We start from the raw sequence: 57,671 nt of genomic DNA on the forward strand, positions 1-57,671 counted from the left end.
CGGCATCGACCCGTTGTTCGTGAACCGCTGGTCGCCGCGCGCCTACACCGGGGAGGAAATCCCGGACGCCATTCTGGAGCAGGGTTTCGAGGCGGCACGCTGGGCGCCATCCGCCCGCAACGCCCAGCCCTGGCGCTTCATCCACAGCAAACGCCAGTCCGCGTCGTGGGCGGCCGTCTTCGGCCTGCTGAACGAGCGCAACCGGCTGTGGGCGGACAAGGCGTCAGCCCTGATCGCGGTTCTCTCCAAGACGACCTACGACGACGGATCACCAAACCACACCCATTCCTTCGACGCCGGAGCGGCATGGGCCAACCTCGCGCACCAACTGTTCCTGGCCGGTTGGCACACCCGCGCCATCGGTGGATTCGACCGTGCCGCGGCGGGCGACGTGCTCGGTGTGCCGGAGGGGGTCACCGTGGAGATCCTCATCGCCGTTGGACGGCAAGGGGCCGCCGATGCGCTGCCCGAGGAGTTCCAGCGGCACGAGACGCCGAGCGACCGCCACCCGCTGACCGCCTTCGTGTCCGAGGGCGCTTACCGCATGGAGTGACGCTCCCTTCCGTGAAGAGAGGCGCATCGACGCTCCCTTCACTCCGGCAAAATTAAACATTTCTATTTTGTTTATAATGAAAAATAATGCACAAATCTGTCATCTGGAATGTTGCTTATTTCCCTTCTTAACATGTAGAGTTTTCCCACCGGCGGACGACCGCGCCGCCGGGTGAAGACGGGGGAGATACGCCACCATGAAGCAGTTCCTGCCTTCCATCGCCCTGTTCGCGCTGGCCACCCTGGCGCCCCTCTCCGCCGAGGCCGCGGGCAAGATCGTCGTCGCCTACCAGACCGACGCGCTGCCGTCGTCGGTGGCCATCGCCAACGGCGACTTCGCCAAGGCGACCGGCAGCGAGATCGACTTCCGCAAGTTCAATTCGGGCGCCGACATCTTCGCCGCCATCGCCGCGGGCGACGTCCAGGTCGGCTATGTCGGCTCCAGCCCCTTCGCCGCCGCGGTCAGCCGCGGGCTGGATGTGAAGGCCTTCTACCTCGCCAGCTCCTCCGGCACCGACGAGGCGCTGGTGGTCCGCAACGGCTCCGGAATCGAGAAGCCCGCCGACCTGAAGGGCAAGAAGCTGGCCGCCGCCCCGGTCTCGACCGATCATTACCAGCTCCTCGCCGTGCTGAAGCAGGAGAAGCTGAGCGAGCGCGACGCCCAGGTCTTCGCCATCCCGCAGCCCGACATCGTCGCGGCCTGGAACCGCGGCGACCTGGACGGCGCCTTCGTCTGGGACCCGGCGCTGACTGAGTTGAAGAAGACCGGCAAGGTTCTGCTGACCTCCCGGCAGGTGGCCGACCGCGGCGCCCCGACCTTCACCGCCTGGGTCGCCACCGCCGCCTTCGCCAAGGAGAATCCAGCCTTCCTGAAGAGCTTCGCCGGGGTGGTGGAGCGCTACAGCGTCTCCTTCCGCGACGACAAGGCGGCCTGGGGGCCGGACTCGCCGAATGCCAAGGCGCTGGCCGGGCTTCTCGGCGGCACGCCGTCCGATCAGGCCGCCGCGCTGAACAACCTGTCGCTGATCCCGGCCAAGCAGCAGGCCACCAAGGACTGGCTGGACGGCGGCGAGCACAGCGGCACCGCCCGAATCCTGAAGGAAACCGCCGAGTTCCTGAAGGAGCAGAAGAAGGTCTCCACCGTGCTGCCCAGCTACGGCGGCTTCGTCACGGCGGATTACGTCAAGGCCCTGCCCTGACGCGCGGCCGGACGGGAGGTGCGTCATGCTCCGGGTGCAGAACGCCAGCGTGTTCTTTCCAGGCCGTGACGGCGGGGTGATCCACGCGCTGGACCGCGCGTCGCTGGACATCGACGCCAACAGCGTCGTCGTCGCGCTGGGCGCGTCGGGCTGCGGCAAGTCCACGCTGCTGAACGCCATCGCCGGCTTCCTTCCCCTGTCGGACGGCAGCATCACGCTGGATGGCCGGCCGGTGGAGCGCCCCGGCGCCGACCGCGGCGTGGTGTTCCAGAAGGACACGCTGCTGCCCTGGAAGAGCGTGCTGGACAATGTGGCGCTCGGCCTCGATTTCGCCGGCCTCCCCCTGCGGGAGCGGCGGGACCGCGCCGCGGAGCTGCTGCGCCTCGTCGGGCTGGAGGGCTTCGCCAAATCGGCCCCTCACGAGCTGTCCGGCGGCATGCGCCAGCGCGTCGGCATCGCCCGCGCGCTGGCCACCGACCCGAAGATCCTGCTGATGGACGAGCCGTTCGGCGCGCTCGACAGCCTGACGCGGGAGCAGATGCAGGAGCTGCTGGTGGACGTCTGGGCGCGCACCGGCAAGCGCATCTTCTTCATCACCCACTCCATCGAGGAGGCGCTGTTCCTCGGCACGACGGTGGTGGTGATGTCGCCGCGCCCCGGCCGGATCGTCGCCCGCTTCGACCTCGATTTCGTCCGGCGCTTCGCCGCCGAGCGGGACGTGCGCGCCATCCTGTCCGACCCGGAGTTCGGGGACCTGCACAACCGCATCCGCGATCTCGTCCACCGCCCCCACCACGCGGCGGCCCACCGCGGGGAGACGCTGCAATGACCGACGCCGCCCGCACGACCGCCGGCCCCCTGGCCGAAACCGCCGCCCGGCCCCGGACCGTCGCCCTGCGGCCCTTCGGGCTGGACGGCGCGCGGACCGGTCCGATCAGCGCGGTCACCGGCCTCCTGCTGATCGCGGTCTGGTTCCTGGTGTCGCACTACCGGCTGGTGACGCCGCTGTTCCTGCCCGCACCGGGGGAGGTGGCCGCCCAGTTCCTCGCCATCCTGGAGGACGGCTACGCCGGCGCCACGCTTGGGGAGCATGTGTCGGCCAGCCTGCTGCGCATCCTCGCCGCGGCGCTGATCGCGGCGTCGCTGGGCATCCCGCTGGGGCTGGCGATGGGGCTGAACCGCTGGGCCAAGGGCGTTCTCGACACCCCCATCGAGTTCTACTGGCCGCTGCCGCCGCTGGCCTATCTGCCGCTGATGATCATCTGGCTGGGCATCGGGGAGGTGTCGAAGATCGCCCTGCTGACGCTGGCGATGTTCGCCCCGATCTGCCTGTCGGCCCAGGCCGGCGTGCGGTCGCTGCCCATCGAGCGGGTCAACGCCGCCCTGTCGCTGGGGGCCACGCGCTGGCAGCTCTTCCGCGCCATCGTGCTGCCCAGCGCCCTGCCGGAGATCCTGACCGGCCTGCGCATCGCCATCGGCGTCGGCTGGAGCACGCTGGTCGCCGCGGAGCTGATCGCGGCGACGCGCGGCATCGGCTTCATGATCATGTCCGCCTCGCATTTCCTGGCCACCGACGTCGTGTTCGTCGGCATCGGCATCATCGCCGCCTGGGCCTTCGCCTTCTCCTACGGGATGCGCCTGCTGGAATCCTGGCTGGTGCCCTGGAAGGGCAAGACCTGACGCCCTTCAGAACCGGAGTGCCTTAACCGTGCCGCGGCCCCCCAACATCCTGTTCATCATGGCCGACCAGATGGCGGCCCCCGCCCTGCCCTTCCATGGTCATCCGGTGGTCAAGACGCCGAACCTGTCGCGGCTGGCCGCGGAAGGCGTCGTGTTCGACAACGCCTACTGCAACTATCCGCTCTGCGCGCCGTCGCGCTTCGCGCTGCTGTCGGGGCGGCTGCCCTCGGCCATCGGCGCCTTCGACAACGCGGCGGAATTCGCCTCCTCCGTGCCGACCTTCGTGCATTACGCCCGCGCCGCCGGCTACCGCACCTGCCTGTCGGGCAAGATGCATTTCGTCGGCGCCGACCAGCTCCACGGCTTCGAGGAGCGGCTGACCACCGACGTCTATCCCGCCGATTTCGGCTGGACGCCCGATTGGGGGAACGGGGCGCTGGCCTACGACTGGTCGCATCACATGGCGAGCGTGGTCGAGGCCGGCCCCTGCCACCGCAGCCTGCAGATCGACTTCGACGAGGAGACCGCGCATCAGGCGGTGCAGAAGATCTACGATTACGGCCGCACCGCAGACGAGGCCCCCTTCCTCCTGGCGGTGTCCTTCACCCATCCGCACGACCCCTTCAACTGCCTGCCGGAACACTGGGACCTCTACGACCACGCGGAAATCGACCTGCCCTCGGTGCCGCCCATCCCGCCGGAGCGGCTCGATCCGCACAGCCGGCGGCTCCATTACATGGATGGGCTGCACCGCTACGACCTGACGGAGGAGCGGGTGCGCACCGCCCGCCACGCCTATTACGGCTCCATCAGCTATGTGGACGAGCTGGTCGGGCGCCTGCTGACCGCGCTGGAGCGGGCCGGACTGGCCGACGACACCATCGTCGTCTTCACCGGCGACCATGGCGAGATGCTGGGCGAGCGGGGCATGTGGTACAAGATGACCTTCTTCGAATGGTCGTCCCGCGTGCCGCTGCTCGTCCACGCTCCGGGACGCTGGGCGGCGCGCCGGGTGTCGGCCCCGGTGTCGCACGTCGATCTGTTCCCCACCATCCTCGACCTTCTCGACGGGCGGGCGCCGCTGCCGGTCGACCCGTTCGACGGCGAAAGCCTGCTGCCCCTGCTCGCCGGTTCGTCGCGCGGCGCCGGCCGCACCATCTTCGCGGAGTATTTGGGAGAAGGGACGCTGAACCCCGCCTTCATGGTGCGGCGCGGCCGCTACAAATACATCGCCTGCGACGGCGACCCGCCGCAGCTCTACGATCTGGAGGCCGACCCGAAGGAGCTGGTCAACCGCGCCGGCGCGCGCGATCTCGCCACCATCGAGGCCGATCTGGCCGCATCCGTCGCGCGGCGCTGGAACGCCCCGGCCCTGCGCCGGGCGGTGATCGAAAGCCAGAACCGGCGCCTGTTCATCCACAAGGTCCTGCTGACCGGACGGCACACGCCCTGGGATTTCCAGCCCCACCGCAGCGCCGCCACCTCCTACGTCCGCAACTTCGGCGTGGCGGAGGACACGCTGAAGGCGCTGGCTCGCCTGCCCGCGGCCGAGCCGGTGCCGCCCGATTTCCCGAACGCCTGATCGGAAGACCACACACCGTCCATAGGGATCCGCCATGCCCGACATCACCCTGCCGACCCTGTCCATCACGCCCGTCAGCCCGGCCATCGGCGCGCGGGTGACGGGCCTCGACCTGACCCGTCCCTTGAGCGACGCGGAGGCCGCGGCGCTCCAGCGGGCGCTCGTCACCCATCAGGTGCTGTTCTTCGAGGACCAGCCCCTGACGCCGCAGACGCAGCGCGCCTTCGCTGCGCGCTTCGGCGACCTCCACATCCACCCCGTCTACCCGAACGTGCCGGAACAGCCGGAGATCATGGTGCTCGACACCGGGCCGCACAACCCGACCGACAACGACGTCTGGCACACCGACGTCACCTGCATCGAGACGCCGCCGGCCATCGTCGCGCTGGCCGGCAAGCGAATCCCGCCGAGCGGGGGCGACACCGTCTGGGCCAGCAACATCGCCGCCTACGCCGCGTTGTCGGAACCGCTGAAGCGCCTGCTGGAGCCGCTGAGCGCGCTGCACGACTTCACCAAGTCCTTTCCGGAATGGCGGCACAACGGCGATCCGGAGACGCACGCACGCTGGCGCGCGGCGCGCGACCGTCACCCGCCGGTGGTCCATCCCGTGGTCCGCGTCCACCCGGTCAGCGGTGCCAGGGCGCTGTTCGTGAACGAGAACTTCACGGCCCGCATCGTCGGGCTGAGCGACCGGGAAAGCGCCGCCATCCTCGGCTTTCTGTTCGACCACATCAGCCGGCCGGAATTCACCGTGCGCTGGCAGTGGAAGCCGGACGACCTCGTGCTGTGGGACAACCGCTCCACCCAGCATTACGCGGTCAACGACTACCTGCCGCACAGCCGGCTCATGCACCGCGCCACCGTCCTGGGCGACCGCCCCGTCGGTCCCTGAACGCATCGCCTCGCAACACCAACCGACCCCTGAGGAGGAACCGGGGCCGCGCCGGGATTCCGGGAGCCCCGCATCCGGCCCGTGGTCGGTGGGAGCGGAGCTGGACTGGGATCCCGGCAGAACCCCCGTGGACAACATGAACAGCGTCCACACGGACGGCTACGCCACTGTCGATCTGCGCAGCACCTACGCCATCAGCGCGCATCCACCCGGTCTTGCGCCGTTCCGGCCCGAGCAGCCCGTCCAAGAATGCGCCGGCCGACGCCGCCGTGCCGGCCTGCAAGAACAGCGGCCGCAGCCGCGCCTTGGCTCCACGCAAGCTCGCCTGACCACAACCCCAGCAGGTCCTCGACCGCGACACCGGACATGGCAACCTGCCAAAGCCTGCTCAACAGGCGGGAGGCCAGTACTTCGCAACTGTAATGCCAGTCCGAGTCAGATCATCGTCGCGTCACGTCTGCCTTTCGCTCGACGCCGCAGTGAGCATGCTGATGAGGTCATCGATGCGGTACGGCTTGGCCAGAACGCGCACCCCTTCTGCTTGGGCGACCTTTTCGCTGTATCCGGTGGTCAACACGACCGGCAGGCCAGGGCGCAGGCGCCGAGCTTCACGAGCCAAGTCCACCCCGTTGAGCCGCCCCGGCATCACGACATCGGAGAACAGCAGGTCGATGCGCGCACCGCTCGTCAGCAGCGGGAGAGCGGCATCCGCCGTGGGGACCTGTGCCACCTCATAGCCGGCGTCCTCCAACGCCGCGGCGACCGTGGACGCCACGATGGGATCATCCTCGACGAGCAGCACGCGCCCGCTGCGCTGCGCCGCCGCCGCCGGGCGTGCCGTTCTTTCCTCCACCGCTCCGGCCGACGCGACGGAGCGGCGCAGCAGCAGGACCACGGTGGTGCCCCGGCCCGGTTCGCTGTCGATCAAGGCGGTGCCGCCGGCCTGACGCGCCAAGCCGTACACTTGGGCCAGACCGAGGCCGCTGCCCTTCCCGACCTCCTTTGTGGTGAAGAAGGGATCGAAGGCCCGGGCCCGCACGTCGGCCGGCATGCCCGCGCCGGCATCGCTGACCGACAGGCGGACAAACTCTCCTTCCAGCCCCGTCGGGTCGCCAGGAGCGAGCACCGTATTCTCCGCCTCAATCGTCAGCCGACCACCCTCGGGCATGGCATCCCGCGCGTTCACCGCCAGATTGATGAGCGCCAGCTCGAACTGCGTCGGGTCCGCCTCGATCAGCCAGAGGCCTGGGGCGAAGATCGTGGCAAGACGGATGTCGGCGCGCAGCGCCCGCTCGAGAAGCGTGGACATGGCGAGAACACGGTCGCGCACGTCGATCGGTTCGGGGCGCAGGCCCTCGCGACGGGCGAACGCCATCAGCTGCTGCACCAACTTGGCGCCGCGGTCCACCGCCTGCTCGCCCGCATCCAGCAAAGGCTGCACCTTCGGCTCGTTGGTTCGCCGGCGGATCATGCTCAGGCAGCCGCCGAGCGCCTGCAGCAGGTTGTTGAAGTCGTGCGCCAAGCCGCCGGTGAGCTGCCCCACCGCCTCCAGCTTCTGCGCCTGCCGGAGTTGGTTTTCGGCCTGCCGCAAGGCTTCCTCGCGCTCCTTCTCGGCCGTGACGTCGCGCCCGACGGCATGGACGAGGCCGGCATCCGGCACCGCCGTCCACGCGATCCAACGGTACGAGCCGTCCTTGTGCCGAAGACGGTTCACAAACCGCTTCGTGGTGTGTCCCTCCGCCAAGAGCCTATTCTCGGCGTGTGTTGCCTCCTGATCGTCGGGATGAATGAAATTGAGGGATGACTGCCCCAGCACTTCCTCTTCCAACCAGCCCAACATGGTGCCCCAGGCCGGGTTGACCGCCGTGATCGTCGAGTCCAGGCGGTGCACGACCATGACGTCGGTCGTCAGCCGCCACATGCGGTCCCGCTCGGCCGTACGCTCGGCGACACGGGTCTCCAGTGTCGCGTTCAGCTCCCGCAAAGCCTGCTCGGCCCGCTTGGTCGGGGTGATGTCCAGAACGAATTCGAAGGCGGTGCTGTCATCGAGCAGGGTCGCGGCGAACAGCGCCCACCAGCGCGTGCCATCCTTGCGAATGTATTCCTTCTCGTAAGGCGTGGTCTGCCCAACGGCCTTCAACTCCGCGAAAGCCTTCTCCGAGGCATCCAGCCATTCCGGAGGGGTCAGCCGCTGCCAAGTCAGGAGACCGGTGTACAGGTCCTCGCGGCTGTAGCCGCTCATTGCCAGGAACGCCTCGTTGGCCTCCGTGATGCGGCCTTCCATGTCGAAGTAGATGGCGCCGACCGTCTTGATCTCCAGCGCGGTGCGGAGGCGCGCCTCGCTGGCGCGCAACGCCGCTTCGGCCCGCTTCACCTCGGTGACGTCGCTGCCCTGGACGAACAGGCCCGTCACCCGCCCAACGGCGTCGCGGATCGGCTGGAAGATGAAGGTGACGAAGCGCTCTTCCAGCGGTGCCCCCGGGGAGCGCTGCAACTTGGCCGGCACGCCGTGGCCAACGAAGGGTTCGCCGGTCGCGTAGGCTTGGTCCGCCCAATCGAAGAAGCCTTGCCCCTCGATCTCGGGCAAGGCTTCGCGGACCGGCTTGCCGATGATGTCGCGGTGACCGACGAGCTGAAAGTAAGCGTCGTTGGCCATCTCATAGACATGCTCGGGGCCGCGCCAGACGTAGCAAAAGCCGGGGGCCTGCCGGAACAGCTCGCGCAGGCGGTCGCTCTCAGCCGCCAGCCGCCGTTTGGCGAACACCTCCTCCGTGGTCTCGATGCACGGGCAGAAAAACCCGGCAACCGCGCCGGTCTCGTCGCGGACCGGCGTGTAGGAGAAGGCGAAGTGGGTTTCCTCGGGATAGCCCTTGCGGTGCATGACGAGCGTGATGTCGTCCATGTGCACCGCCCGGCCGGCGTAGGCCTGCTCCACGATGGGAGTGAGATCGTTCCGGATTTCGGACCAGACGTCGAGGAATGGCTGGCCCAGCGCTTCAGGGTGCTTGCGCCCGAGAATCTCGGCATAGGCGTCGTTGTAGAGCAGGGTTTGCGTCGGCCCCCAGGCGACGAACATGGGCTGACGCGAGCCCAGCATGACGGAGACCAGCGTGCGCAGCGGCATGGCCCAATGCTCGGGGGGGCCAAGTGGCGAGGCCGTCCAGTTGTGCGCCCGCATCAACGCGCCTGTTTCGCCACCCTGATCCAAAAAGGAAGCGAACGCCTGCCAAGCAACGGCACCGTTCATCGGCTTCGCGGCTGCGCGTGGATGGCGGCACCGTCCAGCGGCTTGGCGCGTTCCCGTCGATGCACGCCGGCATGGGCGACCTCGCTGGCGGCTTGATCGCGGCCGAACACCACGTTCGCTTCCACGATGCGGCGGGGTTCAAAAGTAAGCGAGACGTCGAAGGGGATGCGGATGATCATCATGATCAGACCATATAGCTGTTCGGCCCGGTGTGGCACAACGTAACCAAGCATTCCCTTTGGAGGTATGCCCCCGGACCTTCGCTTTTGAGATGATGCTCACACTCCGCAAAGGCCAAGCGTCCAGCTTCAACATCACGCGCGACATGCGGGGCGAGGCGCGCTTCGGCGAACGCACCTCCAACCTTGGACCCGGTGTGCTCACCGAGGCCGTGCAGTTCATCAGCTTGAGATGGTCCACCGCTGGGTCGTGACGTTCTCGCCGGCGATTTCCGGCAACCTACAGCGCCACTCGGTTTCCCGCCGTACCCTGCGCACCGTCCGGGCACAGTCGGTGACCGATTGGCAGGCCGCAACCGCCGCAGCGTGAAGCCGTCTGGGGCTCCGGGCTTTCGGTGCGTTGGTTCAGTTCACGTGACAAAGCCCTCACCAAGCATACCCTTATTCATCGTGGAATCGCGCCTCACTCCAGGCAAGAGGCCTGGAGCTACGACCTCTTGATCGTGGGCATCGACGGCATGGAGGTTGGGCATGAGCATAGCCGCCCTGCATCGAACCGATTGACCAGGACAATTTCACAAGCATCCCTCCCCCGGCCTACCCTGGCGACATGACGTAATGGCCGCCGAGGGAGGGCGTCATGAGCATCCTGCGTAGTTTCGCCCGCGATTGGGCTCGCTGGTCGAAGGCCGAGCGAGAGGCCGCCGTGGTCTTCGTTGTCGTGGCGCTGGTGTCCCCCGCCACTTGGCTGCTGTGACGGCTCCGTAATTCCAAGGGAGAACGCTATGGAAGGCGATTTCGGGCTGGCCCTGCGCGGGCCGGCGACAGGAAAGCTGCGCCCGCTGGCCGGGCAGCGGGCGCTGGTCACCGGTGGGAATTCCGGCATCGGCCGGGCCATCGCACTGGCCCTGGGCGAGGCCGGGGCGGACGTCGTGGTCAATTACGTGTCGGGCGACGAAGCCGCCGGCATGGTGGCGGAGAACATCCGCGACGCCGGCGCGCGCTCCCTACCGGTCAAGGCCGACGTGTCGTGCGAGATCCAGGTGGAGGCAATGTTCGCCCGCGCCGTTGAGGCCTTCGGCGGCTTGGACATCCTGGTCAACAACGCCGGCCTGCAGCGCGACGCGCCCTTGGAGGCGATGACGCTGGAGCAGTGGAACACGGTGGTCGGCGTCAACTTGACCGGCCAGTTCCTGTGCGCCCGCGCCGCCGTGCGCGCCTTCAAGCGCCAGGGCTTCCGCCCCGAGGTTTCGCGGGCGCTCGGCAAGATCGTCTGCGTCAGCTCCGTCCACGAGGTTATTCCCTGGGCCGGGCACGTCAACTACGCGGCCAGCAAGGGCGGCGTGATGCTGATGATGAAGACCCTGGCACAGGAGCTGGCGGCGGACCGTATCAGGGTCGTCGGCGTGGCGCCGGGCGCCGTCCGCACCCCCATCAACCGCGAAGCCTGGGAAACGCCGGAGGCTCACGCGGAATTGCTGAAGCTGATCCCCGCCAAGCGCATCGGGGAGCCGGAGGACATCGCCAACGCGGTGGTCTGGCTGGCCAGCGACGCCGCCGACTACATCACCGGCACGACGCTGTTCGTGGACGGCGGCATGACGCTCTACCCCGGTTTCGAAGCCGGAGGCTGAGCCATGGCCGGTCTGCTCCGAAACCACTGGCCGGAATACCTGATGGAGGCCGCGGGGCTCGGCCTGTTCATGATCTCCGCCGGGCTGTGCGCCACGCTGCTGGAGCATCCGGGATCGCCCCTGCACCAGGCCCTGCCCTCGCCCGTGCTGCGGCGCGCGCTGATGGGCGCGGCCATGGGGCTGACGGCGGTCGCCATCATCCACTCCCCCTGGGGGCGGAGGTCCGGCGCGCACATCAACCCGGCGGTGACGCTGGCCTTCCTGCGTCTGGGCAAGGTCCGGCCGGCGGACGCCGCCTTCTACATCGCCTTCCAATGCGTGGGCGGGCTGGGCGGCGCGCTTCTGGTCGCGGCACTGCTGGGGCGGCGCTTCACGAGCCCGCCCATCGCCGCCATCGCCACCGTACCGGGCGCGGCCGGCCCGGCCGTCGCCTTCGCCGCGGAGCTGACCATGGCCTTCCTGCTGATGGGCATGGTGCTGGTCACCACCAACCGCCCGGGGTGGGAACGCTTCACCGGCGTCGGCGCCGGCCTTCTGGTCGCGCTTTTCATCACCGCGGCGGCGCCGCTGTCAGGGATGAGCATCAACCCGGCCCGCACGCTGGCCTCCGCCGTCCCGAGCGGCCTGTGGACGGGGGCCTGGATCTACGCGATGGCGCCGCCGCTTGGGATGCTGCTGGCGGTGGAGGTGTACCGGCGCCTTCCGGGCCGGCGGCCGGTGCGCTGCGCCAAGCTGAACCACGACCCGCGCAGCCGCTGCATCTTCTGCGGCGATCCCGCCTGCAGGGCGCCGCGATTGATCAATCAGGGAGGAGTCCATGCCCACGGACCGGTATGACGTGATCATCATCGGCTCGGGTGCCGGCGGCGGCACGCTGGCGTACCATCTGGCCCCGACCGGCAAGCGCATCCTGCTGCTGGAGCGCGGCGAGCATTTGCCCCGCGAGCGCGAGAACTGGGATTCCCGCACCGTGGTGGTGGAGGGCAAGTACAAGGCGGCGGAGACCTGGTACGACAAGGACGGCCGCGCCTTCCACCCCGGCACCCATTACTGCGTGGGCGGCAATACGAAATTCTATGGCGCCGTGCTGTTCCGCCTGCGGGAGCGTGACTTCGGCCCGCTGCATCACCGGGACGGCATCTCCCCGCCCTGGCCGATCTCCTACGCCGACCTCGCCCCCTACTACACCCGGGCGGAACGGCTCTATTCCGTGCATGGGGAGCGGGGCAGCGACCCCACTGAGCCGCCCTGCGACGATCCCTACCCACACCCGCCGGTCAGCCACGAGCCGCGCATCCAGGCGCTGTTCGACGATCTGAAGCGCGCCGGCCAGCGCCCTTTTCCCCTGCCGGTCGGCATCCGGCTGGACGAATCCGCCCCTCACCGCAGCGCCTGCATCCGCTGCTCCACCTGCGACGGCTTCCCTTGCCTTATCCAGGCCAAGGCCGACGCGCACGTCACCTGCGTCGCACCGGCGCTGGAGCACCCGAACGTCACTCTGCTGACCGGCGCCTATGTGGACCGGCTGGAAACCAGCCCGTCTGGCCGGGAGATCACCGGCGTGGTGGTCCGCCGCAACGGCGTGGAGGAAACCCACCGGGCCGACATCGTCGTGGTGTCCTGCGGGGCCATCAACTCCGCGGCGCTCCTGCTGCGCTCCGCCAGCGACCGGCATCCGGGCGGGCTCGCCAACCGGTCGGGCGTGGTCGGGCGGCATTACATGTGCCACCTGAACTCCGCCCTGATCGCCGTGTCGCGGCGGCCAAACCCGACACGCTTCCAGAAGACGCTGGGGCTCAACGACTTCTACTTCGGGGCGGACGACTGGGACTTCCCGCTCGGCCACATCCAAATGCTGGGCAAGACCGACGCGGCGATGTTCTCCGCGGAGAGTCACGGCCTGCTGCCGGCCGGTGCGGCGGAACGCTTCGCCTCCCACGCGCTGGACTTCTGGCTGACGTCGGAGGATCTGCCCGACCCCGACAACCGGGTGGAGGTCGGCCGCGACGGGCGCATCACCCTGCGCTACACCCCCAACAACGTCGAGGCGCACGAGCGGCTAACAACCAAGCTCAAGCAGCTGCTGCGCCACATCGGCTGCGAACGCACGCTGATCCCGCGCGAGGCCTATTTCGGCAAGCGCATCCCCATCGCCGGCACCGGCCACCAGAACGGCACGATCCGCTTCGGCCATGACCCGGAAACGTCGGCGCTGGACGTCCACTGCAAAGCGCACGACCTCGACAACCTCTACGTCGTGGACGCGAGCTTCTTCCCGAGCAGCGCCGCGGTGAACCCGACGCTGACCATCATCGCCAACGCCATCCGCGTCGGCGACCATCTGGCCGCGCGCTTGGGCGCGCAGGGGGGTGCGGCATGAAACGCTCGCCCCTCCCCATCCTCTTCCTTGTGGGCTTCGTCGTCCTGCTGTCGGCCGCGGCCGTCCGGGGGCAGACCGTCCGCGCGGTGGACTCGGTGGGCATCACCGTGTCCGACATGGACCGCGCGCTGGCCTTCTATCGCGACGTCCTGACCTTCGAGCCGGTGGCCGACACCGAGGTCGCGGGCGACGCCTACGAGCGGCTGACCGGCGTCTTCGGCGCCCGCATCCGCATCGTGCGCCTGCGGCTTGGTTCGGAAGCCATCGAGCTGATCCAGTACCTCGCGCCGGAGGGCCGGCCGATCCCTGTGGATTCCCGCAGCAATGACCGCTGGTTCCAACACATCGCCATCATCACCGTCGACATGGACGCCGCCTACGCCCGGCTGCGCGCGGCCAAGGTGCGCCACGCCTCCACCGGGCCGCAGACCCTGCCGGCCTGGAACCCGAACGCCGGCGGCATCCGCGCCTTCTACTTCAAGGACCCGGACGGCAACCCGCTGGAGATCCTCCAGTTCCCGCCGGGCAAGGGCGATCCGCGCTGGCAGGGGGCCGATGGCCGCCTGTTCCTGGGCATCGACCACACGGCCATCGTCGTCGCCGACACCGACGCCAGCCTCGCCCTCTACCGCGACCGGCTCGGCCTGCGCGTCGCCGGCACCAGCGAGAATTACGGCACGGAGCAGGAGCATCTGAACAACGTCTTCGGTGCCCGGCTGCGCATCACCACCCTGCGCGCCCCAAGCGGGCCGGGCATCGAGTTCCTGGAATACCTCGCCCCGCGCGATGGTCGCCCCGCCCCCGCCGACACACGCGCCAACGACCTGTGGCACGGGCAAGTGACCCTGCTGACCGACGACGATCCCGCCCCGGCCGCCGTGCCCCTGCCGGACCCGGCCCTCGGCCTCGCCCGCGCGGTGATGGCGCGCGACCCGGACGGGCACGCCTACGTCCTCGGCAATCCCCTCGGGAATTCCCGGCACACGGAGCTGAGCCATGAGTGACCGCCTCCTCCGCACCGCCGTCGCCGCGCGCGACGCGCTGTCGCTCGCCCAAAAAGCAACCGGGCCGGCGCTGGACATCGCCGTCCGCCTGTGGCTGGCCCAAGCCTTCTGGGTGTCGGGCATCGTCAAGCTGCACGACTGGGAGCAGGCGCTTTATCTCGCCCGGTACGAATACCCGGTGTCCTGGCTGAATCCGGTGCCCGCCGCCTGGATCGGCGCGGGGATCGAGCTGCTGTGCCCGCCGCTGCTGGTGCTGGGCCTCGCCACGCGCCTCGCGGCGCTGCCCATGCTGGCGCTCGTGCTGGTCGCGCAGTTCGCCTACCGGCCGCTCGACGCGCACCTCGTGCAGGCCGCGCTGCTGGCGTGGCTGGTCGTCATGGGCGCCGGGCCGTTGTCGATCGACCGGCGGCTGGCGCGCGGCCTGCCCGACAGTGCCCTGCCCTTCGCCAAGCCCGCGGCGCGCCTGCTGGAGGCCGTCACCCGCCGTGGCGGACCGGCCGTCCAAGTGGCGCTGCGGCTGCTGGTGGCGGGCATCGCCGCACGCTCCGGCGACCCGGCCGGCACCATCGGGGCCCTTCTGCTGACCCTGGGTCTGGGCTCCCGACTGGTAGCCCTGGCCTTGATTGGGCTGATGCCGGCCGGCGCAGCGCTCTCCTGGCCCCTTTTGCTGGGTGTGGTCGCGGTCTTCGGCCCGGGGCCGCTGTCGCTCGACGGGCTTATCCGCCACACCATCGTCCGCCGCTGGCCGCGGCTGGCCGGCGTCACGCCGCCGCTGCCAGACGACGCGCCGCATGTGGTCGTGGTCGGCGGCGGCTTCGGCGGGCTGGCGGCGGTGCGCGGGTTGGCGCAGGCGGCCTGCCGGGTGACGCTGATCGACCAGCGCAACCACCACCTGTTCCAGCCGCTGCTCTATCAGGTGGCGACCGCCAGCCTGTCGCCCGCGGACATCGCCACGCCGATCCGCAGCCTGCTGCGCGACCAGGCGAACGCCCGCGTGCTGCTCGGCCGCGTGGTCGGCGTGGACACCGACGCCCGCGCGGTGCGGCTGGAGGATGGGCGCGCGGTGCCCTACGACCATCTCGTGCTCGCCACCGGCGCCCGGCACGGCTATTTCGGCCGCGAGGAGTGGGAGCCCGTCGCCCCCGGCCTGAAGAAGGTCGAGGACGCCACGGAGATCCGCCGCCGCCTGCTGCTCGCCTTCGAGGAGGCGGAGAACAGCGACGCCCCGGACGAGCGACGCGCCTTCCTGACCTTCGTCGTGGTCGGCGGCGGCCCTACGGGCGTGGAGTTGGCCGGCGCCATCGCCGAGCTGGCCCGCCACGGTCTGGAGGGCGAGTTCCGCGCCATCGACCCGGCCGAGGCCCGCGTCCTGCTGGTGCAGTCCGCCCCGCGCCTTCTGCCGACCTTCCCGGAGTCGCTGTCCGCCGAGGCCGCCGCGTCGCTGGAAGCGCTGGGCGTGACCGTCCTGACCGGAAGTGCGGTGGAGGTGGTGGAGGAGGGCGGCGTGACCGTCTCCGGCACGCGGATCGCGGCGCGCACCGTCTTCTGGGCGGCGGGGGTCGTCGCGTCGCCGGCGGCGCGCTGGCTGGGGGTGGCGGGTGATCGCGCCGGCCGGGTGCCCGTCGGCCCCGACCTGTCGGTGCCCGGCCTGCCGGAGGTCTTCGCCCTCGGCGACACGGCGCTGAGCCACGGCTGGGACGGCCAGCCGGTGCCCGGCCTCGCCCCGGCGGCCAAGCAGGGCGGCGCCCATGTCGCCCGCGTGATCCGCGCCCGGCTGGAGGGGCGGCCCGCCCCGGCGCCCTTCCGCTACCGCCACGCCGGCAGCCTCGCCACCATCGGGCGCAAGGCGGCGGTCGCCGATTTCGGCCGGGTCCGCCTGACCGGCGCCGCCGCCTGGTGGTTGTGGGGCATGGTGCACATCCTGTTCCTGTCGGGCATGCGCAACCGGCTGGGCGTGGCCGTGGAGTGGTTCTGGGCCTACCTGACCTTGCGCCAGGGGACCCGCCTGATCACCGGCCCGGCCGACCGCGCGCCCAAGCCGGCCCCCGTCGCCCCGCCCGCCCCCGCGCTGGAACGCGCCTCTTGAGAAAGGAGAAGGGCCATGACTCTGGTCATGACGCGTCCCCCAACCACCCTTGCCGACGGCATGGATCTGATGCCGGTCCGCTTCGGCCGCGCGGTCTGCGGCGATCCGGCCCAGGCGGAGCGGCGGGAATGGTGGCTCGCCAACGGGCTTGGCGCCTACGCCGCCGGGACCATCGCGGGCAGCCTGACGCGGCGCTACCACGGCCTGCTGGTCGCCCCGGCGGAGCCGCCGCTCGGCCGCCGGCTGGTTTTCGCCAAGGCCGACGCCACGCTGATCGCCGATGGTCGTGACTGGCCGCTCTTCACCAACCGCTGGGCGAGCGGCGCCGTCGCCCCCACCGGTCATGAGCATGCGGAGAGTTTCCAGCTCGACGGCCGCATGCCGGTCTGGACCTTCACGGCCGGCGGCCGGCGGGTCGAGGCGCGGGTGTGGCTGGAGCAGGGCGCCAACACCGTCACCGCCGCGTGGCGCCTGCACGCCGACGCCGGGGACGGGGACGGCGTCGCCCTGCGCGTGTCCCTGCTGGTCAACGGCCGCGACCACCACGGCACCACGGACCGCCACGGCTTCACCCCGGACCTCCGGATGGACGGCCCCAACCGCCTGCGCGTGGTCGAGCCCGGCGGCTTCGCGCTGACGCTCCACGCCCCCTGCGGGCGGATCGAGCCCCGCCGCGACTGGCACGCCGACTTCCTGCTGCCCGTCGAGGAGGAGCGCGGCCTTCCGCCCGTGGACCATCACCTGTGCGTGGGCGAGGCGGTCTTCGACCTTCGCCCTGGCCGATGGGTGGGCGTGGTCGGCAGCCTGGAGGCCGAGGCCGACACGGACACCGCCGCCTCCCTCGCCCGCCGCCGCGCGCAGGAGGCCGCGGTTCTGGCGAAGGCCGACGACGCGCTGCCAGAAATGGCTGGGGCCCCGGGCTGGGTGCGGCGACTGGTGCTGGCCTGCGACAGCTTCCTCTTCGCGCGGCCCCTGCCGGAGGTGCCGGACGGGCAATCGGTGATCGCGGGATACCCGTGGTTCGGCGACTGGGGCCGCGACACCATGATCGCCCTGCCCGGCCTGACGCTCGCCACCGGACGGGCCGACAGCGCACGGCGCATCCTGGAGACCTTCGCCCGCTTCGTGGACCGAGGCATGCTGCCCAACGTCTTCCCCGGGGCCGGGGAGCGGGCCGACTACAACACGGTGGACGCGGCGCTCTGGTATGTCGAGGCGTGGCGGGCCTACCTGGATGCCACCGACGACGTGAACGCGCTGGCGGGCGCCTTCCCGGTGCTGGCGGGCATCATCGACGAACACCGCCGCGGCACCCGCTACGGCATCGGGGAGGACCCGGCCGATGGCCTTCTGCGCGCCGGGGAGCCGGGGCTGCAGCTGACCTGGATGGACGCCAGGATCGGCGATTGGGTGGTGACGCCCCGGCACGGCAAGCCGGTGGAAATCAACGCGCTTTGGTTCAACGCGCTGTGCGCCATGGCCGGCTTCGCGGACCGGCTCGGCAAGCCCGCCACTCTCTACGGCGAGACGGCGGAGCGGGTGCGGCGCTCCTTCGGGCGCTTCGTCCGGCCGCAGGGCGGACTCTACGACGTGATCGACGGTCCGGACGGCGACGACGCCTCCATCCGGCCAAACCAGATCTTCGCCGTCAGCCTGCCGCACTCCCCGCTGGAGCCCGCCGTGCAGGCCCGCGTGGTCGCGGAATGCCGACGGGCGCTGCTGACCAGCCACGGCTTGCGCTCCCTCGCCCCGGACCACCCCGACTACCGCGGCCACTACTGCGGCGGCGTGTGGGAGCGCGACGGCGGCTACCACCAGGGGCCGGTCTGGGCGTGGCTGCTCGGACCCTTCGCGCTGGCGGTGCATCGGGTGACCGGCGACGCGGAGGCCGCGCAGCGGCTTCTGGAGCCCATCGCCGACCACCTGACCGACGCGGCCCTGGGCCAGGTCAGCGAGATCTTCGACGGCGACCCGCCGCACACACCGCGCGGCTGCCCCGTCCAGGCCTGGTCGGTCGCCTGCGTGCTCGAGGCGTGGTGGCGGCTGGAACAAGCAAAATCATCGAACGGGAGGACATGAACCATGCGAAACGTGGAACGGCAACGGCTTGAGGCCCAGCGCTCCGGTGCGGAGAACTGGCGGCTGTGGGGTCCGTACCTGTCGGAACGGGCCTGGGGAACGGTGCGCGAGGACTACAGCCCCCACGGCACGGCCTGGGAGGATTTCAGCCACGACCAGGCGCGCTCCCGCGCGTATCGCTGGAGCGAGGACGGGCTGGGCGGCATCAGCGACGACCGGCAGCGGCTGTGCTTCGCGCTGGCGCTGTGGAACGGCCGCGACCCGATCCTGAAGGAGCGCGCCTTTGGCCTGACCGGCAACGAGGGCAACCGCGGCGAGGACGTGAAGGAGTTCTATTTCCACCGCGACGCCACGCCGAGCCATTCCTGGCTGCGCTACCTCTACAAATACCCGCAGGCTGAATTCCCCTATGGATGCCTGCTCTTCGAGAACCGCATGCGCGGGCGAACCGACCCGCCCTTCGGCCTGCTCGACAGCGGCGTGTTCGACGATGGGCGCAGCTGGGACGTCGAGGTCACCTACGCCAAGGCGAGCCCGGAGGAGATTCACATCCGCATCGAGGCCGCCAACCGCGGCCCCGACCCGGCCGCGCTGCACCTGCTGCCCACCCTGTGGTTCCGCAACACGTGGAGTTGGTCGGGTGATGAAGCGCGTCCGATCCTGCGCGCTGTCGCCCCGCCGGCGGGCGCCGCCTGGGCGATCCGGACGGAGCATCCGGACCTCGGCGCCTACCACCTCTACGGCTCCGCCCCCGCCGAGCTGCTGTTCACCGAGAACGACAGCAACGCGGAGCGCTTGTGGGGCATCCCCAACGCCACCCCCTACATCAAGGACAGCTTCCACCGCCGCGTGATCCAGAACGAGACCGGCGCGGTCAACCCGGCGCTGGAGGGCACCAAGGCCGCCCCCTGGTATGTCCTCGACGTGCCGGCGGGTGAGGCGCGCGCCGTGGATCTCGTTCTTTCCGCCGTGCCCCTGGACCGGCCTTTCGCCCGCACCGCCGCCGTGTTCGCCGCACGCAGCCGCGAGGCCGACGCCTTCTACGACGCGCTGCTGCCCGACGCGGACGCGGAGGACAAGCGGGTGCTGCGGCAGGCGCTGGCCGGCATGATCTGGTGCAAGCAGTTCTTCCACTACGACGTGGCGCGCTGGCTGGACGGCGACCGGCTGCCGCCGCCGGACAGCCGCAAGGGGGGCCGCAACCGGTCCTGGAAGCACCTGACGTCGTCCGACATCATCTCCATGCCCGACACGTGGGAGTATCCGTGGTTCGCGGCCTGGGACCTCGCCTACCATTGCGCGGCGCTGGCACTGGTGGACGTGGACTTCGCCAAGGACCAGATCGAGGTTCTGCTCTCCGAACGCTTCCTGCACCCCAACGGCCAGATCCCGGCCTATGAGTGGGCCTTCGGCGACGTCAACCCGCCGGTGCACGCCATGGCCGCCTTGAAGGTCTTCCGGGCGGAGCGGGTGCAGCGCGGCGAGGGGGACACGCATTTCCTGCACCGCGTCTTCCACAAACTGCTGCTGAACTACGCCTGGTGGGTGAACCGCAAAGACGCCGACGGGCACAACGTGTTCGAGGGCGGCTTCCTCGGTCTCGACAACATCTCCGTCTTCGACCGCTCGCAGCCGCTTCCCCCCGGCTACAGCCTGAAGCAGGCCGACGCCACCGGCTGGATGGCCATGTTCGCGCTGAACATGGTCGTGATGGCGCTGGAACTGGCGGCGGAAGACCCGGACTACGAGGACATCGCCATCCAGGTTTACCAGCAGTTCCTCAGCATCGCGAACGCCATCGGCGGCCATGCGCCGGGGGCGGTGTCGCTGTGGGATGAGGCGGACGGTTTTTTCAAGGACCTGATCGTGTGCCCGGACGGCAAGGTCTCGCGCGTGAACGTCTATTCCATGGTTGGGCTGATCCCGCTGTTCGCGACGGAGGTGGTGGACCGCCGCCTGCTGGAGCGGGTGCCCCGCTTCCGCCGCATGCTCACCACCCACAAGGGCGGCAAGTTCCAGGGCAGCTATGTCTGCGCCTGTCCGGACTGGGAGAATGACCGGGGCGAGCATCTGCTGGCGCTGGTCGATCACACGATGCTGCCACGCATCCTCCAGCGCCTGCTCGACCGCGACCAGTTCCTGTCCGACTACGGCATCCGAAGCGTCAGCCGCATCCACGCGGAGCACCGGCACCTGGGTGACCTGCCCGGCGTCGGCCAGGCGCTGATCGAATATGTGCCGGGCGAGTCCACGTCCGGCCTGTTCGGCGGCAACTCCAACTGGCGTGGTCCGGTGTGGATGCCCGTGAACTACACGCTGGTGCAGTCCATCGAGAAGTTCCACCGCTTCCTGGGCGATGCCTACCGCGTGCCGGTGCCCTGCCTGGGCGGCCGGGAGCTGACCTTGAAGGAGATCGCCACCCTGATCGCCGACCGGCTGGTGTCGCTCTACCGCCCGGACGAGGCCGGCCGGCGGCCGGTCTATCGCACCCAGCCGCGCTTCCACGAGGACCCGCACTGGCGCGACCTGCTGCTGTTCTACGAGTATTTCCACGCCGACACCGGCCAGGGCCTGGGCGCCGCCCACCAGACCGGCTGGACGGGCCTGCTCGCCAACCTCGTCCTGCGGCGCCACCGGACGGACATTCCGGACTATTGGAAAGCGCACAGCTCCGGCGAGGTCGTGGACGCGTAGCGGAGCCGTCTGCCCCCACCCTTCCCACGCTGCCCCTGGGCCCCTTCCCTCCCTCCCCTCCGTCAACCGGGGAGGGTTAGGGAAGGGGCATTGCGCCCCCACCCACCTCCACGTCGCACCAGCCCACCGCGCCCGCCTTGGTTTCCGCACCGTCCCAGCGGTGGGTCTGGGCGATGCGGATGGCGACCTGCTCCACCGGGGTGAAGCGGCGGCCGGCGATGGTGACCAGCGACACCGTCCGCGACACCTCCGGGTCGATGATCACGCGCGTCGATAGGCCCGGCAGGATCGCCAGATGCTCCGGCATCACCGCGCAGCCCATGCCGGCGGCGATCATCGCCTGGACCCAGTCTTCCCGTTCGCTGTGGTAGCGGACGTTCACGTTGTGGCGTTTCGGCTGCCCGAGCGCCTCGAAATGGTAGCGAAACTCGCAGTGAACGCGCTGCAGATAGTCCTCGCCGTTCAGTTCGGCCAAGGGGATGGCGTTCATGGCTTCGAACCGGTGCCCCTTCGGGAAGGCGATCAGGTAGCGCTCCGTGAACAGCGGCCGGACCGTGCAGCGCTCCGGGAAGGAGGGCAGCGCCACCAGCGCCACGTCCAGTTCGCCGGCCAGCAGCGCCTCGACCAGCGGCTTGGCCGGCAGATCGCGAATCATCAGGTCCAGCATGGGAACGCGCGTCTTCAACTGCTCGAAGAAACCGACCAGCCGGGCCGGGCTGATCGTGCACATGACACCAAGCTTCAAGGGCGCGCGGTCCATGGAACGGTACTGCTTCGCCTCGGCCAGCACGGCGGCGTTGGCGCTGTAGATCGCTTCCAGATGCGGCTGGGCGAGCCGCCCGAGTTCGGTCAGGTGGGTGTTGTGATGCTCCCGGCTGAAGAGAAGGCCGCCCATCTCCTCTTCCAGCTTCTGGATGGCGCGGGTCAGCGACGGCTGGGTGACGTTGCACTGTTCCGCCGCACGCGTGAAGTTCAGCGTCTCCGCCACGGCTAGGAAGTACCGGATCTGGTGCATCTCCATTGCAACCTCCCTGCGCAGGGGGCGCCCCATAGCCGTCGGCTATGCAGACAATAGGACCAAAGCATTTCAGGTCGTTTCGGACAACGAATACTTTGGGTTCGTCAACCACTCCCCTTGGCGGGAGAGACAACCGAAGGAGATGACCGATGACCGAAACGACCAATGGCCTGACGATTGCTGCCGCTCTGGCCGGTGCCCTGTCGCTGGCGGCGCTCCTGCCGGCCACCACCGCCGCCGCGGCGGAGGCCAGCGGCCTGGAGAAGTGCTACGGCATTTCCAAGGCGGGGCAGAACAGCTGCGCCAACGAGGCCGGCACCCACTCCTGCGCCGGGCAGTCCACCAAGGACTATGACGGCGGCGAGTGGCGGGCGGTCCGGGCCGGCGTCTGCACCGAGATGGGCGGCAAGCTGGCGGCCTTCCAGGGCGTCGGCATGCCCAAGGACATGACCAAGGCCGACACGAACACCGGCAAGAAGAGCTGATCCGGGACAAAACCCTGCCCCACCCGCCGATCGCCGGAGGTTCCCGCCATGCACACCGCGCCCGACGTCTCCCGCACCGTTTCTCCCCTGCCGGCACGGGCCGGCGTCGGGCTGCGGCACCGCCACGTCGCGGAGTTCCTGACCATGCGCCCCGCCGTGGCCTGGATCGAAGTGCACAGCGAAACCTATCTGGCGGCCGGCGGCCCCCGCCTGACGGCGCTGGAGGCGATCCGCCGGGACTACCCGCTCAGCGGGCACGGGGTCGGCCTGTCGCTCGGCTCCGCCGACGGGGTCGATCCCGACCACCTCGACCGCTTGGCCGCCCTTTACGCCCGCCTCCAGCCGGAGCTGGTTTCCGAGCATCTGGCGTGGAGCAGCGCCGGCGGCACCTACCTGAACGACCTGCTGCCCCTGCCCTACACCGAGGAAGCGCTTGACACCGTCCGCCGCAACGTCGAGCGCGTCCAGGAGAGGCTGAAGCGCCCGATCCTGGTGGAGAACCCGTCGCGCTACCTGACCTTCGGCGCTTCCGCGATCCCGGAGGCGGAGTTCCTGGCGGAGCTGGCGCGCCGGACCGGCTGCGGCTTGCTGCTGGACGTCAACAACATCCACGTCAGCGCCCACAACGTTGGGCTCGACCCGCGCGCCTATCTCGACGCCATTCCGCCGGAGGCGGTGGGCGAAATCCATGTCGCCGGCCACGCGGTGCACGATACCGGGCGCGGCACACTGCTGATCGACGACCACGGCAGCCCGGTCGCCGATCCCGTCTGGGACCTGCTGGACGAGGCGTTGCGCCGCACCGGCCCGCGGCCGGTGTTGGTCGAATGGGACACGCGCGTGCCGGACCTGCCGGTCCTGCTGGCCGAGGCCGGGCGCGCTGACCGCAGCCTTCATGCCGTGACGGAGGGAGCCTGCCATGCTGCGTGACCTTCAGGCCGCCATGGGCCGCGATCTCCTGCGCGCCGGGAACAGCATCCCGCCGGGCATCGAGGACGGCGCCATTCCCGCCTCCATCCGCTTCGCCATCCACGCCAACAACGTCGTGGGTTCCCTGGCCGGGGCGCTGGAGGCCGCCTTCCCGGCGACCGCCCGGCTGCTCGGCGGCCCGGCCTTCCAAACGGAGGCCCTGGCCTTCGTGCGCCGGCACCCGCCGCGCGTGCCGCAACTGCTGGCCTATGGGGACCAGTTCCCCGACCACCTCGCGCGCCGTATGGCCGACCGCCCCTGGGCCGCTGACCTCGCCCGCGTCGAGTGGGCCTGGAACGCCGCCTATTTCGCTGCGGACGCCCCGGTGCTGGACATCGCCGCGCTGCGCGCCCTGCCGGACGACCGCTATCCGGCGCTGCGGCTGGCGATGCACCCGTCGGCCCACCTGCTGACCTTAGCCTTCCCGATCCTGGAGCTGTGGGACGCGCTGCGCCGGGGCGGCGACGCACCCGCCGCCATCGCGGCCGGCACGCAGCACCTGCTGATCGTCCGCCCGCTGCTGGAGGTGCAGGCGGTCACGCTGGGGCCGGGCGAGGCGACCTTGCTGATGGCCCTGTCGGCGGGTGCCGACCTCGCGCACGCCGCCTTGGCGGCGTCGGCGATCGAGCCCGGCTTCGGCCTTCAGGGCACGCTGCTGGCTCACCTGCAACTGGGCAGCTTCACCGCCTTCACACTTCCCTCAAAGGAGGACTGATCCATGACTCACGCCGCCATCGGGTCCCGCCGCGGACACCGCGCTCTGCACGACCTGTCCGCCACCGTCTCCGCCGTCATCGACGGCCTGGGGCGCTGGGGAGCGCCCCTGCTGCAACTGGCGATCCGGCTGTGGATCGCGCGGGTGTTCTTTCTGTCCGGCCTGACGAAGATTCAGGACTGGGACACCACCGTCCTGCTGTTCCAAGAGGAATACCGCGTGCCCCTGCTGTCTCCGGGCATCGCCGCGCTGCTGGGGACGGCGTTCGAACTCAGCATGCCGGTCCTGCTGGCCGTGGGCTTGGCGAGCCGCCTCGCGGCGCTGCCCTTGCTCGGCATGGCGCTGGTGATCCAGTTCGTCCTGGGCGCCACCAACCCGGCCTACGATTCCGTGGAGCATGTCTATTGGATGTTCCTGCTGCTGGCGATCCTGGTGCACGGCCCGGGCCCGCTGTCGCTCGACCGTATCGTCCAAAGCGCGCTCACCGGCGCGTCCCGCTGATTGAAACCCAATTGAACCCGGCAATGGTGACCTTAAGCTCGGTTTCCAGAACGTCCCGAGGACGGCTCCGCGTGTGATCAGGGGTGCGCATGGCTGCTGGCGAACAAGCGCTTGGATCGACGACCGGACAGCTGGGGCGAATGATACTTGCGCTGCTCACCGCGGCGGCCATCTTCATCGTCGCCAACCGCCTCAGCGCATTCTGAAAACCGGGCCTTATTGGTCCATGCCACTCATCAGCACGTATTTTACCTGTACATACTCTTCAATCCCATAATAGCTGCCCTCCCGGCCATAACCCGATTGCTTGATCCCGCCGAACGGCACCGATGCGGTGCCGACCGCACCAGAATTTAGGATAACCATGCCCGCTTCAAGATCCCGCGACAGGCGGAGAAACCGGCCGGCATCACGGGTGTAGGCGTAGGCCACCAACCCATACTCGGTATCGTTGGCCCGCCGGACCACCTCGTCCTCGCTGTGGAAGCGGAAAATGGGAAACACCGGTCCGAAAATTTCCGTTCGGGCGATCTGGAACGTGTCGTCAACCCCGGTGAGGATGGTCGGCTCGTAAAACAGGCCTCCCCTGGCGTGCGGTTTTCCACCCCGGCGGACCGCCGCTCCCCGCTCGACGGCATCGGCCACCAAGGCGCTTACCTTGTCGACAGCCGGCTGGTTGATCAGTGGGCCGACCACGAATTCGCTTTGCAGCCCCTGGTCGACCCGGATCGATGCAACCGTATCCTCCAGCAATTCGACAACACGGTCGTGAACCCCATCCTGCACATAGATGCGGTTTGGGGAAATGCAGACCTGCCCGGAATTGCGCAGCTTGGCGGCCACCAACCCCTTCACCGCCTCCTCAATGTTGGCGTCGTCGAAGATAAGGAACGGGGCGTTACCGCCCAGTTCCATGGTCATCGTCTTGAGCGTCTGCGCGCTGTTCTTGGCCAGGAGCCGGCCGACGCTCGTCGATCCGGTGAACGAAATCTTGTGGATTCGCAGATCGCCGGTGAAGGCCTCCCCGATCACTTTGGGATCGCCGGTCACCATTTCGAACACGCCTTCGGGAATGCCGGCCAACCGTGCGCAGTCAAGCAGCTTGTAGGCGGTGAGAGGCGTCAGTTCCGATGGCTTGATGATCATCGTGCAACCGGCCGCGAGTGCGGTCGCGACCTTTCGCGTGATCATCATGAAGGGGAAGTTCCAGGGCGTGATCGCCGCGGTCGGGCCGACCGGCTCCTTGACCACCATCACGGCGGCGTTGTTCGCATGCGTCGGGATGGTGTCGCCATAGACGCGCTTGGCTTCCTCGGCATACCATTCGATGAACCCGAGACCATAATCGATCTCCCCCATCGCTTCGGTCAGGCATTTGCCGTTTTCCCGGACCATGGTTTCGGCGAACATCTGTTTGTCCGCCCGGACGAGCTCGAACCAGCGGCGCAGGATGTCGCTGCGTTCCTTCGCCAGCCGGCGTGACCACGGCTTGAACGCCTCACAGGTCCGGTCGATCGCTGCCCGGACTTCGTCGATTCCCATCTCCGGGGCCTCGCCGACCAGAGAGCCGTCGGCAGGATTGTAGACCTTGATCATGACTGTTCTTTCCTATCCCGAAATGCCGCCCTGAAGAGCGCCGGGACACTCGTCGGGTCGGGCAAGGAAGGGCGGGGCTTTGGCCCATCCCCTTTGGTCAGCACAATAGGGGAATGCAGTTCCTAGGCCGGGGACGGTCGACGCGTCGCCCGGCGGGCCGCCTGTTCTTCCAGGTATCGGTCGACCGAGGCGGCATGCTCCGGCGTCAGATGCGCCAGCGTCTGAAGCGCTGCCGTCGCATCCAGGCAGCCGGCCAAGTCGCTCCGCTCCGACAGGCGGAGAAGGCGCTTGGTGTAGCGCAGGGCCGGCGCGGAGTTCCGTGCGATTTCCTCCGCCAGGGTCCGGGCGCGCTCCATCAGCCTGTCGGCTGGAACGATCTCCGAGACCAGCCCGTGGTCGAGCGCCGTGCCGGCGTCGATGACCCGGCCGGTGAAGGCCATTTCCGCCGCGCGGGCGTGCCCGACCGCCCTGGGCAGGAACCACGCGCCGCCGATCCCGGACACCAGCCCGAGCCTGACGAAGGTCTCCGCGAAGGTCGCGGCCGTCGACGCGATGCGGAGATCGCACATGCAGGCGAGATCGAGGCCCGCCCCCATTGCCGGACCGTTCACCGCCGCGATGACCGGCACCTCCAGGCCATGGAGGGCCAGCGCGAGGCGCTGCAGCGTGCGCCGATAACGTTCCCCGATGTCGGTTGGCCCACCGGCCATCAGACCCTGGCGCGACTGCATGTCCCGGACGTTGCCGCCCGCGCAGAAGGCCGGACCGGCGCCCGTCAGGATCGCGACGTGGATGCCGTCGTCCCCGTTGATGGCCTCGATGGCGGCAATGAAATCGGCACACTGCTCCGGCCGCGAAAGAGCGTTTCGGGTCGCAGGTTCGTCCATCGTCAGGAGGACGAGTCCGCCCTCCCTTTCGATTGTCAAAAATGGGCGTGTCATGATGCTGCTCCGGTGTAGACCACGGCGTCCGAAACGAGCGCGTCCACGTCCGCGTCGGTGAAGCCGAAGCGTCGCAGGACCATGCGCGAATCCTGACCCGTGTGGGGGGTGGTGCGGTCGGCCGCGCCGCGCCGACGGCGCCCAGGGCGAAACCAGGCATGCGGAAGCGGCCTGCCCGCGGGTGATCGAGTTCGATCTCAACGCCGCTGGCCGCGTACTGCTCGGTGCCGACGACCTCGGCGTAATCGGCGACCGGCGCTGCGACGATGTCGGCGTCCCGCAACAGCGGCAACCACTCGGCGGATGTCCGCCGGCGGAAAATCGGCTGCAGCACGGCAAGGAGCGCCGGCCGTTCAGCGACACGGCCGGCGTTGGTCGTAAAGCGGGGATCCGTCACGAGGTCGCTGCGCCCAATGAGGTCGCAGAGCGCTTGCCACCGGCGATCCTGGTAGGCGGCAACCATGATCCAGCCGTCGCGGGTCGGCAGCGCTTCGTTCACAGCGGCGTAGGGAGCGGCGCTCCCCGTCGGCTCCGGCAACGTGCCGGAGTTGAGATAGGTGGCGAGATTGAGCTGCTGAAGCATCAGCATGGAACTGTAGAGGCTGACGTCGAGGTGCCCGCCTTCGCCTGTGGCGTCGCGACGCCGCAGGGCGGCCAGGATCGCGATGGTCGCGAACAGCGCGCCCGTCATATCGACCAGAGGCAGAGGCACCTTTCCCGGCCCACCGTCCGGAGCCGAGATCCCAGCCATCAGCCCGGTGACCGCCTGGATGATCCCGTCCACGCCGGGACGGCCGCTCCACGGGCCGGTCTGCCCGTAGGCCGACAGGGAACACGTGATAAGGTCAGGCTTCACGGCGGACAGGGCCGCGTGGTCGATTCCCAGGCGGGCAGTGACGCCGGGGCGGAAGTTCTCCAGAACGACATCGGCCCGCTCCACCAGTCGGCGGATCACCCCGACCGCCCCCGGCCGCTTGAGGTCGATGCTGAGGGCCAACTTGTTCCGGTTCGCCGTCAGAGCGGTCAGGCTTTCCGCGTTCTGCCAGGGCGGGCCGAGCCGCCGCGCGAGTTCGCCGTCAGGAGGCTCGATCTTGATGACGGTCGCGCCCATGTCCGCGAGCCACATCCCGCAGACCGGTCCGGCGATCAGCTGGCCGAAGTCGAGAACGGTGAGCCCCGTGAGAGACTGTGTGAGCATAAGAAGCAACGACTCCAGAGGGATGAGACGGGCCGCCTCGTGGTGGAGTCCTTGTGCCGCCGATTGCGCTTCCGCCACAATCGAGTAATCTTGCGCAACTGTTGACGAAACCTGCATGGTTGATCATGAGGGATCTGCCTCCGCTGAACGCGCTCCTGGCGTTCGAGATCGTGGCACGCACGGGCAGCGTACGGTCCGCCGCGGACGAGCTTCTGGTGACACCGAGCGCCATCAGCCGGCAAATCCGGCTGCTGGAGGAGCATTTCGGCGTGGCGCTGTTCGCCCGCCAGGGCCGCGGGCTCACGATGACCTCGGTCGGTGCCGCCTATTATGAGCGGGTCAACAGCCACTTCGACGGGTTGCGCAAGGCCAGCGCGCTTCTGCACAGCTCGTCCGGACGGTCGGTGCTGAAGTTGCGCTCCTACACGACCTTTGCGACGCGGTGGCTGCTGCCTCGCCTGTCGCATTTCCAACTGGCCCATCCGGAAATCGACGTTCGTCTGACGACGGAATCCCAGTGGAGTGAATTGGGCGATTTCGATGCCGCCATCCGGCTCGGTGACGGACAATGGCCCGAGCATCACGCCGTCCCGCTGGTGCCGAACGTGCTGCGCCCGGTCTGCAGCCCGGCTCTGCTGAAAGGTCCGGAGACGAAGGATGCCACGTGGCTGGCTCAGCAGACGCTGCTCTTCGTCCGAGCCCGCCCCGACGATTGGGCACTCTGGTGCGACGCCGCCGGCATCGACATGCGTCGGCACAAGCGCCGCCGGGAACTGGAAAGCTCGGCCCTCGCTTATCAAGCGGCGCTCGAAGGCCATGGGGTGGCGCTGGCTCAACTCGTCCTCGTCGAGGACGAGTTGGCGGCCGGCGACTTGGTGGCACCGATCGCCTTCGCGCTCGATCGTCGGGACGTCACCTACTATCTGGTGTCTGATGTGCGGAGCCAGAAACGAAGTGTTCTTAATCAGCTCCAGCGCTGGTTGACGTCGGGCGACGGCGCTTAGCTGGTCGGAAGCGCAATCGCATCGGCGGCTTCCTTCCGCCGCGAGGCCGGCGATTGCTTCCTCCAGGTCAACAGTTGCGCAATTTTACTTGCTGGTCCGTCTGGCCGACTTTCATTACCGTCGGCAAAAGACAGAGCCGCCGTGGCTCTATGGACAAATCCACCGCCGGTCCGGACCGCGCCGGTCTGTCCAGGCAAGGCCGTGACCGCCCGGGAACTGCAAGCGCTGGATCTCCCAAGCAGTGAAATGAAAGCCATGCCGCTCCCCACGGCGGAGCCCTTTGGCCCGATCCGGCGCCATGAGCGGACATCGATACGAACAATCTGCATTCGGAAAGACCGGATGCCCAGGGGAGGAATTGAAATGGTCGAATCACGACCACCGAAGATGCTGTCAATCGTCCTCTCATCCAGCCTTGGAACGATGCTGGAGTATTATGATTTCTTCGTCTATGTCGCCCTAAAGCGAACTTCCGTTCGCTTTAGACTCACATCGCCTCACTTGCCGGCGGGCTTCGGCCGCATGTGCGGCCGGGGCCGCCGTCGCGGTCCAAAGCGGATTGCAATCCGCTTTAACGGGAACCTTCACCAAGCTCTTCTTCCCAACGGAGGATCCGGCGGTGGCCGCACTGGTCGGCGCCGCAGGCTTCGGAGCGGCGTTCCTCGCGCGGCCGATCGGCACGCTCATTTTCAGCCCGATGGCTGACCGGGTCGGACGGAAAAAGACTTTTGTCGTAACCTTGACGCTCATGGGCGCCGCGACGTTCCTGATGGGATGCCTGCCGAGTTACGCCACCGCCGGCCTCGCCGCCCCTGCCGCATTGCTCGCGTTGCGCGTCGTGCAGGGCATCGCGTTGGGCGGCGAATACGGGTCGGCAGCGGTGTACGTGATGGAACATGCCCCCGCCCGACGGGCCGGACTCTACACCAGCGTGCTGCAAGGCACCGCCGGGCTTGGGTTGCTCGTCGCCCTCCTCATCGTCGCTGCCCTGAAGACCAGCCTCAGCGCCGAAATGTTCGACCTGTGGGGCTGGCGGATCCCCTTCCTTCTGTCGGCGCCGATCGTGATCATCGCGACCTTCATCCGATTGAAGATGACGGAGACGCCAGTCTTCCTGGAGCTCAAGCGGTCAGGAGCGCTCTCCGCGTCGCCCCTTGCGGAATCCCTGACGAGCCGGGCGGCCTGGAAGGGAATCCTGCTCGCGATTTTTGGCGCGCAGGGCGGCACATCCGTCTCACTGTACACCTCGGTGGTCTACATGCTGTATTTCCTGCAAGGCGTCCTGAAAGTCGACAGCATGCAGGCCAACATGTGCGTCGCCGCTGCGGTGCTCCTCACCGCCCCGCTGTTCCCGGTTTTCGGTGGTCTTTCGGACCGGATCGGCCGCGCCAGGACGATGCTGATCGGCATCGTCTCTTGGATGATCATCGCCTATCCGGCCTTTTCCGGCATATCGGCGGGCGTGAAGACGGGCTCTTGGACCCTGGTCACTCTTCTCATCACAGCTCTGGCCGCGCTGACGGCGATGATCATGGCCCCTCTCCCGGCCTTTATCTCGGAATGCTTCCCGCCGCAGAGCCGCACGACCGGCTTCGGCTTGGCGCAACAGGTCGGCAACGTGATGTTCGGCGGGTTCCTGCCGCTCATCTCGTTGACGCTCGTCAATTGGACAGGCAATCCGCTTGCCGGAGTCGGCTACTCCATCGCGTCTTTGATTCCCTGTGCGGTGGTCACCTACAGCTGGGCGATGAAGGCGGAGAAGCGGGGAAATTTGACAAAAGCGGCGACCCCGATCAAAGCCCAGGCGCAATCGTTGGGATAAGGCGTTGACCGGTGCCGGTTACCGCTAAAGCGAACTTCCGTTCGCTTTAGACTCACATCGCCTCACTTGCCGGCGGGCTTCGGCCGCATGTGCGGCCGGGACCGCCGTCGCGATCCAAAGCGGATTGCATTCCGCTTTAGCGCTCGGACAAGCGGCTGACCAGGCGCAACGGCTATCGGGAGCGAACCTGGGAGACACGTGCCGGCGCCATCGACCTGCGCATTCCCAAGTTACGGCGCGGGTCCTACTTTCCAGCCTTCCTGGAGCCGCGGTGCACGGCGGAGAAGGCGCTGACCGCGGTGATCCAGGACGCCTACGTGCAGGGCATCTCCACGCGCAACGTCGATGACCTGGTCAAGGCGATGGGCATGACCGGTCCCGTGACAACGCCGTCGCGATCCATTCCTTCAAAAGCGAAGGATGGATCGCGACGGTCTCTGGCTGTCGAATGCTCAGCCGAACCAGGCGGCGACGTTGCCGGTCTGGCCGAGGATGGTGATGCGGTTGCCGCCGCCGACGTCGAGGGTGGTGCTGCCGCCCTCCACCCGGGCCGAGCGGATCACGGCGCCGAGGTCCATCGTGGCGTCGTAGAGCGCCAGACGGTCGATCCCGGCCTGGAAGTCCATCACCACCGAACCGCCCGAGTTGCGTCCGAAGGCGAAGACGTCCGCACCGGCGCCGCCCCACAGCGTGTCCGCTCCGCCGTCGGCGAACAGCACGTCGTTGCCGGCCCCGCCGTTCAGCAGGTCGTTGCCCGCCCCGCCGAACAGCGTGTCGTTGCCCGCCTCGCCGAACAGCGTGTCGTCGCCGTCGCCGCCGCTGGCCAGGTCGTCGCCCGCGCCGAGACCGATCAGGTCGCGCCCCGCCCCGCCCAGCGCCACGTCGTTGCCGTCGCCGCCGCTCAGCGTGTCGTCGCCGTCGTCGCCGATCAGGAAGTCGTGGCCCGACCCGCCGAACAGCAGGTCGTTGCCCGCCCCGCCGGACAGCGTGTCGTCGCCCTCCTCGCCGGTCAGCGTGTCGTCCCCCGCCTCGCCGAACAGGATGTCCTGGCCCGTCCCGCCGAACAGCGCGTCGTTGCCGACCCCGCCGCCGACCAGGTCGTTGCCCTCGCCGCCGAACAGCCAGTCGTCGCCCTCGCCGCCCATCACCACGTCGTCGCCCTCGTCGCCGTACAGCGTGTCGTTGCCGCCGGCGCTGGCGATCGTGTCGTTGCCGCCGCCGCCGTGCAGGATGTCGTCGCCGGCCCCCAGGTACATGTACTGCTCGTGGTCGTCGCCGTAGACGATCTGCTCGCCGTCGCCGCCGACCAGCGTGGCGTTGCCGACCACCGCGGCGAACTCGACGTTGTCGAGCTGGATGGTCACCGCCCCGGCCAGCGCCGTGGTGTTGAGCACCACCGCGGTCGGCGCCGTGCTGGCGACCCCGGTGCCGCCCAGCGTGTTGCCGGTCACCTTGGTCTGCACCGCCTGGCCGGCGGCCACCCCCGGCGCGCTGAAGTCGATGGCGCGCACCAGAAGCTGGGCCTGGGCCGACAGCACCGAGAGGAAGCTGTCGCCGCCGCCGGTCAGGTTGCCGCGCGAGGCCGTGCCGGCGTCGGTGCGCGCCTCGATGGCGGCGATCAGCCCGGCCACCCCGGTCTGGGCCTCCGCGGCGGTCTGCCGCTCGGCGCTGCCGCTGGTGGTCACGGCCACGCCGGTGGAGACGCTGACCGTCAGGGTGGTCATCGTCGAGACCTGGCCGGTCTGCCGATCGACCACCTGCTCGCGCACCACCGGCACGTCGGCGAGGTCGGCGTTGGCGGTGTTGCTGTCCTCCACCCGCTCCTCGTTGCTGGCCGCGATGGTCACGGTGGTGACGCGCTTGCCGTCGCTGCCGGTGGTGACCGCGCCGCTGACGGTGGCGCCGTCCACGGTGGCGACCGGGGGCGGGGCGACGGGGGCGGGCTTCTCCACGGTGGCGGTGAGCTTCTGCGTCGTCGCGGTGACGGGGACCGAGGCGTTGCCCGCCGGGTCGGTCAGGCCCAGCGTCAGGGTGAGGGTGCCGTCGCCCAGGGCGGAGAGGTCGAGCCCGGTCACCTGGGCGGTCGGTCCGCTCATCACGCCGCTGCCGGTGACCTGGCCGCCGCCGGCCGAGGTGATCGTCCAGGTGAAGGCGGTCCCGGCCTCGCCGCCGCTGATGGTGAAGGCGGCGCTGGACTGCTCGATGGCGTCGATGCTGTCGTCCTCGAACCGCACGGTGGCGGTGGGGGCCGTGGTGTCGACGGTCAGCGTGTGCGTACCGGGACCCGAGACGTTGCCTGCGGTGTCGGTCGCCGTCACCGACACCGGGTTGGTGCCGTTGGCGTTGAGATTCAGCACGCCAGCGGTCGGCGTCTCGGTGGCGAGGTTGAGGCTCCACGTCCCGTTGGTCGCCGTCGTGGTGTAGGTGGCACCACCGACGGTGACGGTCACCGTGCTACCGGCCTCGGCCGTGCCGGCAATGGTCGGGGTGGCGTTCTTGGTCAGCGCCGCGCTGGTCACCGACGGAGCGTTGGGCAGCGTGGTGTCGATCGTCAGCGTCTGCGTGCCGGCGGTGGACGTGTTGTTGGACGCGTCCTTGGCGGTGACGGACACCGCGTTGGTCCCGTTGGCGTTCAGGTTCAGCACGCCGGAGGCCGGCGTCGCCGTGGCGAGGTCGACCGACCAGTTTCCGCCCGTCGCCGTGGTGGTGTAGGTCGCCCCACCCACCGTGACGGTCACCGTGCTGCCCGCCTCCGCCGTGCCGGCCAGGGTCGGCGTGGCGCTGTTGGTCAGCGCCGCGCTGGTGACCACCGGAGCCGCCGGCGGCGTCACGTCGGCCACGCTCACCACCGCGCTGACCCCGGAGATGGTCGCGGCTCCGGTGGCGCCGCCGCTGTCGGTCAGGCTGGCGACGGCCACCGTGCGGTCGCCCAGCGTCGCCGACGCGCTGGTGTTCTTGTAGGTGACGCCGCCCAGAAGCGCGCTCATCTGCGCGTCGTCGCGCTCCAGGCCGGTGACCGTCACCGTGGCGACGCCGCCGACCACCGACACGCTCACGCCGGCGTTGCCGCCCGCGGCGCCCAGCCCGCTCAGGGTGGCGGTGGCGCCGTTGGTCAGGGCGACGTCGGTGCCGCCGATGGTCAGGACCTCGGTGGCGTCGACCACGCCGCTGACCGTGAACACCGCGCCGCGGAAGCTCTGCCCGGCCTCCACCGTGGAGGCCGCCACGCCGCTGAACAGGCTGGTCGCGCTGTCCACCCCGACGCCGAAGGTCTTGGCTCCGCCGGTCGCGGTCAGGGTCGGCACGGCGTCGACGGTGATCGTCGCGGTGGCGCTGCCCGTGCTGAAGGCGTCGGCGGTGGTGGTGTCGGCGGTGGCGCCGGCCGTGCCGCTGGTGCGGTCCCACGCCTTGAAGGTCAGGCCGCCGGTGTCGGTGTTGGTGAAGCCCGAGCCGCTCGGCACGAAGCGCACGCGGTCCGACCCGGCGAGCAGCAGCGCCGAACCGTTGGACGAGGTGGTGGGGATGTCGGTCCAGGCGCCGCTGCCGACCTTGTACTGCCAGGTGCCGTTGGTGTTGGTCACCCCGGTGACGGCGATGCCCAGCGGGAGGACGGTGACCATCGGCACGGGGCTGTCGTACTCGGCGTCGGTGGCGGTGCCGGCGGAGGCGAGCAGGGCGGTGACGGTGGTGCCGGTGTTGGCGGCGTCGGCGATGCCCTGGTCGATGGTGGTCAGGCTGCGGACGTCGTTGGACAGGATGGGGCTGTCGTTGGCGCCGGTGAAGTTGAGGGTGAGCTGCTGGGAGACGGTGCGGTTGCCGTCGGAGACGGTGAAGGTGCTGGTGCCCTGCATCGGCCCGGCGGGGACGCCGTTGAGGAAGGCGGCGTCGAAGACGTAGGCGTAGTGGCCGGTCTGGCTGTTGACGTAGGCGGTGCCGCCCGGGCCGGTGGACCAGGTGTCGTAGGTGACGCCGTTGCTGAGCGTGACGCTGCCGTGCTGGACCGGGGAGGCCTGGGATCCGGCGAGGGAGTAGGTCAGCGTGCCGCCTTCGAGGTCGGTGGCGGAGAGCTGGCCGTCGATCAGCGGGAAGCTGTCGGCGGCGGCGGTGTCGACCAGCGTCGGCGGGGTGGCGGGGACGGCCAGGACCGGCGGGGCGTCGGTGTCGATGCGGTCGTTGGTCTGGCTGATCGGGGTGGTGTAGGGGGTGTTGGCGTTGCTGGCGGCGTCGACCAGGACGATGTTGACCGGGATGTCGTCGCCGGCGGCGCGGTTGCCGGTGCGCAGGCTGTCGGCGGTGACGGTGAAGGTGGCGGTGTAGGTGGTGGCGCTGACCTTGGTCAGGTTGGCGAGCGCGAAGCCGTTGACCGTGCTGCCGTTGCCCAGGGTGTAGGTGTCGCTGTCCGAGGCCACGGTGATCGTCACCGTCACCGTGTCGCCGACCTGCGCCGGCTGGTTGGGGATGGTGACGTTGGTGATCGAGGGCGGCGTCGTGTCCGGGGTGTTGTTCGTCACCGACTGGTTGGTGACGCTGGCCGCGTCCGCGCCGCCGCTCGCGTTCTGGATCGCCGCCGCGTCGTTGCCGTTGGTGGGATCGGTGTAGCTGACGGTGACCGTCTGTCCGTGCTGGACCGCCTGGGCCAGCGTCAGAGTGACCGTCTTGTTGACGCTGTCCACGGCGACACCGGAGACGGTGGCCGTGGTGCCGCCGACCTTGACCTCGAAGGCGCCCGCCGCCGGGCCATTCACGGCGTCCAGCGCGACGTCGTAGGTCAGGACCAGCGTCGTTCCGTCCACCGCCGCGCTCTGCAGAACCGGCGCCACCGCGGGGCGCGGCACCATGGCTATGGTAATAAGCCATGTGGAGGCGACGTCGAGGCCGTTGGTGGCCTGAATAACTCCGCTGGAATTGTCACCCGCCGGATCGACGTAGCGGAATTCGATGTAGTCGCCGGCTGCAAAGGTGCTGCCGACGGTCAGCGTCAGGGTCTTGCCGGACACCACGGCGGCGGTCACGTTGACCTTCGTTCCGTTGATCAGGACGGCGCTGGTGCCCCAGGACGGGTCGCCGGGCGAAATCGCATCGAAGGTGGACAGGGCCGGCTGACTGGCGCTGTCGAGATTGCCGTCGAAGGTCACGGTGATGGTGGACTCGCCGACATAGGCAACGGTGTCCACGGCTTCGGGGGCCGCCATCAGCACGCCCGCGTAGCGTTCGATCCGCAGCGCCTCGGTCCGCACGACGCCGCGCGTCCAGTCGAGATCCCAATCGCCGCCAAGATCCGCGGCACCCGTCAGTGTCCGCGACGCCGCCATGCCGGCGCCGGTGATGTCGGACAACGCGTCCAGGAATGCCCCGCCATGGCCGCTCGCCACGTTGCAGCCGTACAGCAGGATGTCGCCTTCATCGGCAAGGCAGGCACCGATGACCGTCAGTTCCGCCGCCCGTCTCGGAAGCGATGCAGCATCGAGTCGGGTCGCACCGAGTTGGAGCCCGCCCTCGAAACCGTGGGACAGCACATGGATGGCCCGGATGCCGGAGCGATCGGCCAGCGCCTGTGCCATGACCGTCACGCCGTCGCAGCCTTCGCCGATCAGGATCGCCTCGATAGCGGACGGCAGGCCTGCCTGGAGATCCTGCCAATCGGCAAGCGCCATGTCGATGAAGGCGATTTCGGTTCCGGAATGCGAAATGCGATCAAAGGCGGCGGAGCGGTTGGCGAACGGAGAGGCGGACGCTTCGGGCATGGCGGACTGGTCCTTCATGGGGTTCAAGCCATGGGGTGGCGCCACAACCGAAACGGCTACCCCATTTGGACCTAATACCCAAAAAAAACCGCTGCGGTCAATTGGCCGCCAATATTATTTACAGTTTACAAAAATTTAAGGGTGCTTGTCCATGGAACCACCGAAGCCACGCAATGTCTAAATTTGTTACTTTATGATGAAATTTGCTTTTTGATTCTCAGGCTCGTTTGGTGATGTTCATATTCAATCCCATTGTTCTGGATCAATATTAGCAGATTTCCTTACAGAGCAACGAAATGATAAAATAAAACCGAACATTATCGGTGCTGGATTGGAGGTCTTGTCCGATGTCGAGTCCGTCGCGCCTGCTGTCGGTTCATTGCATGACAAAGGGTGCCACTGCAACACGAGGCTGGCGTGCCTCAACCCGTCTTCGTTCAACTGTTAGAGCCCGTTCGACAGCCGTTTCAGTGGCAGGCTCGTCGAAGTCGCAGGCTTGTCATGGCGAGCTGCTCGAGGCGCGTGGATGGCGTATGCTCATCAAGCCTTACCGCCGGCCGGCCTCCTCTGCGTCGTCCAGCGGGCGAGTAAGATTTGAAAACACCCGCCACCACTTCCCACCCGCGCTCATCCAGCATGCGATCTAGCTGCGGCCAGCAAGCTGATGCGCAAGCTGCTCAAAAAGCACGGCTTTGCCCCTACCCAGGTCACCACCGGCAAGCTGCGTTCCTACAGGGCCGCCTTTCGCGACATCGGCCTGACGGCGCGTCATGAGCAAGGGTGGCGCCAGAACAACCGGGCCGAGGCTTCAACCTCCAGCGCCATCTGGCCTCCCGCCGCACCCCGCGCACCGTCCGGGCGCAGGCTATGGCCGAATGGCACGCCGCGACCGCCGCGGCGTGAACCCGTCGGGGGCTCCGGATTTCCTGCACGTCGGTTCGGTCCACGTGACAAAGCCGTCACGACAGATGGGCCGGTTCGCCGGCGTCATGGATCAGCACGACGACGGACCGCGCTTCCACCAGATAGGACAACTCACTCAGCGTCGGCGCCAAGCGCCACTCGACGATATCACATGGAGGATCGAGCGAGGTGTCGATCCATCGGCGCCATGGGCCAACATCGACGTCATCTGCTGGCGGAAGTTCAAAGCGAAGCGGTTTCCAATAGGCGTTCAGGATCAGGTAAATGCGAAGCCGGTCCTGCTCCACCTTCGCTTCGACGGCGATGCTGTGGGAATCGCGGCTCCAATCCGGTTGCTCGGGCGTCACGCCGTGCCACGTTATCTTCGCATTCCGGAGCAGCTGCCGCAAAGGCACACGCTCATACATCCTGTCCCGCAGGCTTCGGCGTGTGTTGAGCACGGTCACGAACCGGTGCACGTCCGCGTGTGTCTCGACCAGCGTCCAATCAAACCAACTGGTCTCGTTGTCCTGGCAGTAGGCGTTGTTGTTGCCGGACTGGGTGCGCCGCGCCTCATCGCCCATCGTGATCATCGGGACGCCGAGCGATAGCATCGTCACGGTCAGGAAATTCTTCACTTGGCGGTTTCTCAGCCGCTCGATTGCCGGGTCGTTGGTCGGGCCTTCGACGCCGCAGTTCCAACTGCGGTTGTCGTCCGCGCCATCGCGGTTGCCTTCGCCGTTCGCCTGGTTGTGCTTGCGATCGTAGGACACCACGTCGTTGAGCGTAAAGCCGTCATGGCAGCTCACGAAGTTGACGCTTTGTTCAGCCTCCCGCTCCTCATGCCCATAGATCTCCGGGCTGCCCAGGATGCGGTCCGCGATCTGGGTTGCCGATCCCGGTTCACCGCGGAAAAACGCACGCACATCGTCGCGGAACCGTCCGTTCCATTCCTTCCAGCTGTCGCCGACGAAACTGCCGACCTGATAAAGGCCCGCCGCATCCCAAGCCTCGGCGATCAGCTTCGTACCGGCAAGCGCCGGTTCCGTTTCGATGTCCCACAGGATCGGCGCGTTCGGGATCGGATGTCCCGATGTGTCACGGGACAGTACCGAGGCCAGATCGAAGCGGAAGCCGTCCACATGCATCGTCTCGACCCAGTATCGAAGGCTGTCCACGATCATGCGCCGGACGACAGGGTGATTGGCGTTCAAGGTGTTCCCGGTGCCCGTGTAGTTGGCGTAGCGGGATCGGTCGTCCTCGAGAAGATAGTAGGTGGGATTGTCCACCCCCCGGAAACACAGGGTCGGCCCGTTGTGGTCGCCTTCCGCCGTGTGGTTGAAAACGACGTCGAGGATGACCTCGATGCCGCCGCGATGCAGCGCCTTGACCATGTCGCGGAACTCGTCCAGCGGACCGAGCGGATCGGAACGCGAACTGTACGCCGCATGCGGCGCAAAGAACGAGACCGGCGCATATCCCCAGTAATTGACCTTTCCCGGCGGGCAATCCTGCGCATCGAACTGGAACACCGGCAGCAGTTCCACAGCGGTGATGCCCAATTCCTGCAGGTATGGAATCTTCTCGATCAGACCGGCAAACGTGCCACGGGTCTTCTCGCCGACGCCGGAACTGGGATGGCGTGTGAATCCGCGCACATGCATCTCATACACGATGGTCTGCGCGGACGACCGGCGCAACGGTGCGTCGCCTTCCCAATCGTAGGACGCCGGATCCACGACCACGCTTTTCATGGCGGCGCCGCAATCGTCACCGGGTTTGCGGATGTCGTCGCGGCTGTAGCGGTCCGGAACGACCACCGCGCGGCCATAGGGATCAAGGAGAAGCTTGTCCCGATCGAAGCGCAGGCCGTTGGCGGGGTCCCATGGCCCCTCGGCGCGATAACCATAGATTTGGCCGGCCGTCACGCCGGGGAGAAACGCGTGCCAGTAATGATAGGTGCGATGGGTGGAGGGATCGAGGCGGATCACGCGCGCAGGCCCCGCATCCTCGGCGCGGTCGAACAGCAGCAACTCGATTCCGGTCGCGTGCTTCGAAAACACGCTGAAGTTCGTCCCCTGGCCAGTGGGGATCGCTCCCAGCGGCGCCGCGGCTCCCCGAGCGGGAGGACTGGGCGTGCCGGCCCGCCCCGCATCCTCGTCCACCTGGACCGCCGATCCGGCCCTCACGGCACCGCGCACGGCTTCGCATCCCATATCTCGGCGGCGTATTCGGCGATGGTGCGATCGCTGGAAAACCGGCCAGAGTTGGCGATGTTCATGATGACCTTGCGCGTCCAGTCCTGCGGAGCCGCGTAGGACGCCAGCAATCGCCGGTCCGCCTCCAGATAGGCCGTGAGATCGGCGAGATGCATGAAGCGGTCCCCGCCCGTCAGCAGCGCGTCGCGCAGCGGCTCGAAGACGCCCGGTTCGTTGCGGTTGAAATGGTCGGAAAAGATCAGATCCAGCGCGGCGCGGGTTTCCGGTTCGTTGTGATGATGCCAGAAAGGGCTGTACCAGCCGGCGCTGCCGCTCACCTGGTCCGCCGTCAACCCGAACAGGAAGAAGTTTTCCTCGCCTGCGGCCTGCGCCATCTCGATCGTCGCGCCATCGCGCGTGCCGATCGTCAATGCGCCGTTCATCATGAACTTCATGTTGCTGGTACCGCTCGCCTCATAGCCCGCCGTCGAGATCTGGTTGGACACGTCGGAGGCGGGAATCAGCTTCTCGGCCAGGGACACGCCGTACTCGGGCAGGAACACCACCCTGAGGCGGCCGCGCACCACCGGGTCGTCGTCGATGGCGGCGGCGAGGTTGTTGAGGAATTTGATGATCACCTTGGCAAGACGGTAGGCGGGCGCCGCCTTTCCCGCGAAGAAGAAGGTCCGCGGCGCCATGTCGAGGCCGGGGTTCTGCCGCATCCGGTTGTAGAGCACGACGATCCGCAACGCGTTCAGAAGCTGCCGCTTGTATTCGTGGATGCGTTTGATCTGGCTGTCGAAGATCGTGTCGGGATCGACGGCGATGCCGTTGGTCGATGCAAGCCACGCCACGAAGCGGTGCTTCATGGCGCGCTTGGCCTCCCGCACGGCGTCCTGGAAAGCCCCGTCGTCGGCAAGCGGCGTCAGCTTGGCCAGTTGGGACAGGTCGGTGATCCAGCCGTCCCCAATGGCGTCGGTGATGCAGCGGGAGAGGGCGGGGTTGGCGAGCCGAAGCCAACGCCGGGGCGTCACCCCGTTGGTCTTGTTGCTGAAGCGCTCGGGATACAGTTCGGCCAGATCCTTGACCGTCACGGTGCGCAGCAGATCGGAATGGATCGCCGCGACCCCGTTGGTGCTGTGCGATCCGACGATGGCGAGGTTGGCCATCCGGATCTTCCGCGGACCGCCCTCCTCGACCAAGCTCACGCGCTCGATACGGCCCTCATCGCCGGGAAAGCGGGCCCGCACTTCGTCGAGAAGCCGACGGTTGATCTCCAGGATGATCTCCAGGTGGCGCGGCAGCAGAAGCTCGAACCAAGGCAGCGGCCATTTTTCGAGCGCCTCGGGCAGCAGGGTGTGATTCGTGTAGGCGAGTGTCCGCCGCGTGAGATCCCACGCCTCCTCCCAGCCGAGCCCCGCGTCGTCAAGCAGGATCCGCATCAGTTCGGACACCGTCAGGCTCGGGTGGGTGTCGTTGAGCTGGACGGCGACCTTGTCGGGAAGCGCCCGCCAGTCGGCCGGGCTACCGACCGGATTGGTCCGGCGGAAGCGCCGCACGAGATCCGCCAGGGAACAGGCGACCAGAAAATACTCCTGCACGAAGCGCAGGCCCTGCCCCATGCTCGTCGAATCGTCGGGGTACAGGACCCGTGTGAGGGACTCCGCCGAGAGCCGTTCGGCGAGCGCGCTGACGAAGTCGCCGGCGCTGAACGCCTGGAAGTCCAGCGCGTGCGGTGCCGCCGCCGCCCAGAGCCGCAACGTGTTGATCGTTCGGCCGCCGTATCCGATGACGGGGCGGTCATACGGAATGCCGAGCAGGCTGGACGGCCGGCCGGGTACGGCGGCGAACGTCCCGTTGCGCACCTCGAACGAGCAGCCGAGCCTGATCTCCACGGACTCCTGCGGCCGGGCGACCTCCCAGGGATCGGGCCGCCGCAGCCAGTTGTCGGGCTGTTCCTGCTGCCAGCCATCCCGCAGGCTCTGCCGGAAAATGCCGTATTCGTAGCGGAGCCCATATCCCATGGCCGGGATCTGCATCGTGGCCATGGAGTCGATGAAGCAGGCCGCCAGCCGGCCGAGCCCCCCGTTCCCCAGCCCGGCGTCGGGCTCCTCGTCGAGCAGGGCAAGCCAGTCGATTCCCTTCTCGTCGGCGACCCGCGCCACGACCGGATCGAGAAGAAGGTTCATGACGTTGTTGGCCAGGGAGCACCCGATGAGGAACTCCAGGGAAAGGTAATAGACGCGTTTCGGATTCTCGCGTTCGTAGGTCTTCTCGGTGCGAAGCCACCGCTGTGACAGCACGTCGCGCACGGAGCGGGCGACCGCCTCGTAGCGTTCGCGTGGACCGACCGAGGTGGGATCGACCACATGGTCGAACATCAGGTGCCGCTCGTAGAGCGCGTCGCGCGTTCCGGTGAAGTGGATCGGGCCGCATCCATATTGCTGGAGCAGGTCCGTCGATCCGGAGACGTTCGACGCCGTTGCGTCGGCCATGGTCATGTCGCTGCTCATGGCGTTTCCTCCTCGCCCGGTCGGAGCCGCCGCGCCGTCCGACGGATGGCCCGACCATCGTCTTATGGTTCAAACATTGTCGGCCTCGGTCGAGGCGGCTTTTCCGGCCGCTCCTGTCCGGCTTGCTCGCGTCTGGCCCGCTCCCGTCTGGTCCCATATCCATCCCGCGATCTCGGGCATGTCGTCGCCATACCGCCGGATGTGTTCCTTGTGCGCGATGAGCTTGTCGCGCATGGCCTGCTTGACGTAGGCGGCGCTCGCGCCGAGCGCCGGAACCCGGTCGATCACATCGCCCACGAGGTGGAACCGGTCGAGATCGTTCAGCACGCACATGTCGAAGGGCGTGCTGGTGGTGCCTTCCTCCTTGTAGCCGCGCACATGCAGGTTCCCATGGCCGCCCCGCCGGTACGTCAGCCGGTGAATGAGCCAGGGATAGCCGTGGAAGGCGAAGATGATCGGTTTGTCGGTGGTGAACAGCGCGTCGAAGTCGCGATCCGGCAGCCCGTGCGGATGCTCCCCCGGGGGCTGCAAGGTCATGAGATCGACGACGTTGATGACGCGGACCTTCAGGTCCGGGGCGTAGTGGCGCAGGAGATCGACCGCCGCCAGGGTCTCCAGCGTCGGCACGTCGCCGCAGCAGGCCATCACCACATCGGGTTCGCCGCCGCGGTCGTTGCTGGCCCATTCCCAGATCCCCAGGCCGGCCGTGCAATGCCTGATGGCGTCATCCATCGTCAACCACTGCGGGGCCGGTTGCTTCCCGGCGACGACGACGTTGACGCAGTTCCGGCTGCGCAGGCAATGGTCCGTGACCGACAGCAGGCAATTGGCATCGGGTGGCAGATAGACCCGGACGACGTCGGCCTTCTTGTTCACCACATGATCGATGAAGCCGGGGTCCTGGTGGCTGAAGCCGTTGTGGTCCTGGCGCCAGACATGGCTGGACAGCAGGTAGTTCAGCGAGGCGACGGGGCGCCGCCAGGGAATGGTCCGGCAGACCTTCAACCACTTAGCGTGCTGGTTGAACATCGAATCGACGATGTGGATGAACGCTTCGTAGCAGGAAAAGAAGCCGTGCCGACCCGTCAGCAGATAGCCTTCAAGCCACCCCTGGCATTGGTGTTCGCTGAGCATCTCCATGACCCGGCCGTCCGGGGCGAGATGGTCGTCCCACGGGACGGTGTCGGCAACCCATGTCCGGTCCGTGACCTGGAGCACGTCCTGCCAGCGGTTGGAGTTGTTCTCATCGGGACTGAAGAGCCGGAAGTTCCGCGCGTCGAGGTTCAGCTTCATCACATCGCGCAGAAACTGCCCCATCACGCGGGTGGCTTCTGCGACGGCCACGCCGGGAGCCTCCACCGGGACGGCGTAGTCGCGGAAATCCGGAAGGCGCAGATCGCGCAGGAGCGTGCCGCCGTTGGCGTGCGGGTTGGCGCTCATACGGCGAGTGCCGCGGGGGGCCAAGTCGGCGAGGTCGGGGCGGAGGCGGCCTCCCTCGTCGAAAAGCTCCTCGGGACGGTAGCTTCTCATCCACTCTTCGAGAACACGCACATGGTCCGGGTTCTCGTGCATTTCCCCCATCGGGACCTGATGCGAACGCCAGAAATCCTCGGCCCGCTTGCCGTCGATCTCCTTCGGGCATGTCCAGCCCTTCGGTGTGCGGAGCACGATCAGGGGCCAGCGGGGACGCTGCGCGACCCCGTTTCGGCGCGCGTCGTCCTTGATCCGCCGAATGTCGGCGATGGCCGTGTCCAGAGTGGAGGCCATGCGTTCATGCATGTCGTCCGGTTCGTGGCCTTCCACGAAATAGGGGATGTATCCATACCCTCGGAAAAGTTGCTCCAGCTCCTCGTGGCTGATCCGGGAGAGAATGGTGGGGTTGGCGATCTTGTAGCCGTTGAGATGCAGGATCGGCAGAACGGCGCCATCGCTGAGCGGGTTGAGGAACTTGTTGGAATGCCAGCTCGTTGCCAGGGGTCCGGTTTCCGCCTCCCCGTCGCCAACGATGCAGGCGACGATCAGGTCGGGGTTGTCGAAGGCGGCTCCGTACGCGTGGGACAGGGCGTATCCGAGTTCGCCGCCTTCATGAATCGAACCGGGCGTCTCCGGCGCCACGTGGCTGGGAATCCCGCCGGGAAACGAGAATTGGGTGAAGAGGCGCTTGATGCCCTCCTGGTCCGGCGAAATGTTCGGGTAGACTTCGCTGTATGTTCCCTCAAGGTAGGCATTCGCGACCATGGCCGGTCCGCCATGCCCGGGACCGGCAATATAGATCATGTTCAGATCCAATTGCCGGATCATCCGGTTCAGATGGACATAGATGAAATTCAAGCCGGGCGTGGTTCCCCAATGCCCCAGCAACCTCGGCTTTATATGTTCGAGGGTAAGGGGAACTTTGAGCAATGGATTGTCATAAAGATAAATTTGCCCGACGGACAAATAGTTTGCTGCCCGCCAGTAGGCGTCAATGAGAGCCTTTTCCTTGACTGAAAGCGCTTCGGCCATGCCCGCCTCCCGCAGCTCTGGTGATGTGACGCGGTCCTCTGCGATGCCACGCCCGACCTCGCGGCGTTGGATCGGGTCGGTGTGCGGCCTCCATCATTCCACCAAGCGTGGCAGCGGTCAGAGTGCCAGTGCCCGCCCATTCCGTCTCGGTCTCATCGGTGTATGACCTGGGTCCGGCATCCGCTTCGCCGGATGCGAAAAAGCGCGTTTGTTCGGCAACGCCCCTTCAGCCGATGGAAACGATGAACTCGAAGGGCGATCCCCAGCCGCCCGCAACGATGCGGTTCTCACCGTGGTTCAGAAGGGCGGTGTCCCTCATGAAATCATGCCCGATCGGCTGCCCATTGACGACCGTCCCAAGCGTGCTGCCAAGATCGGACACGAGCAGCCGGCCCTGGCTGTGGCTGATCATGAAGTGATCGCGCGACAGGCGAAACGGCGGCTGATCGTCGATGGACAGATCGGGTGATCGTGGGGGCGGTGCCTCGCCGTTGATCGGGAGACGACCGACCACGAAGGGCAGTTGTCCAACCTGAATTGGGCTTGGACCGATCCGGCTGCGCAGGGAGTCCGTCCCAGCGGTCAATAGAATGCGTTCGTTGTTGTTGGGAAGTGCCGCCGACGACGGCGCGCCGTTCTCCGCCAGTTCCGCCTCGCGCGTCGAGAGCAGCAGGTCGCCGGCAATCTTGTCCTCGATCGTCCGCAGGCGGATGCTGAGACGCTGGATCAACCCGCGCGCCAGGGATGCGTCCCGGCTCACCCGGTCCAGGAAATCCTGCGGGGTGAGGACTTCCGCGGCGCCATCGCTGACGGCCCGGGCGGTGGCACTCCGGCTGCGGCTTTCAATGACGCCCATCTCGCCCAGCCACTCGCCGCCCCGCACATGCCCGATCAGGATGGCGTTGTCTCCATTCTCGCGCAGGACCTCAATTTCACCGTGCCTGACCCAAAAAACGCAGTCGCTCGCCTCTCCCCGCCGGAACAGCAATTCGCCGGCCTTGAATTGGATGGATTTGGCCATATCCGGATGTTCTCCGCTGTTTTACCGTGCGTCGTAATGGCACGACAGACCGGGATTCTGTATGATGAAAGCAGAAGTGAAACCTACCGAGAAAATGGACGCACACGACGGAGCCCCGCTTCTCCTTTCTTGTGGTGCATCGTTCCATCGTACGGCAAGTTGGTTGTGAGTGTGCGGCCGTCGATCTTTCCATCGCGTATCCGGCTGAATACGCGATTGATGCTTTCCATCAGCTCAACATAGTCATGATCCCGCACTCCGCCGTTTCCGGCGAACGGCTGGGTGTTGTCAGGTTGGTGGTGAACGGTCCGGCATGGCAGGTTGTTGGGCATGTCCACCACCCCATACCGCGGTGTCCGTTTTCCCGCTGGAATCATCCACGAGGCGGTCTGGGTGTCCCATTGCTCCAACCTGAGCCTACCGAGGTCGCACTGATCCGGGCGACGCCCGGCATCGTGGTCGGCGACGAGGCCATCGCGGAATGGTGGCTGCACTTTGGCCATCCGACCGCCAGCGCGCTCGCGATGCGGTGGTGCGCTACAACGCCGAAGGCGTGACGCGCAAGGCCCTGGGTTGGCGGCTGTCAAACACCATGGATGTCGAGTTCTGCATCGAGGCCGTGGAGGAGGCGATGGCGCGGCACGGCCGACCGGACATCTTCAACACCGATCAGGGCAGCCAGTTCACCAGCCCACGCTTCACCGGCCTGTTGATCGCGGACGGCATCCGGGTGTCCATGGACGGCCGTGGCCGGTGGATGGACAACGTGTTTATCGAGCGGCTGTGGCGATCGATGAAATGCGAGTGCGTCTACCTCCATGCCTTCGGGACAGGCAGCGAGGCCCGAGCCCGGATCGGCCGCTGGATCGGCCACTGCAACACCAACGGACCGCACTCCGCGCTCCGTGGCAGAACCCCGGCGGAGGCCTACGAGGGCACACCAAACCGGATCAGATTAGCGGCATAACACGAACCTGAACCAAGCTTATCCGACTGTCCGGAAAACGGGGACCATCTCATCCCGCCGCGATGGATGTCGGCTCCGACGCACGGCTCTCACCGTATCCGGATCGACCGCAAGTTGCGGTTTTCGCCAATTCCGGCGCGCTTGCCCGCCATTCGGGGCGGCGGCCCCGCCGCTCGGGTATCGCCGTCGCGATGACGGCGACAGATTTCCCATTGTCGCCGTATGCGGGTTCGTATATTGTAATGTATACGGAGTGCGGCGATCGGAGGATGGACCGCCCCGCCCACTCCGCACCACCCAAATTGAGGTCGAGATGCACTACTTCGGATACTGCACGTGGCTGAATCCGCCGGAACTTCACCGGTACTTTCCGGAAGCCAAGGTGATCACCAAGGGCTACGTCGCAAACCACAAGCTGGAGTTCCACGCCGCCGGCACGCGCACCGACCGCGGCTGGTGCCACCTGTCCAACACGGGCCGAGCCTGGGGCAACAACGTGCTGGGCATCGTCGTCGAGCATCCCGATCATCACTTCGAAGAGGACTATGACGACTTCGAGCGCTGCTTCGTCTCGGTGCGCGGCGACGACGGCAAGGTCTACGACTGCTGGACCTACCGCCTGATCACTCCGGGCACGGCGATGCGTCCGCCGAACTTCTACTGGGACCACATTCCCGCCGGCATGAAGCATTGGGGCTTCCCGGACGATTACGTCCACTCCGTTCTGGCGATGTATGAGCAAGCTGCCCCCTGCCCGCGCGCCGACCGTCCGAACCCGTCGGCCGTTCCCGGGCGCTCCGCCGAGACGCGGTGAGGTGCCGCGCCCGCTCCGCTCCTGACACCCGGGGCGGGCGCCGCCGAACCACCCTCGGGGACGGGGCCGCAACCCCGCGCCGTGTGCAGCACCTCACGTTCTCATCACTTTCGGAACCAGGAGACCTCTGCAATGCGCCTTTCCTGTGAAGCCAAGCCCGCCGTTCTCGCGGCCTTGGCCGCCTGCGTGTTCTTGACGTCGCTGCACACGGCCGCCCACGCCCAAAGCGGTGCGGCTCCCACCAACCCCCAAGCCGCCAGCCTGGTGCCGAAGCCGATCCGCGATGCCGGCACCCTGCGCGTCGGCTCCCAGCAGACCTTCCCTCCGGTGGAGTTCCGCCAGGACGGCAAGACCGAACCGGTGGGCGTTTCCGTCGATCTGCTCAACGAGATCGGCAAACGCCTGGGACTCTCCATCACCTTCGTGCACGGCGAGTACGCGGCGCTGATCCCCGGCCTGGAGGCTGGCCGCTTCGACGTCGCGTCCGGCGGCATCAGCGACACGGAGGAGCGCGAGCAGAAGGTTGATTTCGTCAATTACATGATGTCCGGCGGCAGCATCCTGGTGCGGGCGGCGGACGCCGAGAAATACTCGACCATCGCCGATTTCTGCGGGAAGTCGGTCGCCACTCTGCTGGGCAGCCGCGTCATCATGGCCGCGGTGGAAAAAGCGTCGGAAACCTGCGTGTCCGGCGGCAAGCAGCCGATCACCGCCAACCAGCTTCCCGCCGCCCCGGACGCCCGAATGCAGCTCGATCTCGGGCGCGTGGACGGCTATCTGGGCGACTTTCCGGCGCTGGTCTACATGAAGAGCCAGATGCCCGGCAAATACGCCATCGCCGGCGGCAACCACATCCTGACTCCCTACGTCACGTCCTGGGGCTTCCCGAAGAACTCCACGCTGAAGGATGCGGTCCAGAAGGCGACGCAGAGCATGCTGGCCGACGGCACCTACAAGGCCATCCTCTCCAAATGGGAGATCGAGGGCGGCGCGCTGCCGGAGATCACCATCAACCTGCCCGCCAGCAAGAGGAAGTGACAGTGGCTGCGAGCTGCGCCATGGCCGAACCACGGGCTGTCCGCGTCAAGCACCGGTGGCGTTGGGGAGCCTGGCTCCTCAGCGCGATCGTTCTCCTGGCGGTGTTCATGCTGATCAGCGCGGGTGTCCGCGCGAAGATCATGAATGTGGAGGTGTTCCTCTCCTACCTGACCAGCGAGCAGGTGCTGATCGGCGCGCGCAACGCCCTGATCCTCGGCACGCTGGCGCTGGTGGTGGCCAGCGTCATCGGTCTGGCCGTCGCCCTGATGCGGGTCAGCGGCAACCCGATCCTCGCCGCCCTGTCGGCGACCTACGTGTATTTCTTCCGCGGCACGCCGATGCTGATCCAGCTCCTGTTCTGGTTCAACGCGCTGCCGACCATGTTCCAGCGCGTTTATCTGGCGGTCCCCTTCACCGACATCGTGCTGGTGGACGCGCCGACCACGGCGGTGGTGACGCCCTTCGTGGCGGCGCTCGCCGGCCTCGCCCTCGCCGAAGGCGCCTACATGGCGGAGATCATCCGCGCCGGCATTCTGGCGGTGGACAAAGGTCAACGCGCCGCGGCCCGCGCCATCGGCATGACCGAGTATCAGGTGCTGCGCCACATCGTCATTCCGCAGGCCGGGCGCATCATCATCCCGGCGGGCGGCAACCAGTACATCATGCTGCTGAAGTCCACCTCGCTGGCTTCGGCGATCGGTTTCCTGGAACTGCTGCGCATCACCACGGACATCTATTCGTCCAACTTCATGGTGGTGGAGCTGCTGGCCGTGGCGGCCTTCTGGTATCTGGTGATGACCGCCTTCGCCACCGCCGTTCAGACCGCGCTCGAAAAGACCTTCCCCCAGCGGTAAGCCCCCCAGAGGTCCCTATGGACACACCCGTCAAGGCCGCGGCCGTGGTTCTCGAGTCCGTTTCGAAATCCTACGGTTCGGTCGAGATCCTGAAGAACGTTTCGGTTTCCATCGCGCAGGGAGAGGTGGTCACCCTTCTCGGCCCGTCCGGAGCCGGCAAATCCACCCTGCTGCGCTGCATCAACCATCTGGAGACGATCAGCGCGGGCCGCATCTACGTGCACGGCCAGCTCATCGGCTACCGCGAGGTCGGCGACACCCTGCACGAGATGTCCGACAAGGAGATCAGCGCCCAGCGCCGCTCCATCGGCATGGTGTTCCAGAGCTTCAACCTGTTCCGCCACATGACCGTGCTCGACAACGTGATGAGCGGCCCGGTCCATGTGCTGCGCATGCCAAAACCCCAGGCCGAGGCGCTGGCGCGCGAGCTTCTGGCGAAGGTCGGCCTGCCCGACAAGGCGAACCGCTATCCGTCCGAACTGTCGGGCGGGCAGCAGCAACGCGTCGCCATCGCCCGCGCCCTGGCCCTGTCGCCCAGCGTCATGCTGCTGGACGAGCCGACCAGCGCACTCGACCCGGAATTGTCGCAGGAGGTGATCCTGACCATCCGGAATCTGGCGGAGCAGGGCTACACCATGCTGATCGCGACGCACGAAATGGCCATCGCCAGGGAATTCGCCGACCGCGTCATCTTCATGGTGCAGGGGGAGGTGGTGGAGGACGTGCCCGCCCGCAGCTTCTTCAGCGCCCCCCGGCACGAGCGCAGCCGGCAGTTCGTCGCCCGCCACGCGGGCTGAAGGGAGGAACGACCATGCCCGACGGCATCGAACGCCTGCCCAACGACCGTCCCCGCAAACGGGTCGGCAGCGACCTGCTGGCGGCCAACGTGCATGGTTGGCTGCGGTCGAAGATCCTGACCTTCGAGATCAAGCCCGGCACCCGTCTGGTGGAGGACGAGATTTCGGCCTCCATGAACGTCGGCCGCACCCCGGTGCGCGAGGCCCTGCTGCGCCTTCAGGGCGAGGGGCTGGTCAGCCGCGAGAAGGGCTGGGTGGTGGAAAGCACCGACGCGGCATCCATCGACCATGTCTTCGCAAGCCGCGTCGCCATCGAGGGCTACGCGACCCACGTCGCCGCGCTGCGCGCCACCCCTGCGGACATCCGGGACCTGCGGGCGCTGGCCGGGGAGATGGACGGGTTCGAGGCGATGGGCCGCGCCCAGCTCAACCTGCTCAACCGGCGGTTCCACGAGCGGATCGTCGGGCTGTCCGGCAACCCCTTCTTCGTGGAGATGCACGAGCGCACGCAGTTCCATTACTGGAACATGCGCCTGCCCGTCCTTTTCACCCGCGAACAGGCGGTTGTGGCGAACGAGCAGCACAAGCGGATCATCGACGCGCTGGAGGCCCGCGACCCGGACGCCGCGGAACGGCACGCGCGCGAGCATGTCGAGACGACCCACCGGATCGTCCGGGACGCGCTGGACGGATGACCATCACCCTGGAAGCGGGCGGCACCCACCTCTATGTCGGGGCGCGCGGCACGGTCCGCGACGGGCGGCTGTCGGCGGCCCCGTCGGTCAAGCCGCCTCCCTGCATGGTGGTGTTCAGCGACGGCGTCTTCACCGCCGGCACCCTGACGCCCCGCGGCGGCACGGAGTGGCAACTCGCCGTCGACGGCTACACCACCGCCCGCGGCACCGCCATCCCGGCGAAGCGCTGGCTGGTGGAGATGACCTGCATCGGCGGGACGCTCTCCTTCCAGGCGAAGGCGAAGCTGACCTAGGCGCCGACGAGCCCCCACCCCGGCCTCCCCCGCTTCGCAGGGGAGGGCCGGGGTGGGGGCTAGGTCAATGCCCTTCAAATCACCGCAACCGAGTGCCGGAACGTGCACCAGAAACATCCTCCGCCCCTTGCCCGGGGCATCGCGCTGATCGTCGTTTCGATGCTGCTGTTCACGTTGTCCGACGTCTTCGCGAAGCAGCTTGCGCAGTCGGTGCACCCCGTCGAGATCGCGTGGCTGCGCTGTCTGGGCGCCGTGCTGCTGCTGGCGCCGGTGGTGGCTGCGCGACCCGCCGTGCTGCGCAGCGCCAAGCCCCGCCTTCAGATTCTGCGCGGGCTCTGCCTGCTGGTCTCGACGACGCTGCTGATCGCCGCGTTCCGCACCCTCGGGCTGGCCGAGGCGACGATGCTGGTCTTCATGTCGCCCTTCTTCCTGACCGCGCTGTCCGCGCTGGTCTTCGGCGACCGGGTGTCGCGCGCCCATTGGGCGGCGGTGGCCATCGGGCTGGCCGGGGTGGCGGTGGTGGTGCGGCCCGGCTTCGGCACGCTGTCTCCCGCGGTGGCTCTGCCCATCCTGTCCTCCCTGGGCTGGGCGGCGGGCATGATCTGCACGCGGCGGATCGGCGGCGCGGACTCCTCCGTGACGACGCTGGTCTGGTCGGTCGGCGTGGGCTTCGCCGCGGCGAGCTTGGCGGTGCCCTTCGTCTTCTCACCCCTGGACGGCGCGCAGATGATCGTTGCCGCCGGCATGGCGGCGGCCTGGACCGGTGCGCATTTCCTGATCGTGCTCGCCTACCGCAGCTTTCCGGCGTGGCAGTTGGCGCCCTTCTCCTACTCGCAGGTGGTCTGGTCGGTGATCCTCGGCTACGCGGCCTTCGCCGAACTGCCGGACGCGATGGCCTTCGCCGGCTCCGCGCTGATCCTGTCGGGCGGTCTGCTGGCCGCCGGTCTCCCGGACACTCGCACACGCATCCCCACCCGTTTCCGCACACAAACGAGGAGCCAAGACGCCCCATGACGACCATCTTCGACACGCTGCACCATGTCTGCATCGTCGTGCACGATCTGGACAGGGCCGTGGCCTACTATGAAGCGCTCGGCGTCGGTCCCTGGTACGACTACCCCAAGAGCGGCCCCTACGTGGAGTTCGAAGTCCCCAACGAGGCCGCGTCAAAGGCCATGCGCTACAAGTGCGCCGACCTCGCCAACGTGCAGATCCAGCTGTGCGATCCGGGCGAACTGGATTCCCCGCAGCGCCGCTTCCTCGACACGCGGGGCGAGGGCGTCTATCACCTGGGCTTCGAAGTGCCGGACCGCGACGCCGCGGAGGCGGAGGGCCGCCGTCTGGGGATGGGAGTGATCGCCCGCGGGCGCCGCGCCGACGGGTCGGGCTTCTGCTATTTCGACACGCGGGCGGAGGCCGGCATCGTGCTGGAAATCCGCAAGACGGCGCCCTGATAGGGCCGGTTAAAGCGGATTGCAATCCGCTTTGGACCGCGACGGCGGCCCCGGCCGCACATGCGGCCGAAGCCCGCCGGCAAGTGAGGCGATGTGAGTCTAAAGCGAACGGAAGTTCGCTTTAGAAGCCTTCCAGGGCGTCCTTGACGATCCGGTGGGTGGTCCGGACATGCTCCCGCGCGGCCTCCTCGGCGGCGTCCGCGCGGTGGTCCGCCAGCGCGCTCAGGATCACCGTATGCTGGTCGTTCGCTTCCTGGGTCTGGTCCTTCGTGAAGATGACGGGAAGCCGCATGTTCCAATAATAGAACAGCGTCTTCTCGTGCATCTCCAGGAAGAAGGGATTGCCCGCCATCTCGATGATGCGCCGGTGGAAGGTTCGGTTGAGCTGGTTCAACTGGGCGCGGTTCATCTGCTCGAACTGGGCCATCTGGTCCACCAAGGCGGCCAGTTCGGTGATGTCGGCGTCGGTCACGCGCGCGGCGGCGAGCCGCGTCGCGTAGCCCTCGATGGCGATGCGGCTTTCGAAGATGGCGTCCATGTTGGACGGGTCGGTGCTTTCCACCACCCAGCCCTTCTCGCGGCTGACCAGCCCTTCACCCTGAAGGCGCAGCAGGGCCTCGCGCACCGGGGTGCGGCCGACGTTCATGGAGGCGGAGATCTCGTCCTCCACCAGACGGGTGCCGGGCTTGATCTCGAAGGTCAGGATCTTCGCCCGGAGCCGGGCGTGCACGTCGGCGGCCAGGAAGTCCGTGCCGTTCCGCTTGCTCATGAGTTCCGTTCCCCTGTGATCCCGCAGCTGTGGCACCGCGCAGCGCCGGCCAGGACGCGCGGCGTTGCCCATCCTTGAAGCATAAAGACCACGGGTTTGGCAAACGCTCCAGCGGCGGCATCCGCCTGGTCAAAAGGCCGCGCCGACACGGCGGCCTCCACCGCTCGAGCATATGCACCGGTCCATTCTCCGCATCGCCTTCCTTTCATCGGCGATTCTCCGATAACGCCGTGCTTAATCGGGAAAGGTTCCGAAAACGCTTGTGGAACCGCGGCCAACCTCCCCGTAGTCTGGAAACGCCGAAAGCGCCAAGGAAGAACAAAGAAATCGCCCGCAACGGCGCAATACAGATCGAGGAAAACAAGCGTGACCATCTACACCGGACCTGTCTTCGACATGTGCCGTCAGCAGTTCACGGCCATTGCGGACCATCTTGACCTGCCGGAGGACGAGCGCGACCGGCTGCTCTACCCGAAGCGGGCGATTACCGTCTCCTGCCCGATCCACCGCGACGACGGCTCGGTGGCGGTCTTCCAGGGCTACCGGGTGCAGCACCACCTGTCGCTGGGGCCGACCAAGGGCGGCACCCGCTTCTCCACCAGCGTGGACATCGGCGAGGTCGCGGCGCTGGCCGTGTGGATGAGCTGGAAATGCGCGCTGGCCGGGCTGCCCTACGGCGGCGCCAAGGGCGGCATCACGGTCGATCCCTCCTCGCTGTCGCGGCGGGAGCTTGAGGCGCTGTCCCGCCGCTACATGCAGGAGATGATCCCCTTCGTCGGCTCCCACACCGACGTGATGGCGCCCGACATGGGCACGAACGAGCAGGTCATGGCCTGGTTCATGGACACCTATTCCATGCACCAGGGCCGCACGGTGACCGAGATCGTCACCGGCAAGCCGGTCGCCACCGGCGGCACCGAGGGGCGGCGCGAGGCCACCGGCCTGGGAGTCGTGCATCTGGTCGGCAGCGCCATGGAGCGGCTGGGCATCCGGGCGGCCCAGGCGACGGCCATCGTGCAGGGCTTCGGCAACGTCGGCGGCGTCGCGGCGGAGGAGCTTCACGCCCGTGGGGTCCGCGTCCTCGGCGTCAGCGACCACACCACCGCCTATTTCGACCCGCGGGGGCTCGACGTTCCGGATCTGCTGCGCCACGTCGCCACCCGCGGCGTGCTCGCCGGCTACTCCACCGAACTGGCCATCGACCCGGAGGAGCTGCTGCTCCAGCCCTGCGACGTGCTGGTGCCGGCGGCCATGGAGCGCGTCATCACCGAGAAGAACGCCGCCCGCCTGCGCTGCCGCATTCTGGCCGAAGGCGCCAACGGCCCGACCACCCCGGAAGCCGACCGCATCCTGGCCGAGCGCGGCGACGACCTGTTCGTCATCCCCGACATCCTGTGCAACTCGGGCGGCGTGATCGTCAGCTATTTCGAATGGGTGCAGGACCTCCAGCAGTTCTTCTGGGGCCGGGACGAGGTGATCGGGCGGCTGTACGGCCATCTCGACCGCGTGTTCCACCAAGTCACCGGCCGCGCTGCCCGCGAGCGCGTGTCCACCCGCGTCGCCGCCATGGCCATCGGCGTGTCCAAGGTCCGCGACGCCAAGAAGACCCGCGGCCTGTTCCCCTGAGCCACGCCTGAATCAAAATGTCCGGGAGGGAGCGGCGCCCGCCGCATCCCTCCCAGACTTTTGCCGCGACCGCCGCAGATTGCCCTTCACCCCGTAATATATACGATATAATATACGACGCGGTGTATCGGGAAATTGAGCATGTCGGACATTGACAAGATCGACCGCCGCATTCTGTCGGTCCTCCAGGTCGAAGGGAGGATCGCCGCGGTTGAACTGGCGGAGCGCATCGGCCTGTCGCCCACCACGACCGGCGAGCGGCTGAAGCGCCTGCAGAAGGACGGCTACATCGAAGGGTTCGGCGCCCGTCTGGCGCCCCAGCGGCTGGGCTTCGGCCTCCTCGTCTTCGTGGAGGTGCTGTTGGACAAGACGACGCCCGACGTGTTCGACCGCTTCGCCCAAGCCATCCGCCGCGCGCCGGAGGTTCTGGAGTGCCACATGGTGGCCGGCGGGTTCGACTATCTGGTGAAGACTCGCGTGGCCGACATGGCGGCCTACCGGCGCTTCCTCGGCGACGTTCTGCTGCCGCTGCCCGGCGTGCGCGAGACGCGCACCTACGCGGTGATGGAGGAGGTCAAGAACGACGCGCCGCTGCCGCTCTAAAGCGAACTTCCGTTCGCTTTAGATTCAAATGGCCTCACTTGCCGGCCGGGCTACGGCCGCAGGGGCGGCCGGGACCGCAGTCACGGTCCAAAAGCGGATCACAATCCGCTTTAGCGGCCACGGCGCGCCCTTCCCGTTTCGTCAGCCGACGACGCTGCCGCCCAGATACAGCTCCCGCATCGACGGGTCGGCCAGCAGATCACGGGCGCGGCCCTCCATCGCCACCGTACCGAGAGTCAGCACATAGGCGCGGTCGGCGATGCCCAGCGCCTCGAAGGCGTTCTGCTCGACCATGACGATGCACATGCCGGTGTCATCGCGGATGCCGGCGATGGCGTCGAACACCTCGTGCATCATCAGCGGCGACAGGCCCGCCGAAGGCTCGTCCAGCAGCAGGATCTTCGGCCCGGCGATCAACGCCCGCACCAGCGACAGGATCTGCCGCTCGCCGCCCGACAGGGCCGACGCCTTGCGGTTCTGCTTGGCGGCCAGCGTCGGGTACTGGCGCATCAGCGCGTCGAAGCGGTCCTCCCGCTCCGCCCGCGGCAGGTGGCGGGCGCCCAGGCGGATGTTCTCCGACACGCTCAGCGTCGCGAAGACGTTGTCCGTCTGCGGCACGAAGCCGACGCCGTAGCCGCGCACCTTGCGGTGGACCGGCACCGCGCCGACGTCCGCGCCGTCGATGGCGATGGTGCCGGCGCGCGGGGCCAGGAAACCGGCGATGCATTTCAGCAGCGTGGACTTGCCGCAGCCGTTCGGTCCCAGGATGGTGACGATCTCGCCGCCCGCGGCGTGGAGGGAGATGCCGTTCAGGATGTCGGCGCCGTCGCCATAGCCGGCCCGCACGTTGGATACATCGATCATGCCGTCAGCTTTCCCTTCTCCACGGCCTTGCCGAGATAGGCCTCGACCACCCGCGGGTTCTCCACCAGCTCCCGCGGGGCGCAGTCGGCGATCAGCGCGCCGCGGTCCAGAACGACGCAGCGGCCGCACAGCTCGCGGATGAACTCCATGTCGTGCTCGACGACCAGGATGGTGACGCCCTGCGCGTTGACCGCCTTCAGCAGCTCCACCATGCGGCTGCGCAGGTTGGGGTGGACGCCCGCCGTCGGCTCGTCCAGGCACAGCAGCTTGGGCCGGCTGCGCAGCGCCGTGGCGATGGACAGCAGCTTCTTCTGCCCGCCGGACAGGGCGCTGGCCGGCTGGTCCTGCACGCGGGTCAGCAGGAACTGGTCGAGCCGCCGCGCCACCTCGGCGTCGTAGCGCCAGCGCCGCAACGCGCCGCCCAGGCCCGCCTCGCGCCGGCAGCCGGCCTGGAGCACCTCGCGCACGGTCATGCGGTGCGGCATCGACGGCAACTGGAAGGTCCGCACCAACCCCAGCCGGGCGATGGCGTGGGGCGGCAGGCCGGTCACGTCGT

At 67.8% G+C, this 57,671-nt stretch carries 42 protein-coding genes and 5 pseudogenes (2 of these 47 only partly in view); 31 read left to right on the forward strand and 16 right to left on the reverse strand.

All coding sequences use genetic code 11. The annotated features are described in order from the left end of the window. From D3869_RS29425 to tauD, 6 genes are all read left to right on the forward strand, one after another. On the forward strand, nt 1–553 hold the 3' portion of the coding sequence (locus D3869_RS29425; protein ID WP_137143200.1) for a nitroreductase family protein. The gene continues 32 nt to the left of window position 1, outside the view; only the last 553 of its 585 coding nucleotides appear in the window; its start codon lies off the left edge, out of view; its stop codon occupies nt 551–553. 196 nt (nt 554–749) lie between these two features. Beyond that, nucleotides 750–1,751, forward strand: coding sequence for a taurine ABC transporter substrate-binding protein (gene tauA / locus D3869_RS29430; protein ID WP_137143201.1), 1,002 nt, complete (start codon nt 750–752; stop codon nt 1,749–1,751). Between the two features lie 25 nt (nt 1,752–1,776). Beyond that, nucleotides 1,777–2,580 (forward strand): taurine ABC transporter ATP-binding protein, encoded by an 804-nt coding sequence (locus D3869_RS29435; protein ID WP_137143202.1) that lies wholly within the window; start codon nt 1,777–1,779, stop codon nt 2,578–2,580. Further along, nucleotides 2,577–3,431: an ABC transporter permease subunit gene (locus tag D3869_RS29440; protein ID WP_137143203.1), complete on the forward strand. Its 855-nt coding sequence runs from the start codon at nt 2,577–2,579 to the stop codon at nt 3,429–3,431. Before D3869_RS29435 ends, D3869_RS29440 begins: the two co-directional genes overlap by 4 nt. 28 nt (nt 3,432–3,459) lie before the next feature. Beyond that, nucleotides 3,460–5,013 carry a choline-sulfatase gene (gene betC / locus D3869_RS29445; RefSeq protein ID WP_137143204.1) on the forward strand — a complete coding sequence of 518 codons (1,554 nt, stop codon included), beginning with the start codon at nt 3,460–3,462 and terminating at the stop codon, nt 5,011–5,013. Nucleotides 5,014–5,047: 34 nt separating this feature from the next. Next, nucleotides 5,048–5,905, forward strand: coding sequence for a taurine dioxygenase (tauD, locus tag D3869_RS29450; protein ID WP_137143205.1), 858 nt, complete (start codon nt 5,048–5,050; stop codon nt 5,903–5,905). 184 nt (nt 5,906–6,089) lie between these two features. Here tauD and D3869_RS34235 read toward each other — a convergent pair. The 3 genes and pseudogenes from D3869_RS34235 to D3869_RS29465 form a co-directional block, all read right to left on the reverse strand. Beyond that, nucleotides 6,090–6,273: pseudogene (locus D3869_RS34235) on the reverse strand (IS701 family transposase); the annotation flags it as partial. Nucleotides 6,274–6,356: 83 nt separating this feature from the next. After that, nucleotides 6,357–9,152, reverse strand: a complete 2,796-nt coding sequence (locus tag D3869_RS29460; protein ID WP_137143207.1) for a PAS domain S-box protein — start codon at nt 9,150–9,152, stop codon at nt 6,357–6,359. Then, a complete protein-coding gene (locus D3869_RS29465) occupies nt 9,149–9,334 on the reverse strand; it encodes a hypothetical protein (protein WP_137143208.1) in 186 nt (61 codons plus the stop codon). Before D3869_RS29465 ends, D3869_RS29460 begins: the two co-directional genes overlap by 4 nt. A 782-nt stretch (nt 9,335–10,116) precedes the next feature. Here D3869_RS29465 and D3869_RS29470 point away from each other — a divergent pair. The 7 genes from D3869_RS29470 to D3869_RS29500 are packed head-to-tail and all read left to right on the forward strand — an operon-like array spanning nt 10,117 to nt 21,208. Next, a complete protein-coding gene (locus D3869_RS29470) occupies nt 10,117–10,965 on the forward strand; it encodes an SDR family oxidoreductase (protein WP_137143209.1) in 849 nt (282 codons plus the stop codon). A 3-nt stretch (nt 10,966–10,968) separates the two neighbouring features. Continuing rightward, nucleotides 10,969–11,802 carry an MIP/aquaporin family protein gene (locus D3869_RS29475; protein WP_137143210.1) on the forward strand — a complete coding sequence of 278 codons (834 nt, stop codon included), beginning with the start codon at nt 10,969–10,971 and terminating at the stop codon, nt 11,800–11,802. Then, nucleotides 11,783–13,345 (forward strand): GMC oxidoreductase, encoded by a 1,563-nt coding sequence (locus D3869_RS29480; protein ID WP_137143211.1) that lies wholly within the window; start codon nt 11,783–11,785, stop codon nt 13,343–13,345. The genes D3869_RS29475 and D3869_RS29480 overlap by 20 nt, the downstream gene beginning before the upstream one ends. Beyond that, nucleotides 13,342–14,349: a VOC family protein gene (locus tag D3869_RS29485; RefSeq protein WP_137143212.1), complete on the forward strand. Its 1,008-nt coding sequence runs from the start codon at nt 13,342–13,344 to the stop codon at nt 14,347–14,349. The genes D3869_RS29480 and D3869_RS29485 overlap by 4 nt, the downstream gene beginning before the upstream one ends. Then, nucleotides 14,342–16,435, forward strand: a complete 2,094-nt coding sequence (locus D3869_RS29490) for an FAD-dependent oxidoreductase (RefSeq protein ID WP_137143213.1) — start codon at nt 14,342–14,344, stop codon at nt 16,433–16,435. The genes D3869_RS29485 and D3869_RS29490 overlap by 8 nt, the downstream gene beginning before the upstream one ends. Before the next feature lie 15 nt (nt 16,436–16,450). After that, a complete protein-coding gene (locus D3869_RS29495) occupies nt 16,451–18,514 on the forward strand; it encodes an amylo-alpha-1,6-glucosidase (RefSeq protein ID WP_247896101.1) in 2,064 nt (687 codons plus the stop codon). Nucleotides 18,515–18,517: 3 nt separating this feature from the next. Beyond that, nucleotides 18,518–21,208: an MGH1-like glycoside hydrolase domain-containing protein gene (locus tag D3869_RS29500; RefSeq protein WP_137143214.1), complete on the forward strand. Its 2,691-nt coding sequence runs from the start codon at nt 18,518–18,520 to the stop codon at nt 21,206–21,208. 76 nt (nt 21,209–21,284) lie between these two features. Here D3869_RS29500 and D3869_RS29505 read toward each other — a convergent pair whose 3' ends face one another. Further along, the gene (locus D3869_RS29505; protein WP_175426665.1) at nt 21,285–22,223 is read right to left on the reverse strand and encodes a LysR family transcriptional regulator; all 939 of its coding nucleotides are present in this window, start codon (nt 22,221–22,223) and stop codon (nt 21,285–21,287) included. Nucleotides 22,224–22,375: 152 nt separating this feature from the next. Between D3869_RS29505 and D3869_RS29510 the strand changes: the two genes are divergently transcribed. From D3869_RS29510 to D3869_RS29525, 4 genes are read left to right on the forward strand one after another with little or no spacing between them, the layout of a single operon-like run. Beyond that, entirely contained in the window at nt 22,376–22,711 is a 336-nt protein-coding gene (locus D3869_RS29510) for a BufA1 family periplasmic bufferin-type metallophore (RefSeq protein ID WP_137143215.1), read from the forward strand. 48 nt (nt 22,712–22,759) lie between these two features. Continuing rightward, nucleotides 22,760–23,641, forward strand: a complete 882-nt coding sequence (gene bufB, locus D3869_RS29515; protein WP_137143216.1) for an MNIO family bufferin maturase — start codon at nt 22,760–22,762, stop codon at nt 23,639–23,641. Then, nucleotides 23,631–24,395: an HvfC/BufC N-terminal domain-containing protein gene (locus D3869_RS29520; protein ID WP_137143217.1), complete on the forward strand. Its 765-nt coding sequence runs from the start codon at nt 23,631–23,633 to the stop codon at nt 24,393–24,395. Before bufB ends, D3869_RS29520 begins: the two co-directional genes overlap by 11 nt. Before the next feature lie 3 nt (nt 24,396–24,398). Next, nucleotides 24,399–24,896, forward strand: coding sequence for a DoxX family protein (locus D3869_RS29525; RefSeq protein WP_137143218.1), 498 nt, complete (start codon nt 24,399–24,401; stop codon nt 24,894–24,896). 216 nt (nt 24,897–25,112) lie between these two features. Here D3869_RS29525 and D3869_RS29530 read toward each other — a convergent pair whose 3' ends face one another. The 3 genes and pseudogenes from D3869_RS29530 to D3869_RS29540 all read right to left on the reverse strand — a co-directional run. Beyond that, nucleotides 25,113–26,492: an NAD-dependent succinate-semialdehyde dehydrogenase gene (locus D3869_RS29530; protein WP_137143219.1), complete on the reverse strand. Its 1,380-nt coding sequence runs from the start codon at nt 26,490–26,492 to the stop codon at nt 25,113–25,115. A 122-nt stretch (nt 26,493–26,614) separates the two neighbouring features. Further along, nucleotides 26,615–27,433, reverse strand: coding sequence for an enoyl-CoA hydratase-related protein (locus D3869_RS29535; protein WP_137143220.1), 819 nt, complete (start codon nt 27,431–27,433; stop codon nt 26,615–26,617). Nucleotides 27,434–27,596: 163 nt separating this feature from the next. Beyond that, nucleotides 27,597–28,748 (reverse strand): annotated as a pseudogene (locus D3869_RS29540) (CaiB/BaiF CoA transferase family protein); the annotation flags it as partial. Between the two features lie 8 nt (nt 28,749–28,756). Between D3869_RS29540 and D3869_RS29545 the strand changes: the two are divergent. The 3 genes and pseudogenes from D3869_RS29545 to D3869_RS29560 form a co-directional block, all read left to right on the forward strand. Continuing rightward, nucleotides 28,757–29,635, forward strand: coding sequence for a LysR substrate-binding domain-containing protein (locus tag D3869_RS29545; RefSeq protein ID WP_137143221.1), 879 nt, complete (start codon nt 28,757–28,759; stop codon nt 29,633–29,635). A 568-nt stretch (nt 29,636–30,203) separates the two neighbouring features. Next, nucleotides 30,204–31,457 (forward strand): annotated as a pseudogene (locus D3869_RS29555) (MFS transporter); the annotation flags it as partial. A gap of 152 nt (nt 31,458–31,609) precedes the next feature. After that, nucleotides 31,610–31,834, forward strand: a pseudogene (locus D3869_RS29560) (transposase); the annotation flags it as partial. Between the two features lie 75 nt (nt 31,835–31,909). Here the strand turns inward: D3869_RS29560 and D3869_RS29565 are convergent. The 6 genes from D3869_RS29565 to D3869_RS29590 form a co-directional block, all read right to left on the reverse strand. Beyond that, nucleotides 31,910–37,201, reverse strand: coding sequence for a DUF4347 domain-containing protein (locus D3869_RS29565; protein ID WP_247896102.1), 5,292 nt, complete (start codon nt 37,199–37,201; stop codon nt 31,910–31,912). Nucleotides 37,202–38,160: 959 nt separating this feature from the next. Continuing rightward, nucleotides 38,161–40,320, reverse strand: coding sequence for a glycogen debranching protein GlgX (gene glgX, locus D3869_RS29570; RefSeq protein ID WP_137143223.1), 2,160 nt, complete (start codon nt 40,318–40,320; stop codon nt 38,161–38,163). Beyond that, nucleotides 40,290–42,815, reverse strand: a complete 2,526-nt coding sequence (locus D3869_RS29575) for a glycogen/starch/alpha-glucan phosphorylase (RefSeq protein WP_137143224.1) — start codon at nt 42,813–42,815, stop codon at nt 40,290–40,292. Before D3869_RS29575 ends, glgX begins: the two co-directional genes overlap by 31 nt. A 69-nt stretch (nt 42,816–42,884) precedes the next feature. Next, entirely contained in the window at nt 42,885–45,320 is a 2,436-nt protein-coding gene (locus D3869_RS29580; protein WP_137143225.1) for a phosphoketolase family protein, read from the reverse strand. A 226-nt stretch (nt 45,321–45,546) separates the two neighbouring features. Beyond that, nucleotides 45,547–46,341 (reverse strand): cyclic nucleotide-binding domain-containing protein, encoded by a 795-nt coding sequence (locus D3869_RS29585; RefSeq protein WP_137143226.1) that lies wholly within the window; start codon nt 46,339–46,341, stop codon nt 45,547–45,549. An 83-nt stretch (nt 46,342–46,424) separates the two neighbouring features. After that, complete coding sequence (locus D3869_RS29590; protein WP_137143227.1) at nt 46,425–46,673, reverse strand: hypothetical protein; 249 nt, start codon at nt 46,671–46,673, stop codon at nt 46,425–46,427. A gap of 224 nt (nt 46,674–46,897) precedes the next feature. Here D3869_RS29590 and D3869_RS29595 point away from each other — a divergent pair. From D3869_RS29595 to D3869_RS29635, 9 genes and pseudogenes are all read left to right on the forward strand, one after another. Continuing rightward, nucleotides 46,898–47,308: pseudogene (locus D3869_RS29595) on the forward strand (transposase); the annotation flags it as partial. A gap of 313 nt (nt 47,309–47,621) precedes the next feature. After that, nucleotides 47,622–48,122, forward strand: coding sequence for a gamma-glutamylcyclotransferase family protein (locus D3869_RS29600; protein ID WP_137143228.1), 501 nt, complete (start codon nt 47,622–47,624; stop codon nt 48,120–48,122). 132 nt (nt 48,123–48,254) lie between these two features. Further along, complete coding sequence (locus D3869_RS29605; RefSeq protein ID WP_137143229.1) at nt 48,255–49,160, forward strand: ABC transporter substrate-binding protein; 906 nt, start codon at nt 48,255–48,257, stop codon at nt 49,158–49,160. Between the two features lie 20 nt (nt 49,161–49,180). Beyond that, nucleotides 49,181–50,014 carry an amino acid ABC transporter permease gene (locus D3869_RS29610; RefSeq protein ID WP_137143230.1) on the forward strand — a complete coding sequence of 278 codons (834 nt, stop codon included), beginning with the start codon at nt 49,181–49,183 and terminating at the stop codon, nt 50,012–50,014. A 17-nt stretch (nt 50,015–50,031) separates the two neighbouring features. Then, nucleotides 50,032–50,811 (forward strand): amino acid ABC transporter ATP-binding protein, encoded by a 780-nt coding sequence (locus D3869_RS29615; RefSeq protein WP_137143231.1) that lies wholly within the window; start codon nt 50,032–50,034, stop codon nt 50,809–50,811. A 14-nt stretch (nt 50,812–50,825) separates the two neighbouring features. Continuing rightward, the gene (locus tag D3869_RS29620; RefSeq protein WP_137143232.1) at nt 50,826–51,506 is read left to right on the forward strand and encodes a GntR family transcriptional regulator; all 681 of its coding nucleotides are present in this window, start codon (nt 50,826–50,828) and stop codon (nt 51,504–51,506) included. Next, nucleotides 51,503–51,799 carry a hypothetical protein gene (locus D3869_RS29625; protein ID WP_137143233.1) on the forward strand — a complete coding sequence of 99 codons (297 nt, stop codon included), beginning with the start codon at nt 51,503–51,505 and terminating at the stop codon, nt 51,797–51,799. Before D3869_RS29620 ends, D3869_RS29625 begins: the two co-directional genes overlap by 4 nt. A gap of 102 nt (nt 51,800–51,901) precedes the next feature. Continuing rightward, on the forward strand, nt 51,902–52,813 hold the full coding sequence (locus D3869_RS29630) for a DMT family transporter (protein ID WP_137143234.1): 912 nt from the start codon (nt 51,902–51,904) through the stop codon (nt 52,811–52,813). Continuing rightward, nucleotides 52,810–53,253, forward strand: coding sequence for a VOC family protein (locus tag D3869_RS29635; RefSeq protein ID WP_137143235.1), 444 nt, complete (start codon nt 52,810–52,812; stop codon nt 53,251–53,253). The genes D3869_RS29630 and D3869_RS29635 overlap by 4 nt, the downstream gene beginning before the upstream one ends. Nucleotides 53,254–53,374: 121 nt before the next feature. On the opposite strand, the gene D3869_RS29640 is transcribed toward D3869_RS29635, so the two are convergent. After that, the gene (locus D3869_RS29640) at nt 53,375–54,022 is read right to left on the reverse strand and encodes a GntR family transcriptional regulator (RefSeq protein ID WP_175426666.1); all 648 of its coding nucleotides are present in this window, start codon (nt 54,020–54,022) and stop codon (nt 53,375–53,377) included. A 366-nt stretch (nt 54,023–54,388) separates the two neighbouring features. Here D3869_RS29640 and D3869_RS29645 point away from each other — a divergent pair, with 366 nt between their 5' ends. Continuing rightward, nucleotides 54,389–55,648, forward strand: coding sequence for a Glu/Leu/Phe/Val family dehydrogenase (locus D3869_RS29645; protein ID WP_137143237.1), 1,260 nt, complete (start codon nt 54,389–54,391; stop codon nt 55,646–55,648). Nucleotides 55,649–55,789: 141 nt separating this feature from the next. Continuing rightward, a complete protein-coding gene (locus tag D3869_RS29650; RefSeq protein ID WP_094305433.1) occupies nt 55,790–56,251 on the forward strand; it encodes an Lrp/AsnC ligand binding domain-containing protein in 462 nt (153 codons plus the stop codon). 141 nt (nt 56,252–56,392) lie between these two features. On the opposite strand, the gene D3869_RS29655 is transcribed toward D3869_RS29650, so the two are convergent. Together D3869_RS29655 and D3869_RS29660 are read right to left on the reverse strand one after the other, a co-directional pair. Further along, nucleotides 56,393–57,115 (reverse strand): ABC transporter ATP-binding protein, encoded by a 723-nt coding sequence (locus tag D3869_RS29655; RefSeq protein ID WP_137143238.1) that lies wholly within the window; start codon nt 57,113–57,115, stop codon nt 56,393–56,395. Next, nucleotides 57,112–57,671, reverse strand: partial view of an ABC transporter ATP-binding protein gene (locus D3869_RS29660; protein ID WP_137143239.1) — the 3' portion only. It continues 199 nt past the right edge of the window; the window shows 560 of its 759 coding nt (coding positions 200–759); its start codon lies off the right edge, out of view — the gene reads right to left on this strand; it ends in the stop codon at nt 57,112–57,114. Before D3869_RS29660 ends, D3869_RS29655 begins: the two co-directional genes overlap by 4 nt.

The sequence above is a fragment of the Azospirillum brasilense genome (assembly GCF_005222205.1).
GTDB classification, from domain to species: Bacteria; Pseudomonadota; Alphaproteobacteria; order Azospirillales; family Azospirillaceae; genus Azospirillum; species Azospirillum brasilense_G.

What these genes read in the sequence shown, in the direction of transcription:
- D3869_RS29655 (WP_137143238.1), bottom strand. Translation starts at nt 57,115, where the DNA reads ATGATCGATGTATCCAACGTGCGGGCCGGCTATGGCGACGGCGCCGAC.
- D3869_RS29580 (WP_137143225.1), bottom strand. Translation starts at nt 45,320, where the DNA reads ATGGCCGAAGCGCTTTCAGTCAAGGAAAAGGCTCTCATTGACGCCTAC.
- bufB (WP_137143216.1), top strand. Translation starts at nt 22,760, where the DNA reads ATGCACACCGCGCCCGACGTCTCCCGCACCGTTTCTCCCCTGCCGGCA.
- D3869_RS29525 (WP_137143218.1), top strand. Translation starts at nt 24,399, where the DNA reads ATGACTCACGCCGCCATCGGGTCCCGCCGCGGACACCGCGCTCTGCAC.
- D3869_RS29640 (WP_175426666.1), bottom strand. Translation starts at nt 54,022, where the DNA reads ATGAGCAAGCGGAACGGCACGGACTTCCTGGCCGCCGACGTGCACGCC.
- D3869_RS29480 (WP_137143211.1), top strand. Translation starts at nt 11,783, where the DNA reads ATGCCCACGGACCGGTATGACGTGATCATCATCGGCTCGGGTGCCGGC.
- D3869_RS29460 (WP_137143207.1), bottom strand. Translation starts at nt 9,152, where the DNA reads ATGAACGGTGCCGTTGCTTGGCAGGCGTTCGCTTCCTTTTTGGATCAG.
- D3869_RS29535 (WP_137143220.1), bottom strand. Translation starts at nt 27,433, where the DNA reads ATGACACGCCCATTTTTGACAATCGAAAGGGAGGGCGGACTCGTCCTC.
- D3869_RS29500 (WP_137143214.1), top strand. Translation starts at nt 18,518, where the DNA reads ATGCGAAACGTGGAACGGCAACGGCTTGAGGCCCAGCGCTCCGGTGCG.
- D3869_RS29585 (WP_137143226.1), bottom strand. Translation starts at nt 46,341, where the DNA reads ATGGCCAAATCCATCCAATTCAAGGCCGGCGAATTGCTGTTCCGGCGG.
- tauA (WP_137143201.1), top strand. Translation starts at nt 750, where the DNA reads ATGAAGCAGTTCCTGCCTTCCATCGCCCTGTTCGCGCTGGCCACCCTG.
- D3869_RS29590 (WP_137143227.1), bottom strand. Translation starts at nt 46,673, where the DNA reads ATGCCCAACAACCTGCCATGCCGGACCGTTCACCACCAACCTGACAAC.
- D3869_RS29545 (WP_137143221.1), top strand. Translation starts at nt 28,757, where the DNA reads ATGAGGGATCTGCCTCCGCTGAACGCGCTCCTGGCGTTCGAGATCGTG.
- D3869_RS29520 (WP_137143217.1), top strand. Translation starts at nt 23,631, where the DNA reads ATGCTGCGTGACCTTCAGGCCGCCATGGGCCGCGATCTCCTGCGCGCC.
- D3869_RS29485 (WP_137143212.1), top strand. Translation starts at nt 13,342, where the DNA reads ATGAAACGCTCGCCCCTCCCCATCCTCTTCCTTGTGGGCTTCGTCGTC.
- D3869_RS29510 (WP_137143215.1), top strand. Translation starts at nt 22,376, where the DNA reads ATGACCGAAACGACCAATGGCCTGACGATTGCTGCCGCTCTGGCCGGT.
- D3869_RS29505 (WP_175426665.1), bottom strand. Translation starts at nt 22,223, where the DNA reads ATGCACCAGATCCGGTACTTCCTAGCCGTGGCGGAGACGCTGAACTTC.
- D3869_RS29575 (WP_137143224.1), bottom strand. Translation starts at nt 42,815, where the DNA reads ATGAGCAGCGACATGACCATGGCCGACGCAACGGCGTCGAACGTCTCC.
- D3869_RS29620 (WP_137143232.1), top strand. Translation starts at nt 50,826, where the DNA reads ATGCCCGACGGCATCGAACGCCTGCCCAACGACCGTCCCCGCAAACGG.
- D3869_RS29600 (WP_137143228.1), top strand. Translation starts at nt 47,622, where the DNA reads ATGCACTACTTCGGATACTGCACGTGGCTGAATCCGCCGGAACTTCAC.
- D3869_RS29565 (WP_247896102.1), bottom strand. Translation starts at nt 37,201, where the DNA reads ATGCCCGAAGCGTCCGCCTCTCCGTTCGCCAACCGCTCCGCCGCCTTT.
- D3869_RS29605 (WP_137143229.1), top strand. Translation starts at nt 48,255, where the DNA reads ATGCGCCTTTCCTGTGAAGCCAAGCCCGCCGTTCTCGCGGCCTTGGCC.
- D3869_RS29615 (WP_137143231.1), top strand. Translation starts at nt 50,032, where the DNA reads ATGGACACACCCGTCAAGGCCGCGGCCGTGGTTCTCGAGTCCGTTTCG.
- D3869_RS29490 (WP_137143213.1), top strand. Translation starts at nt 14,342, where the DNA reads ATGAGTGACCGCCTCCTCCGCACCGCCGTCGCCGCGCGCGACGCGCTG.
- D3869_RS29610 (WP_137143230.1), top strand. Translation starts at nt 49,181, where the DNA reads ATGGCCGAACCACGGGCTGTCCGCGTCAAGCACCGGTGGCGTTGGGGA.
- D3869_RS29625 (WP_137143233.1), top strand. Translation starts at nt 51,503, where the DNA reads ATGACCATCACCCTGGAAGCGGGCGGCACCCACCTCTATGTCGGGGCG.
- D3869_RS29495 (WP_247896101.1), top strand. Translation starts at nt 16,451, where the DNA reads ATGACTCTGGTCATGACGCGTCCCCCAACCACCCTTGCCGACGGCATG.
- D3869_RS29530 (WP_137143219.1), bottom strand. Translation starts at nt 26,492, where the DNA reads ATGATCAAGGTCTACAATCCTGCCGACGGCTCTCTGGTCGGCGAGGCC.
- tauD (WP_137143205.1), top strand. Translation starts at nt 5,048, where the DNA reads ATGCCCGACATCACCCTGCCGACCCTGTCCATCACGCCCGTCAGCCCG.
- D3869_RS29440 (WP_137143203.1), top strand. Translation starts at nt 2,577, where the DNA reads ATGACCGACGCCGCCCGCACGACCGCCGGCCCCCTGGCCGAAACCGCC.
- glgX (WP_137143223.1), bottom strand. Translation starts at nt 40,320, where the DNA reads ATGGGATGCGAAGCCGTGCGCGGTGCCGTGAGGGCCGGATCGGCGGTC.
- D3869_RS29650 (WP_094305433.1), top strand. Translation starts at nt 55,790, where the DNA reads ATGTCGGACATTGACAAGATCGACCGCCGCATTCTGTCGGTCCTCCAG.
- D3869_RS29475 (WP_137143210.1), top strand. Translation starts at nt 10,969, where the DNA reads ATGGCCGGTCTGCTCCGAAACCACTGGCCGGAATACCTGATGGAGGCC.
- D3869_RS29635 (WP_137143235.1), top strand. Translation starts at nt 52,810, where the DNA reads ATGACGACCATCTTCGACACGCTGCACCATGTCTGCATCGTCGTGCAC.
- D3869_RS29465 (WP_137143208.1), bottom strand. Translation starts at nt 9,334, where the DNA reads ATGATGATCATCCGCATCCCCTTCGACGTCTCGCTTACTTTTGAACCC.
- D3869_RS29470 (WP_137143209.1), top strand. Translation starts at nt 10,117, where the DNA reads ATGGAAGGCGATTTCGGGCTGGCCCTGCGCGGGCCGGCGACAGGAAAG.
- D3869_RS29435 (WP_137143202.1), top strand. Translation starts at nt 1,777, where the DNA reads ATGCTCCGGGTGCAGAACGCCAGCGTGTTCTTTCCAGGCCGTGACGGC.